The following is a 44,139-nucleotide window of genomic DNA, read 5'->3' as shown; positions in this document are numbered from 1 at the left end:
GCGGCCCCCGCTGGTCCCCCCCCGGGGCGGCCCGGCCGCCGCCCCCCCGGCCGCGGCCCCCCGCCCCCGCCCCGCCATGGCGCCGCCCCCCCGCCCCCCCCCCCGAGGCCGTGGCTCGGACGGACGAATCGCCGAGGCCGTGGATCCGACGGACGGCTTGCCGACGCCGTGGGTCCGACGGACCACTCGTCAAGGCCGTAGATCCGACGTACGACTCGTCTTGGCCGTAGATCCGACGGACGACTCGTCAAGGCCGTAGATCGACGACGGCTTGCCGAGGACTCAGCCCAGGCCGCCGAGTTCGTGTGACACGGCTGGAGCCGGCGCGACGGGCCAAGGTCGCGCCTCAAGCCACCCGCGGCTCAGGCAACCACTCCCCAGCCCCAGCTCAAGCCACCCACTCGATCCGCGTCTTGATGTCATCCGGTGAAAGGGTGCCCTTGGCCGCCACATGGTCGCCCGACGACTCTCCGCGCAACCGTCGCCCGATCCACGGGACCAGGTATTCGCGCGCCCAGTGGATGTCGTCGCGCCGCACTTCGAAAGTGCCGCGCGGCGGCAGCGGCGGCCAGGGCTGGTCAGGGTCCGCCGGTACGTCGAGGCCGAGGACCTGACCGGCGCGGAGGGCGACCCGGGTGTGGCCCTCGGGTGAGAGGTGCAGGCGGTCGCCGTCCCAGGCACGGCGGTCCTGGATCGTCCTGAGCGACCACAGGTCGAGGACGGGACAGCCGTACCGGTCCGCGATGGCCCGCACATGGCCGTTGTACGTGGCGATCTTGCCGCGCAGATGCTTGAGCACGGGCACGCCACGCGTGTCGAAGCCGGTGGTCACCATGACGGTGCCGACGGCGGAGCTGAGTTCGGCGACGGCACGCTCGAAGCGCTCCGCGACCTCGTCGGGGTCGGTGCCGGGCCGGATGATGTCGTTGCCGCCCGCGCAGAAGGAGACCAGGTCCGGAGCGAGCTCCTTCGCGCGCTGGAGCTGGTCCTCGACGACCTGGTCGAGCAGTTTGCCGCGCACGGCGAGATTGGTGTAGTTGAAGTCGCCCTCGGGCCGTCGGTCGGCGAGAAGCACCGCGAACCGGTCGGCCCAACCGACGAAGGCCCCGTCAGGGCCGGGGTCGCCGACGCCCTCGGTGAAGCTGTCCCCCACCGCCACGTACGACCCGATCACTGATCTGTTGTCACTCTTCGAATCGTCTGCCACATCGGCCCATGATTCACCTTGCGATGTGAGCTACGCGACCGTAGGGAAGGGTTGACGGATGGTGAGATAAGCCACGCCTAAAGTGTTGTCCAATTCCGGAATAGCTCTCTGATCAGCGGCGTTGACGGAGCCGCTACACGGGGGAGTCCGCGATCCCGACGGAGCTCCACACGCCAGTGTTGGTGGCGCGCGGGATTCCGGTCGAGCGGGCAAGTACCTGGTCCGCGTGGGGAGTTGACAGTGGCAGGCCGAAGGCCGGACCCCGGGGATCGTGGGGTCCGGCCTTCGGAGACAGTACTGCCGGCAAGGGCAGGGAAAAGCAGGGGTGTCAGACGGCGACACCGTGCGAGCGCAGGTACGTGACGGGGTCGATGTCCGAGCCGTAGTTCGGCGTGGTGCGGACCTCGAAGTGCAGGTGCGGCCCGGTGACGTTGCCGGTCGCGCCGGAGAGGCCGATCTGCTGGCCGGCGGTCACGGTCTGGCCCGCCGAGACGGAGAGCGCGGACATGTGGGCGTACTGGGAGTACTGGCCGTCGGCGTGCTGGATGACGACCTGGTTGCCGTACGCGCCGCCCCAGCCGGCCGAGACGACGGTGCCCCCGGCGATGGCCTTGATCGTGGTGCCGGTCGGGACCACGAAGTCCACGCCGGTGTGGTAGCCGCTGGACCACATGCTGCCCGCCACCTTGTAGCCGGTGCCGACGGTGGCGCCCTGGACCGGCAGGGTGTAGCCGGAAGCGTTGCTGGTGGGCGCGGTGTTGGCGGCCTTCGTGGCTGGGGTGGCCGCCGTGGTGGCCGTGTCGGCCTTGGCGTCCGACGTCGTGGTCTTGGCCGACGAGGTCGTCGTCTTCGCGGACGACCGGGTGGCACCGCCGGACGCGGCCTTCTCGCCGAGCGTCAGCCGGAGACCCGGGTGGATCAGCGACGGGTCGCTGCCGATGGCCGAGCGGTTGTCGGAGTAGAGCTTCTTCCAGCCGCCGCTGACGTTCTGCTCGTCGGCGATCTTCGCGAGCCAGTCGCCGGCCCGCACGGCGTAGGTCTTCGTCCCGGCCGCCTTCTTCGCGGCGACGGGGGAGGCGGTCACGGACTTCCCGGCCTGCTGCGCGGCGGAGGCCGTCGGGGTCGTGGCGTGAGCGCCGGTGGCTCCCATCAGCGGCAGCGCGAGCGCGGCGCCACCGGTTCCGGCCACGGCGATCGAGCGGGTGAAACGCTGGGACTTGGGACGGCGGTGCTTACCCTTCGCGGGCATGACGAATTCCTCTCCGGCGCCTGCGAGGTGAGCTGTCGGGTGCGGACTGGAGATGTCCGGCCACGCAATTGCGCGGCTATACCCCTAGCCGTTCCGGGGACCGGAACAGGCGTGGTACCTGCGGGTCCCCCGCTCCTGCCGAATGCGGGTGAGTGCGGATTCCGGGCGGCGGCAGGATTGGGCGTCCGTCCGGATTGAGGCAGAACGTAAGCGAGATGAGAGCATCTCGCCAACCATGTGGCTTTTTCGTGCGTGCGCCTTTCTTGATCCATGCCGGAATTCCCGTCACCCTCCGTGGATCGACGATCTTTCCGGCCTTTCAACCGGCCCGGAAATTCGGGCGGATTGGCAAAAGGGGTTCGCAACGCATGGTCACGAATATGACGCTCCTCACGCACCTCGACCTACGGTGCTCTATTCCAGGGCCAGTTGGAATGAAGGCATTAATTCGGACAGAACAGTCACATGCGACACAGTCGGATAACTGCCGCATCGAGATCCCCGCACGACCCCGTCCGCAACTCACGATGGCAGTAACGCAGGGCGGTGCAATTCGCCCGTTTCGCGAGATTCGTACACCTATTTCGGATCAAGTCCGCGCAGCCGAAGCGGTGCCACCGGCTCGCCGAACCGCTGGGCCCTGGAGCCGGGCGAGGACGACGATCTCGTCGCCGTGGACGTACCGCACCGCACGGCCCGCCGGGCGAGCGCGGCCCGCTGCCCCTCGGAGATGTCACGCCTGTGGACAACTCATTGCCCCAGGTACCCATGTCGTATCGTCGAGAGCGCAACCCGTAGACAAGCGGCCGAACGGCCGGCGCCGCCGAGGGAAGCCCGGCAGCGCCGACGGCCGAAGGGGAGGAGCCCCAGTGACGCAGCAGGTCCCGTCGACCGAGCCCGAGCTGACCGGTGTGCGCAATTTCCGGGACGTGGGCGGCCTGCCCACCGTGGACGGCCGGCGCGTGAGGTTCGGGCAGTTGTTCCGCAGCGGCCACCTGGCGCACGCCACCGAGGAGGACGCGGCGTTCCTCGCCTCCCTCGGCCTGCACACGGTCTTCGACTTCCGCAATGCCTCGGACCAGAAGCTGGAGGGCCCGGACGTCGAGCTGCCGGGCGTGCGGAACGTGAATCTTCCGCTGACCGACCCGGCCGACGGCGCCGAGTTCTGGAAGATGGTCCGCGACGGCGATCTCGACCAGCTGCGCGCCCTCCTCTCGGACGGCAAGGCGGCGAACCGCATGATCGGTTCGTACCGCACGATCGTCAAGGAGCGCACGGCCGAGCACTCCCAGGTACTGCACGCCCTGGCCGAGGACAGCGTGCCCGCGCTGATGCACTGCGCGGCGGGCAAGGACCGCGCCGGCCTGTCGATAGCCGTGACGCTCCTCGCCCTCGGCGTCGAGCGCGACGCGATCGTGACCGACTACCTGGAGTCGAACGCGGCGCACCGCCGCTACAAGGTGCACCGCAGCAGCAGCTCCGCCTCCGCCTACTCCCCGGAGGCCATGGAGCTGCTCAGTCCGCTGTTCGACGCGCGCGCCGAATACCTGACGGCGGCCTTCGAGACGATCGAGGAGACCTGGGGCGGCGTCGACGCCTACCTGGAGCAGGCACTGCGGATCACGCCGGAGCTGCGGGAGCGGCTGCGCGAGCGCCTGCTGGACTGAGCCCCGCGGGGGCGTCTAGTGATTCTGGCCGCCCAGCGTGAACAGCAGGAAGATGAAGGCCGCGAAGAGGTGGCCGACGGCGATGTAGATGATCAGGCGGACCCACAGGGAGCGCGGGAACCGCTCCTCCATGGACCGTCTCGTGCCGGGTTCCGTGGGTTCGGTCATGATGTCTCTCCCGAGGTCGGGTGCCCCGTCGCCGGGCCGAGGCACAGCGCGGCGGTGGGGCTCTGCAGCAGGGTGTGTACGAAGAGGAGCTCGGCTCCGTCACGATCCGCGGCGGCGATGCGGTGCGGGGTGAGCGAGTCGAAGTGCGCGCTGTCACCCGGCGTGAGCACGTGCGCGGAGTCCCCGAGGCGCAGCCGCAGCCGCCCCCGAAGGACGTACAGCCACTCCTCACCGGGGTGCACGCGCACGATGTCGCCCTGCGAGCCGTGCGGGACGTGCACCCGCAGGGCCTGCATACCCCGGCCCGGGGCACCGGCCTGCGCATACGTCCAGCCGCCCGCCGCGGTCGGCTCCATGTCGGCGCCGCGCACGATCGCGTCCCGCTCGGCGACCGTCTCACCGAGCAGTTCCGAGACGGTCGTACCGTAGATACGGGCGAGTGCCAGCAGCATCGGCAGCGAAGGCTGACGCTGACCGGTCTCAAGGCGCGAGAGATGCGCGGGCGAGAGGCCGGCGGCGCGGGCCGCGGTCTCCAGGGTCAGCGAGGCACGGCGTCGCAGCTCACGCAGTTGCGGAGCCACGGACGGCAGTGCCTCGGCCGGCCCGGGCTCGGGCGCCGAACCGGCCGCCCCCGGCTCAACGGTGTTCATGCCTCCTATTGAGCCGCACAGTTGCCTGTCGGGCAAATTTCTTGCCTGAGAGACAAAAGGGCGGACCCGTGTCGCGAGCCCGCCCCCGGATCCGCCTACCACTCAGCGGTTGGCAACCGCCTGCTTCACCAGCGTCTTCCCGAAGTCCCACATCAGCCCGCCCCCGCTGTGCGCGTCATCCATCACGGCGGTGAAGGCGTCCACGAAGCGGTCGACGTCCGGCTCACCGATGACCAGCGGCGGGATCAGCTTGATCACCTCCAGATGGTCGCCGGAGACCTGAGTGAGGATGCGGTGCCGTTGCAGCAGAGGCACGACCACCATCTGCGCGAACAGGCCCTTGCGCGCGGCCTGCAGCATCGTCCAGCGGCTGCGCAGTTTGAGCGACTTGGGACGGCCGAACTCGATCCCGATCATCAGGCCCCGGCCGCGTACGTCACTCAGCAGCTCGTACTTGTCGACGAGCGCCGTGAGCCGGGACTTCAGCTGTTCTCCGGTGGCCCGGGCGCGGGCCACGATCTGCTCGCTGTCCATCACGGAGAGCACGGCCAGTCCCGCCGCCATGGCCTGGGCGTTCGAGCCGAAGCTCGCCGAGTGGACGAGGACCCTGTCCATCGACGAGTAGACCTTCTTGAAGATCCAGTCCTTGCCGAGGGTCGCGCCGACCGGCACATAGCCACCGGACAGCGCCTTCGCCACGCACACCAGGTCCGGCTCGACACCGTCCTCGTGCTGGTAGGCGTAGAAGTCCCCGGTCCGCCCGAGGCCGGTCTGCACCTCGTCCGCGATGAGCAGTGCCTTGTGCCGGTGGAGCAGCTCCTGGGCGCCGCGCAGATAGCCGGGCGGGGACTCGTGCACGCCCTTGCCCTGAATGGGCTCGACGATGAGCGCGGCGACGTCGCCTTTCTTCAGCTCCCGGGCCAGCGCGTCCAGGTCACCGAGCGGAACGGCGGTGTCGGGCAGCAGCGGGGCGAAGCCGTCGCGGAAGCCGTCCTCGCCGTTCACGGAGAGCGAGCCGGTGGTGAGCCCGTGGAAGGCGTGCGAGCAGTACAGGATCCGCGGTCTGCCGGTGGCGTACCGGGCGAACTTCAGCGCGGTCTCGACGGCCTCCGTTCCGCTGTTGCCGAAGAACACCCGGTCCAGGTGCGGGCTGTGGGTGAGCAGCTTCTCCGCCAGGAGTCCGGGCAGCGGCTGGCAGTCGAAGCGGGTGAGGTCGGCGAGCGAGGCGTCCAGGACGTCGTGCAGCGCCTGGCGGACGACCGGGTGATGGCGGCCCAGGCCCATCACCCCGAACCCGGCGAGCATGTCCAGGTAGTCGTTGCCGTCCGCGTCCCAGAAGTGCGCGCCCTCGGCCCGCTCGTAGACCTTGTCGAAGCCGATGGTGTGCAGCATGCGCGGGAGCTGGTGGTTCAGGTACTTGTTGTGCAGCTCGTAGCGCTCGGCTCCGCGCTCGGCGAGCAGCGCGCCGAGGTCGAACTCCCGCTTCTGAGCAGGGTCGTTCATTCCTGTTTCTCCTTGGACAACTCATCCATGGACAGCTCGTCCGCGACCTTGGACAGCTCGTCCTTGACGGCCAGGCCGGCACTGATCCGCCCGGCGATCTCGACGGGCGTGAGACCTATGTCGGCCAGCACCTCCCCGCGCTTGGCGTGTGCGAGGAACTGCTCCGGGATGCCGAACCTCCTTACCGGCACGTCGACTTCGGCGTCTCCGAGCGCCAGCGCGACCGCCGCGCCGACGCCGGCCGCCCGGCTGTTGTCCTCGACGACGGCGACGAGCCGGTGCTCGGCGGCGAGGCCGGGCAGCGCGGGGTCGACGGGTTTGACCCAGCGCGGATCGACGACGGTGCAGCCGATGCCGCGGGCTTCGAGCAGCTCGGCCACCTGGAGGCAGACGGGCGCCATGACACCGACGGCCACCAGGAGGACCTGCGGGATCTCCGAGGAGCGGTGCAGGACATCCAGTCCGCCGACATGGTCGACCGCCGGAATCGCCGGTCCCACGGACTCCTTCGGGAACCGGACGAGCGTCGGCGCGTCGTCGACGGCGACCGCCTCCCGCAACTGGGCCCGCAGCTGGTCGGCGTCGCGCGGCGCGGCGATCCTGAGGCCGGGCACCACCTGGAGGATCGACATGTCCCACATGCCGTTGTGTGACGCCCCGTCGACTCCGGTGACACCGGCCCGGTCCAGGACGAAGGTGACGCCGCAGCGGTGCAGCGCCACGTCCATCAGGAGCTGGTCGAAGGCGCGGTTGAGGAAGGTCGCGTAGACGGCGACCACGGGGTGCAGGCCACCGGTGGCGAGCCCGGCCGCCGAGACCGTGGCGTGCTGCTCGGCGATCCCGACGTCCCACACCCGGTCGGGGAACTTCTCGGCGAACTTCCCCAGTCCGACCGGATGCAGCATGGCCGCCGTGATCGCCACGACGTCCGCGCGCTCCTCGCCGATGCGCACGATCTCGTCCCCGAACACCGAGGTCCAGGAAGGCCCGTTGGAGGGTGCGAGCGGCTCGCAGGTCAGCGGGTCCATCACGCCCACGGTGTGGAAGTGGTCCTCCTCGTGCGCGAGCGCGGGCTCGTACCCACGCCCCTTCTCCGTCAGGCAGTGGATCAGGACCGGGCCGTGGAAGCGTTTCGCGCGGCGCAGCGCCGACTCCATGGCGCCCACGTCGTGCCCGTCGATCGGCCCCACGTACTTGAGCCCGAGATCCTCGAACATGCCCTGCGGCGCGAACGCGTCCTTGAAGCCCTTCTTCGCGCCGTGCAGCGACTCGTAGAGGGTGTGCCCGACGACCGGTGTGCGCAGCAGTACGTCCTTGCCCCAGGCGAGGAGCTGCTCGTAACCGTCCGTCGTACGCAGGGTCGCGAGGTGGTTGGCGAGGCCGCCGATGGTCGGCGAGTAGGAACGTTCGTTGTCGTTGACGACGATGATCAGCGGTCGGTCCTTGGCGGCCGCGATGTTGTTCAGCGCCTCCCACGCCATGCCGCCGGTCAGCGCGCCGTCGCCGATCACCGCGACGACGTGGCCCTTCTCCCCCTGCACCTGACGGGCTTTGGCGAGCCCGTCCGCCCAGCCCAGCGCAGTGGAGGCGTGGCTGTTCTCGATGATGTCGTGCTCGGACTCCTCACGCGAGGGATAGCCGGAGAGGCCGCCCTTGCCGCGCAGCTTGGAGAAGTCCTGGCGCCCCGTCAGCAGCTTTTGCACGTAACTCTGGTGTCCGGTGTCCCACAGGATCCGGTCGACCGGTGACTCGAAGGCCCGGTGGAGCGCGATGGAGAGTTCCACCACTCCCAGATTGGGCCCGAGGTGACCACCGGTCCTGGCGACCGCGTGCACCAGGAACTCACGTATCTCGTCGGCCAGTTCACCGAGTTCCGCCTCGGACAGCGCCTTCAGGTCGCGTGGTCCCCGGATGTTCTCCAGAATCGTCACGTCGGGCCCCCTCTCGGTCCGTGCTGATCAACTCACGGTGACGGCCGGTTCGCCGGACGCGACGCCGTCGTGCTCCATCTGTTCGGCGATCTTCATCGCCTCCTCGATGAGGGTCTCGACGATCTTCGACTCGGGCACGGTCTTGATGACCTCGCCCTTGACGAAGATCTGCCCCTTGCCGTTGCCGGAGGCGACCCCCAGGTCCGCCTCCCGCGCCTCGCCGGGGCCGTTGACGACGCAGCCCATGACCGCGACGCGCAACGGGACCTCCATCCCCTCCAGACCGGCCGTGACCTCGTCGGCCAGCTTGTAGACGTCGACCTGGGCGCGCCCGCAGGACGGGCACGAGACGATCTCCAGGCGCCGCTGCCGCAGCCCGAGCGACTCCAGGATCTGGATGCCGACCTTGACCTCCTCGGCGGGCGGCGCGCTCAGGGAGACCCGGATGGTGTCCCCGATGCCCTCGCTGAGCAGTGCCCCGAAGGCGACAGCCGACTTGATGGTCCCCTGGAAGGCGGGACCGGCTTCCGTCACACCGAGGTGCAGCGGGTAGTCGCACTGGGCCGCGAGCTGCCGGTACGCGTTGACCATCACCACCGGATCGTTGTGCTTCACCGAGATCTTGATGTCCCGGAACCCGTGCTCCTCGAAGAGGGACGCCTCCCACAGCGCCGACTCGACGAGCGCCTCGGGCGTCGCCCTGCCGTACTTCTGGAGCAGCCGTCGGTCGAGCGAGCCGGCGTTCACCCCGATGCGGATCGGAGTTCCCGCCTCCCTGGCGGCCCGCGCGATCTCCTTCACCTTGTCGTCGAACTGCTTGATGTTGCCGGGGTTGACGCGGACGGCCGCGCAGCCCGCGTCGATCGCCGCGAAGACGTACTTCGGCTGGAAGTGGATGTCCGCGATCACCGGGATCTGCGACTTGCGGGCGATGGTCGCGAGGGCGTCCGCGTCGTCCTGCGTGGGGCAGGCGACGCGGACGATCTGGCAGCCGGACGCGGTGAGTTCCGCGATCTGCTGCAAGGTGGCGCCGATGTCCGACGTACGCGTCGTCGTCATCGACTGCACCGACACGGGTGCCCCGCCCCCGACCGCCACCGGTCCGACCTGGATCCGCCGCGACTCTCGGCGTTCGGCGATCGGTCGGACCGGCACCTCGGGGAGGCCCAAGGAAACGGCGGTCATGTCGTCACCCGCGGCTTTCCGTGAAGGTCTCGCGGGCGGCGCGGATCGACTCCTTGAGGGAGCCCATGGTGGCGAGGACGGCGGTCGGCTCGTAACCGCAGTGCGCCATGCAGTTGGCGCACCGGTCGTCCTTGCCGCGGCCGTAGGAGTCCCAGTCGGTCTCCTCCAGGAGCTGCTTGTACGTCTGCACGTAGCCGTCGCTCATCAGGTAGCAGGGCTTCTGCCAGCCGAAGAGCGAGTAGCTCGGGATCGCCCACGCGGTGCAGGGGAAGTCGACCTTGCCCTCCAGGAAGTCCAGGAAGAGCGGGCTCTGGTTGAGCCGCCAGCGGCGCCGGTTGCCGCCCGCGAAGGCCTTCTTGAACAGCTCCCGGGTCTGCTGGACACCGAGGAAGTGCTCCTGGTCGGGGGCCTTCTCGTAGGCGTAGGCGGGCGAGAGCATCATCTCGTCCACCTTCAGGTCGTCATTGAGGTAGTTGAGGACCTCGATGATGGTCTGCGGGGTGTCGGTGTTGAAGAAGGTCGAGTTGGTGGTGACCCGGAAGCCGCGCCGCTTGGCCTCCTTGATCGCCTCGACCGCCTCGTCGAAGACGCCTTCCTTGGCGACCGACTCGTCGTGCCGCTCGCGCAGTCCGTCGATGTGCACGGCCCACGCGAAGTACGGCGAGGGCTTGAACTTGTCCATCTTCTTGCGCATCAGCATGGCGTTGGTGCAGAGGAAGACGAACTTCTTCTTGGCGATCAACTGCCGCACGATCTCATCGATCTGCGGGTGCATCAGCGGCTCGCCGCCTGCGATCGACACCATCGGCGCACCGGACTCCAGCACCGCGCCCACGGCCTGGGCCACGGGCATGCGCTGCTTGAGCACGCCCGCCGGGTGCTGGATCTTGCCGCAGCCCTCGCACGCGAGGTTGCACGCGAAGAGCGGTTCCAACTCGACGAGCAGGGCGAACTTGTCCCGCTTCCTGAGCTTCTGTTCAAACAGGTATGCAGCGACCTTCATGGACTGCCGAAGCGGCATGGCCATCTGGCTCACCTCCGAGGGAGCAGCAAAGAACGGTGCCATTCAAAGAAAGCGGGAAGGACGGCACGAAGAACACGGAAAGCCGATATTCCACCGCGCACTGTGCCGATACGGACGAGTTCATGTTCTGGAGCGTCCACGACCACCCGGACGGCCGCAACCGGGCGTGCGCCCGCACGGACCGCGCTGAGCAGCGTGGACGCCGATTCCATGTCGACCGCGATGGCGCCCGTCGCGAACAGATCCGACCGTTCGTGACCGCGGACGACGTGATCGGAGCCGGTGAGCGGCCCCGTGTGCACGGTGCGCCCCGGTACGGCACGCACCAGTTCCTTGACCAGCAGATCGGTGCCCACGCACGGGGTGTTCCCGCGCGGGTCCCGGGTCTCCTCGGCGACGACCAGGTCACCGGGGTGCATGCCCGGGGCGAGCCCCGCGCAGAACCCCGTGGCCAGCACGGCCGCCTCGCGCAGCGCCGGGTCGGCGAGGACCCGGGTGACCGAGCGCTCGGCCGCCTTGGGTCCCATGCCCGTACGCAGCACGGTGACGGGCCCGTCGGCCCCGGTGCGGTCGCCGGTGCGCAGGGCGAGGTGCTCGATGCCGAGCGCGCAGGCGATCAGCAGCGGGGCCGGATCGGGCTTAGTGCTCATCAACCCCCCTTGGCCTCGGAGAAGGGCTCGCCGTGGACGTACCGGCCGAGCGCGGTGAGCGGGAAGACCTGACGGTAGAGGTGGTAGTTGATCGAGAAGTCCCACGGGAACCCGGTCCCGGTGAAGTACGGCTCGTCCCAGGAGCCGTCCGCCAGCTGGGTCTCCGCGAGCCATGCGACCCCGCGCTCCACGGCCTTGGAGTCACGCTCCCCCGCCGCGAGGAGCGCGAGCAGGGCCCATCCCGTCTGGGACGCGGTCGAGGCGCCACGGCCGCTCCACTCGGCGACGTCGTGGTACGAGCGCAGGTCCTCGCCCCAGCCCCCGTCGTCGTTCTGCACGGTCTCCAGCCAGGCCACGGCGCGCCGGATCGCCGGGTGCGCGGCGGGCAGGCCGGCGGCGACCAGGGCGGGCACCACCGACCCCGTGCCGTAGACGTAGTTGACACCCCAGCGTCCGAACCAGGACCCGTTCGGCTCCTGGTGGGCGAGCAGCCACTCGATGCCCCGGCGGGTGCGCGGGTCGTGCGACAGCCCCTCGACCGCGAGCATCTCCACCACATGGGCGGTCACGTCGGCGGACGGCGGGTCGATCACCTCCCCGAAGTCGCAGAACGGCAGCCGGTTGGGGAACGCGCTGGTGTTGTCGACGTCGAAGGCGCCCCAGCCGCCGTCCTTGGACTGCATGCCGAGGTTCCAGCGCACCCCGCGCCCGATGGCGTGCTCGACGCGGTCCGGGTCGTGGTGCTTGACGCGGCGCAGCGCGAGGACGACCTCGGCGGTGTCGTCGATGTCGGGATAGTTGTCGTTGTGAAACTCGAACGCCCAGCCGCCCGGCGGCAGTTGGGGACGCTTCACCGACCAGTCGCCCGGGCGGACGATCTCCTCGCCGAGCATCCAGTCCGCGGCCTTGACGAGCTGCGGATGGTCGGCGGGGACGCCGGCGTCGGCGAGCGCGATGGCCGCCAGGCAGGTGTCCCACACGGGGGACTGACAGGCCTCGATCATCCGGGCGCCGTCCTCGCGCCACACGGCGAAACGGTCCAGCGACGCCAGCCCCTCGCGCATCACCGGGTGTTCGAGGTCGTAGCCGAGGAGGTGCAGGGCGATGACGGAGTAGACGGCGGGCGGCTGGATGCCTCCCCAGCAGCCGTCGTTCTCCTGCCGCTCGATGATCCAGCGCGCGGCCGTGTTCATCGCCGCCTTGCGCAGCCGGCGCGGCGCGACCTTGCGGTACTGGTGCAACGCCTTGTCGAGGCGCTGGAAGACGCCGTCCCAACTCGCCACCGGAGCAAGGGGCTTGACCGGGTTGGGCCGAAGGGAGTCGGTGTGCAGCTCGTCGAGCGGGAACGGCGCGGGCCGCACCGGTCGCTTCGCCGAGACGATGGTGAGCGGCACGATCGTCTGCCGCGCCCAGCAGCCGAAGTCGTAGATGTTGAGCGGCATCCACTTCGGGAAGTAGATGAGTTCCGGCGGGAGTTCGGGCAGGTCGTCCCACTTCCACCAGCCGAACAGGGCGAGCCAGATCCGGGTGAAGACACGGGCCGAGGCGATCCCGCCCCGCTCGCGGATCCACGCCGACGCCTTCGCCATGTGGGGTTCGTCCGGGGCGTCCCCGGCCATCCGCAGGGCGACGTACGCCTCGATGGTGGTGGAGAGTTCGCCGGGACCGCCGTAGAAGGTCGCCCACGCGCCGTCGTCGCGCTGTTCCCCACGGATGAACAGCCCGGCGGCGCGGGTGGTCGACTCGTCGCGGATACCCAGGAACTGACGGAGGAGCAGATCCTCGGCGTCCATCGTGACGTTCGTCTCGAGGTCGCCCTTCCACCAGCCCTGTGCGTCCTGCCGCGACAGCAGGAAATCGGTGGCGCGCTCCATCGCGCGCGTGGCGGCCTCTCGGGTCTCGACTGTCCCGGCCGCCGCGGGAGTCGTCTCAAGGTGTGTATCGCTGGCCGAGGCAGCGCGGGGCGGCAGGGCCCCGGTGCTTCCGTCGGTCGTCGCTGTCATGGCTTCCCCTTCGTGCAGTGGTACGTCTCTGCTGGGTCCGCCGTCGGCCGGTGCGTTCATTCGGATGCGGATCCCCCCGCTCGAACGAGATCGAGAGCTTGGGGGGAGGCACCGGCCGGCGACTACGCGAGGGTTGTTCGACCGATAGTGATCATCTCTTCCGTACGACGACGAAGTCGGCGAGCGCCACGAACTGGGCCCGCACCTGGTCGGGCATCCGGACGGCGTCCAGGGCCTCGATGGCGATGGTGTGCTGGCGACGCGCCTCCTGGGCGGTCCACTCGCGGCCGCCCGCCTCCTCGATGAGCGCGGCGCGCGCGGCGAACTCCTCCTCGGAGAAGTTCTCGAAGTCGCTGGCCTTGGCGTCCTCGGCGAGCAGTTCGCCGAGGCGCTCGGAGGCGGGCCCGCCCGCGGCGAGCGCGGCCACCACCGGCAGGGACTTCTTGCGCTGACGCAGATCGCTCCAGGTCTGCTTTCCGGTGGCCTCCGGGTCGCCCCAGATGCCGAGGAGGTCGTCGACGGCCTGGAAGGCCAGGCCGAGGTGGTAGCCGTACTTCTCCAGTGTGTCGGCGGTACGGTCGTCGGCCCCGCCGAGCACCGCGCCGATGGAGCAGGCGCAGGCGAGCAGGGCGCCCGTCTTGTTGCCCTCCATCTCCAGGCACTCCTCGACGGTGACCCGGTCGCGGTGCTCGTAGGAGATGTCCTGCGCCTGACCGTCGATCAGGGCGCGGGTGGCGGTGGTCAGGCGGCGCGTGGCGCGGCCCGCCTCGACGGTACCGAGCTCCAGGAGAACCTCGTTGGCCAGCGCGAACAGCGCGTCGCCGACGAGGATGGCCTGGGCGGGCCCGTGCACCTTCCAGACGGTGTCGCGGTGCCGGCGCTGCTCGTCGCCGTCCATCAGGTCGTCGTGCAGCAGGGAGAAGTTGTGCACCAGTTCAACGGCGACCGCGCCGGGCACGCCCACCTCGGGGGCGGCACCCGCGGCCTGCGCGGACAGCACGGCGAGCGCGGGGCGTACGGCTTTGCCGCCGTCGCCGTCCGCGGGGTTGCCCTCGGCGTCGATCCAGCCGAAGTGGTAGGCGGCGACGGTGTCCATGGGCGCCGCCAGGCGGTCGACGGCCGCCTTCAGCACCGGTGTGGCCAGGGTCCGGCCGCGCTCCAGGAGCGCGGTCACGTCCACCGCGTCGGCAGCCGTTTCGGCCGGGGGCACAGTGGGCACAGTCTCTCCTCTTGTTGCGATACCGGGGGTGCGGGGACCGGTCCCGTGCAGATCGAGCGTCACGCAGCCTCCTCGAAGAGTTCGAGGAGGTGATCGCGGGGCCGGCCCAGGGCGCCCAGCGCGGCGCCGGCCGCGCTGACGCCACTGCGGACCGCACTCTCCATGGTCGCGGGCCACCCTGTGGCGGTCCACGATCCGGCCAGATACAGGCCGGGGGCCTTGGTGCGGGCGCCGGGCCGCAGCCGCCCGACGCCGGGGGTGGGGGCGAACGTCGCCGTGCGCTCCCGGGTGACGAAGAAGTCCTTCACGTCGGCGCCGCGCGCGGCGGGCAGCAACCGCTCCAGCTCCGGCAGATAGCGTGCGCGCAGCGCGGCGACGGGTTCGTCGATCTCGTGCTGCGCCGCCGACTGCGACAGGGCGAGGTACTGGCCCTCGCCCAGCCCGGACGCCTCGGTCCGGTCGAAGACCCACTGCACCGGGGAGCCGAGGGCCGCGAAGAACGGGCGGCTGAGCACCTTCCGGTCGTAGACGACATGGACGTTCAGGATCGGCGCGGTGCCGATCTCCAGGAGCCGCTCAGGGGCATCCAGCGCGCCCTCGGGCAGCAGATCGTGGGCCTCGCGCTGGGGTACGGCGAGGACAACGGTGTCGGCGTCGACGACCTCGCCGGGAACCTGAACGCTCCAACGCCCGTTTTCGTCAGAGGAGATGGAGGTGACGCGTGTACGCACTTCGGTACGGACGCCCGCGGAGTCGAGCGCCTTGCGGGCCAGGGTGTCGTGCAGTTCGCCCAGCGGGACGTGTGCCCAGCCGATGTCGGCCGCGCCCGGGTCGGACAGCAGACCGGTCTTGAACACCATCGCGGCGAGCCCGAGCGACGAGTCGCCGGCCACCGCGTTGAGGGTGGCGACCCCCACGAGGTCCCACAGTGCTTCGACGGCACGCTCCGACTGACCGTGCGCGGTGAGCCAGCTGCCGAAGTTCTGCGCGTCGAGCGCCGGATCGGCGAGATCCAGGCCCTTGAGCGCGAGCGCGGCACGTCCGACCTTGGCGCGCTCGGCGAGCGAGAGATGCTGGTACGTGGCGAGGCTGCGCGCCAGATGCAGCGGCACGGGCAGCGCGGTGCGGCCGATTCTGCCGAGCCGCCGCCCGGGTGTGCCCGCGGCGTCGAGAACGGGCACGTCGAGACGATCCTGCAGCGGCGCCAGCGCGGCTCCGTCGATGCGGTCGAGGAACCAGCGGTAGCCGGTGCAGCAGCGAAGGTAGACATGCTGCCCGTTGTCGACCGTCAGATCGCCGCGCTGGAAGGAGAACGCGAGACCGCCGAGCCGCGGCCTGCCTTCGAGCAGGGTGACGCGCACCCCGGCGTCGGCGAGCGCGAGCGCGGTGGTGATTCCGGCCAGCCCGCCACCGACCACCACGGCGGTCGGCCCTCCGGAGCCACCCACGGGCTGCGTGACCTCGCTCATCGTGCACCCTCCCCCAAGAACCCGCCGGGCTGGTTGAACGGTGCACGGCAGGCCATCGCAGTCAGGGACGCCCGCCGGCCGCGGAGGGTTGCGTGCCGCTTCCCGCCGGTGGAATCACCGTGGCCCACATGGTCCATCAGGCGCGCCTCCTGACGGTACGGCGCGACACATGCCGGGTGTCGAGGCCGGAGAGGCCGCGCACGGCGACGTACGCCTTCTCGCGTCCGGGCAGCGAGACCCGGCCGCGCAGCACGGCCTCCGGCTCGCGCTCGATGCGGTCGAGGAGGCGGCGGTAGATGCCGGCCATGGCCGCGACACAGGCGCCGCTGCGCCGGTCCAGCATGGGCAGCAGCCGATAGCCCTCGGCGAAAAGGGCGCGGGCCCGACGCACTTCGAAGTGCACGAGGCCCGCGAAGTCGGAGCCGGGCGGTGGCGTCGGTCCGTTGAACCCGGCCGAGCAGCCGAACTTGGCGAGGTCGTCGGCGGGCAGATAGGTGCGCCCGCCCTGCGCGTCCTCGCGGACGTCCCGCAGGATGTTGGTGAGTTGGAGCGCGAGCCCGAGCGTGTCGGCATACTCCGGCGCGCGCTCCGCGCCGCGCGCCCCCGGCTCCGTACCGAACACGCCGAGCGAGAGCCGCCCGATCGCGCCGGCCACGCAGCGGCAGTAGACCTTCAGGTCGTCCCAGGTCTCGTACGTCTCACCGCGTACGTCCATGAGGACGCCGTCGATGAGTTCGTCGAGGCCGCCGAGGGGTACCGGGAAATGCGCGGCGGTGTGGCTGAGGGCGACCGCGACCGGGTCGGTGTCGTCCTCGTCGACGGAACCCTCGCGGACCCGGGCGAGCAGGGCCCGGGTGTCCTCGAGGCGGGCCGCCTTGACGTCCGACACCAGCGCGCCGTCGCCGATGTCGTCGACACGCCGGGAGAACGCGTAGAGCGCCGACATCGCGCGGCGCTTGGGCGGTGGCAGCAGTCTGATGCCATATGCGAAATTACGCGCCTGCTGACCGGTCACTGCCTCGCAGTAGCTGTAAGCGGCGAGTACCGGTGCGGACATGTGTGGTGGAGACTCCACGGTCCGGATCACCCCTCTCCTCGCAGAGTCACTCCCACCTCGCGCAGCAACTGGAGCTTGCCGGGCTTGGGCGGGCCGGGAAGTACGTCGTATTCAGCGGCGGCGATCGCACGGATCGCCGCCCTTCCCCCCGCAACGAACCCCGCGAGCAGCAGCTTCAGCCTGCCGTGGACGCTACCCACGAGGGGGGTGCCTTCATTCAGGAGGTGCAAGGCTCGTTCTGATTCGTATGCAACCAGCGCGCGCACCGATGCGCCTGCTGTGGCGGCGGCGAGATCCGCCTCCTGGACGTGGAAGCGCTTCATGTCCTCGGCAGGGAGGTAGACGCGGTCGCGGCCGAGGTCCTCGGCGACGTCCTGGAGGTGTTCGACGATCTGCAGTGCCGTACATACCGCGTCGGAGTGGCGGACGCGCTCGGGGGTGGAGGTTCCGGTGACGGAGAGGACCAGGCGGCCGACGGGGTTGGCCGACAGCTCGCAGTAGGCGACGAGGTCGTCGTAGGTCTCGTACCGCTTGACCAGCTGGTCCTGGCGGTTGGCCGCGATCAGGCCGAGGAAGGGCTCGGGAGTGAGGCCCGCGCGGCGGACGGTGGGCTGGAGCCGGCGCAGCAGGGGGTGGCGCGGGGTCGAGTCGAACACGCGGTGAAGATCGGCTTCGAAGGCGTCGAGCAGGAGGAGGCGATCACCTGCCTCTACGGGCGACACGCCGAGGAGACGGGCGTCCGCGCCGCCCGGGGCGAGGTCGCCGTCACCGATGTCGTCGACGAGACGGGCGAAGCCGTACACGGCCATGAGGTCGGTGCGCCAGGCCTTGGGCAGAAAGAACGGTGCCACGGGAAAGTTCTCGTCCGCAGCCTTGTCGAGGGTGTCGCGCTCCGGATCGCCGGTGCGCGCCGTCCCGGCTTCGGTCACCGCTCGCCACCCGGCGCGAGGACGGCACCCGCATCGCGGAGCTGGAGAGTTTCCGTAGCCATTGCCGTCACATCTCCCGTTCTACACTGCCGACCCAATAGTGCCCATTTCGGACACGCCGCCCGGAGGTCCGCGCAGCGCGCCGGTGCCGGGTGTCGCGCATTATCGCCCTACTTGGCGCGATTCAGCACCGGTACAGCTTACGTTGTACAACGCGGCGCGCTCCGTCGGGGTGTCCTGCACATCACAACAACACACCGATTGGTGTCAAGATTCCTAAGGCCAGCAGGAGTTGGCGTTTCCTTTGCAGACGCAGGGCCCCGCCGAAGAGTTCCGGCGGGGCCCTGGTCGATATGGGCTACTTGCCCGTGAACTTCTCGTACTCCTTGAGGACCTCTTCGGTCGGGCCGTCCATCCGCAGCTCGCCGCGCTCCAGCCAGAGCACGCGGTCGCAGGTGTCGCGGATCGACTTGTTGTTGTGACTGACCAGAAACACCGTGCCGGCCGACTTGCGCAGCTCGCGGATGCGGTCCTCGGAGCGCTTTTGGAACTTGCGGTCGCCGGTGGCGAGAGCTTCGTCGATCATCAGGACGTCGTGGTCCTTGGCGGCCGCGATGGAGAAGCGGAGACGGGCCGCCATGCCGGACGAGTAGGTGCGCATCGGGAGGGTGATGAAGTCGCCCTTCTCGTTGATGCCCGAGAAGTCGACGATCTCCTGGTAGCGCTCCTTGATCTGCTCGCGGGACATGCCCATCGCGAGCCCGCCCAATATGACGTTCCGCTCGCCCGTCAGGTCGTTCATCAGGGCCGCGTTCACGCCGAGCAGCGAGGGCTGGCCGTCGGTGTAGACCTTGCCCTTCTCGGCGGGCAGCAGACCGGCGATGGCCCGCAGCAGGGTGGACTTGCCGGAGCCGTTCGAACCGATCAGGCCGATGGCCTCGCCGCGGTACGCGGTGAAGGAGACGCCCCGGACGGCGTGCACCTTGCGGACGCCGCGCTCCTCGCCGCGCTTGAGGATACGGCTGAGGGCGGCCGTGGCACTGCCCTTGCCGGTCTTGGCGCCGTTGACGCGGTAGACGATGTGCAGCTCGTCCGCGATGACGGTGGGGACGGTGGAGGTCTGCTCAGCCACGGCCGTACCTCTCTTCAGCCTTCCAGAAGTACACGAACCCGCCGAGGGCGACGACCACGGCCCAGAAGGTCGCGATGGCCCACACATGCGGCGGCAGGTGGGAGGAGCCGTACCCGTCGATGAGCGCGTAGCGCATCAGGTCCATGTAGACCGCGGCCGGGTTCGCCTGGAGCGCTCGGATGATCCACTCCGGACGCCCGGCGAGCATGGAGCTGATGGAGAACATGACACCGGACGCGTACATCCACGTCCGCAGGATGAACGGCATCAGCTGGGCGAGGTCCGGTGTCTTGGCGCCCATCCGCGCCACGATCAGAGCGAGGCCCGTGTTGAACAGGAACTGCAGGGCGAGCACCGGGACGATCAGCAGCCAGGACAGGCCCGGGTAGCTGCCGAAGGAGATCGCCACGATGAACAGCACGATCATCGAGAAGAGCAGCTGCTGGAGCTGCTGGAGCGCGAAGGAGATGGGCAGCGAGGCGCGCGGGAAGTGCAGCGCGCGCACCAGCCCCAGGTTGCCGGAGATCGCGCGGACGCCGGCCATGATCGAGCTCTGCGTGAACGTGAAGACGAAGACGCCGGTCACCAGGAACGGGATGTACACGTCGTGTGACATTCCGCGGTTGGCCTTCAGGATCAGACCGAAGATCAGGTAGTAGACGCCCGCGTTCAGCAGCGGGGTCGCCACCTGCCACAGCTGACCCAGCTTGGCCTGGCTGTACTGGGCGGTGAGCTTCGCCTGCGAGAAGGCGAGGATGAAGTGGCGCCGCCCCCAGAGCTGACGCACGTATTCGACGAGCCCGGGCCGGGCACCGCTGACCGCGAGCCCGTACTTGGCGGCCCGCTCGGCCGCGGAGAGCCCGTCATCGGGCGACGGTCGGTCGCTCACCGCGACTCCGCCGTCATGCGTTGTCTCACTCACAAGTGGAAACTTTCGTCTTCAAGATGCGCACAGCCTGGTCGGGCTTAGGCATGAGCCAGGGACCGGGGTACGGCCACGAATGCTCTCAGAAATGAGCTTGTCAGATGACAGGAGGTCGGCCCAGTCGAGTCAGCCGCCACACCGTACGCCACTTCATGGGGCGCCGGGGCCCGCACGGACTGGTCCAGCCCTCCTTGAAACCGCCGAACCAGGCTTTCAGGGCCGGCCGCGAAGGGCGGCGCAGCAGCGTCAGGAGCATCCAGACGCCGAGGTAGACCGGGACGAGCGGGGCCGGAAGGTTGCGGCGGGCGAGCCAGACGCGGTTGCGGGCGACCATGCGGTGGTAGACCGCGTGCCGCGAGGGCGCGGTCGTGGGGTGGTACAGCACCATGTCGGACCGGTAGTCGATCATCCAGCCCGCGTCGAGAGCCCGCCATGCCAGGTCGGTTTCCTCGTGGGCGTAGAAGAATTCCTCCGGGAGCCCGCCGACTTCGGCGAAGACCTTCGTACGGACCGCGTTGGCGCCGCCGAGGAAGGTGGTGACGCGGGAGTTGCGCAGCGGGTCGGAGGCGCGCAGCCGCGGGACGTGGCGGCGCTGGGTCTCGCCGGTCTCCGGGTCCGCGATGCGGAAGCTGATGATGCCGAGCGCCGGGTCGGCGGCGAAGGCCTGGCGGCACAGTTCGGCGGTGTCATGGGTCGCGAGGAGGCCGTCGTCGTCGAGGAAGAGCAGGATGTCGACGTCGCCGCCGCCGGGGCCGAATGCCTCGATGCCGACGTTGCGGCCGCCGGGTATGCCGAGGTTCTCGGGCAGTTCGACGGTGCGTATGCCTTGGGGGACGTCCGGGACGGGCGAGCCGTTGCCGACGACGACCACCTCGACGCGGTCGCCGTCCTGTTTGGCGACGGAGTCGAGAAGGGCCCGGAGTTCCTCGGGGCGGTTGCCCATGGTGATGATGACCGCGCCGACCTTCATACCCGTACTCACTTCAGCCTGCTGGAGGCGAGGATGGACACGAGGTGCAACACGGTCTGCAGGAGCGCGATGCCGGCCAGCACCGCGACGCCCAGCCGGGAGAAGAACAGGTCGCCCCGCACCGAGTCCAGGATCGCCAGGACCAGGATCAGCAGGGACGCCTCGATCCCGAGCACCAGCCGGTGGAACTTCAGCGCGGCGGCGGCCTTGCGGGCCAGCGCCATCCCGGACGAGCGCGGCTCGGACGCCGCCTCCTTGACCGGCGGCAGGCCGCCCTGGTGACGGGCGACGCCGACCAGGTCGGTCTCGGCCTTGATCAGGATCGCGCCGAGGGCGGCCAGGGTGCCGAGGAAGGCCCACAGCCAGTCGATCCGCCCGGAGCCCCACAGATCGGCGGCGCGCAGACCGAAGCCGACGAGCACCGCGGCGTCGGTCAGATAGGCACCGACCCGGTCCAGGTAGACCCCGCCGAGCGAGAACTGCTGCCTCCATCGCGCGATCTCGCCGTCGACGCAGTCGAGCAGCAGATAGAGCTGGACCATCAGCACGCCGAGCACGGCGCCCGCGATCCCCGGCACCAGCAGCGCCGGGGCCGCGAGCACGCCGCAGACGGTCATCAGATACGTGAGCTGGTTGGGCGTGATCCTGGTGTTCACCAGGTAGCGGTCGCAGCGCAGCGAGATCTCTCGCATGTACAGGCGTCCCGCCCAGTGCTCACCGCTGCGCCGGTCCTTCACCCCTGCGGGGTGAACGACGGGGCGGAGTTCAGCTACCGATGGCCTTGGCATAGTCGGAGTAGATGTCCTTGATCTGGTGGGTTTTCAGGTCGAGGTGTTCGAGGATCGTGTAGCGGCCGGGCCGGGTCTGTGGAGCGAACTCCACGACCTGCACGAACTCGTCCACGGTGAAGCCGATCTCCTCCGGCAGCACCGGCAGCCCGTGCCGGCGCAGCACCTCGGCCATGTACGCCGACTCCTCGTGCGCCCCCCGCAGGTACATCGCGAAGGCCGCGCCAAGACCGCACTGCTCGCCGTGGCTCGCCGCGCGCTTGGGGAAGAGCAGGTCGAAGGCGTGGTTGATCTCGTGGCAGGCGCCGGACGAGGGGCGCGAGTCACCCGACACCGACATCGCGATACCGCTGAGGACCAGCGCCTCGGCCAGCACCTGCAGGAAGTCGTTGTCGCCGATGCCGCCCGGGTGCCGCAGCACGGCCTCACCGGCCTGGCGGGCCATCGCGGCGGCGAGTCCGTCGATCTTCTCACCGTTGACGCGGTTGGCCAGCTCCCAGTCCGCGATCGCGGAGATGTTGGAGACGGCGTCGCCGATGCCCGAGCGCACGAACCGCGCCGGGGCCTCACGGATCACGTCGAGGTCGATGACGACCGCGATCGGATTGGGCACACCGTACGAGCCGCGGCCGGCGTCGTTGTCGAGGGTCGCGACGGGCGAGCACAGGCCGTCGTGGGCAAGGTTCGTGGGTACGGCGACCAGCGGGAGGCCGACGCGCGCCGCGGCGAACTTGGCACAGTCGATGATCTTGCCGCCGCCGAGGCCCACGACCGCGTCGTAGTGGCCGGCCTTTATGGCGCCGGCCAGCTTGATCGCGTCGTCCAGAGTGCCGCCGCCGACCTCGTACCAGGTCGCGCCGGGCAGGGCCGGGGCGATCCGCTCGCGCAGCTTGGCGCCGGAGCCGTTGCTCACCGCGACGGCGAGCTTGCCGGAGTGCGAGATGCGCTGGTCGGAGAGGACGCTCGCCAGGTCGTCCAGGGCACCCGGACGGATGTCGACGACGACCGGCGAGGGAATGAGCCTCGTCAGTACTGGCACGCGATCTCCCGTCCCTTGGCGAGGTCGTCGTGGTTGTCGATCTCGACCCACTTGACGTCACCGATCGGCGCGACATCGATCCTGAAGCCGCGGTTGACGAGCTCCTGGTAGCCGTGCTCGTAGAACTGCTGCGGGTCGGTCTCCCACACCGTCTTCAGGGCGTCGGCCAGCTCGGCGGCGGCCTCGCCCTCGATCAGCGTGACACCGATGTACTCGCCGGTGGCGTCGGACGGCTCCATCAGCTTGGTGATCTTCTGGACGCCCTTGTCGGGGTCCACGACGACCTTCATCTCCTCGTCGGCGAGGTTCTTCACCGTGTCGAGGGCGAGGATGATCCGCTTGCCGTCGCCGCGGGCGGCCAGCAGCGTCCGCTCGACGGAGACCGGGTGCACGGTGTCGCCGTTGGCGAGGATCACACCGTCCTTGAGCGCGTCACGCCCGCACCACAGGGAGTAGGCGTTGTTCCACTCCTCGGCCTTGTCGTTGTCGATGAGGGTGATCTTGAGGCCGTACTTCTCCTCGAGGGCCGCCTGTCGCTCGTAGACGGCTTCCTTGCGGTAGCCGACGATGATGCCGACCTCGGTCAGCCCGATCTCGGCGAAGTTGCCGAGGGTCAGGTCCAGGACCGTGATGCTGTCCTCTATGCCCGCGGGACCAACCGGCACGAGAGCCTTGGGGAGGCTGTCGGTGTAGGGGCGCAGACGCCGTCCGGCGCCGGCCGCCAGCACAAGGCCGATCATGCGGGTTCTCCTTCATCGTGTACGGCGGGCGCCCCTGCGGACACCCAGAAGCGGATGCTCTCGACGAGCACCAGCAGGGCCACGGCCACGGCGATCACCGTGAGCGCGAGCTTGAACTGTGCGGCGGTGAGCGACGCGGCCAGGACGGTGACCAGCAGCGTCCTGCCTTCGTGCCCGCCGATCGCCCGCACCAGCCAGTGCGGGGGGGCTCCGGCGTTGCCGCGGATGCGGTACACCGTGTCGTAGTGATGGTAGGCGACCGCGGCCACCAGACCGAAAGCCGCAGGAAGTGCTCCGTTCACGTCGGCTTTGGCGGCCAGTACCAGAACGGTGAGGTATTCGGCGGCGCGGAAGAAGGGGGGGACCAGCCAGTCGAGGGCGCCCTTGAGCGGGCGGGCGACGGCCACCGGCGACAGCAGTACGTAGATCGCGGCGCCCAGGACGGGCCACCAGCTGCCGTACGGGGAGAGCGCTGCGCCGAGCACCACGAGGGCGCCGGCGGCGAAGGCGACGAGCGCGGGCGCATAGCGCACGGCCCCGCGCGTGACGCGGTTCACCAGCTCCGCGAGCGGACCGGAGTCGGTGAGGTCGGCGAGCGCACGGGCGGCGCGGTCGGTGCGCCGGGCCTTGCGGGTCAGCGAGCGCAGTACCCGGCCCGCCGTGGTGTAGGTCGCCGCGAACGCGCAGCCGATGAGCAGCGCGTAGAAGGTGATGCGCGGCGTGGTCAGCGCCGTGAGCACGGCGATCATCGCCCATCGTTCACCGATGGGCAGGACTATCATCCGGCGCACCCAGACCGTCCAGCCGACGCTGTCGAGCTTGTCCGAGAGGGCCGCGGTGGGGCTGGTGTTGGCGGTCGCGTCGTGGTTCGCCTCGTTGAAGGAGAAGTCGACGACGTGCCGGCAGGTCTGCAGGATCATCGCGCCGAGGGCGAGCGCCCACACGTCGTCGCCGCCACGGGCCGCGCCGAGGGCGAGACCCGCGTAGTAGGCGTACTCCTTGGCACGGTCGAAGGTGGCGTCCAGCCAGGCGCCGAGCGTCGAGTACTGCAGGGAGTAGCGGGCCAGCTGCCCGTCCGTGCAGTCCAGGACGAAGGAGAACAGGAGCAGCAGACCCGCGGCGACGAAGCCGGCGCGGGTGCCGGTGGCGGCGCAGCCGGCAGCGATCAGCGCGGTGAGGAGTGAGGCGGTCGTCACCTGGTTCGGGGTGAGACCACGGCGGGCGCACCAGCGGGCGAGGTAGCGCGAGTACGGGCTGATGCAGTACGTGGTGAAGAAACCGTCGCGGGCCTTCACGGCGCTGCGCAGTCGTACGGCCTCGTCGTCCACGGCGGCGACGGCCTGCCGGGCCTCGTTGCGCTCCTGCGGATCGGTGGGGACGGCGGCGACGAGCGTGCCGAGTTCGGGGTGGTGCACGGCGACGCCGTCCGCGTCGAGAGCCGCGGCGATGCGCTTGGCGAGGTTCTCGGTCGCGACGGCCAGGCCGCCCGAGGCGGAGCTCTCGCGGGCCACGGCCCGGGACAGCGCCCGGCGGGCCTCGGGCTGCACGGATATGGCGCCGGGCAGCGCGGAGGCCGCGAAGCGGGGGTCGGTGAGGCCGAGGCGCAGCGCGTGCGGGTGGCCCACGAAGCGGGCGTCGACTACGGCGACCCGCTGGTCGGCCGGGACGGCGGCCAGCAGCGTCTCGGTCTCGCCCGCGTCGGAGGCGAGCCGCACGTCGAAGCCGAGCGACCGCAGATCGCCCTCGAGCGACGATCCGGGGACCGGCTGGCCGGTGAGGATGGCGGTCGACAGCGAACTCACTCCCTGGGTGCCGACGCGTCCGCGCCGGGCAAGTGCGTGGTGGGATGGCCCCGCGCCAAGCCCTGTCGGGGCCTGTCCGGGCGGCATGTCGGCAGAGGTTATCGGATGGATGGAAGCGGGCGTTCACCACCTGTTCACGGCCCGATCCACCCGGTTTTGCATGGGCTCCGCCGCGATCATCATCACGGATCCGGGCCCCGGGCCACAAACCGCACCCCCCAGACCGGCGCATTCTCGGCATGGCACACGCCCTCCGGCGCACCGCCCGGAGCGGGGCGGGGCGGCCACGGAGAGGAGTGCCCCGAGCGGGCGGCACGGACTCGGCGGACGGCCGCCCGGAGCGGGCAACGGGGAACCCAGGCCCCGCCCCGCCGGAGCGGGGAACAGGGAACCGAGGGGGCGCCCCGCCGAAGCGGGGGACAGGGAACCCAGGGGACGCCCCGCCGAAGCGGGGAACAGAGACCCACGAGACGCCCGCCCTGAACGGACCGCACCGACCCCACGCCCGCCCAGCGCGGACGGCACCGACCCAGGAGGCGCCCGCCCGGAGCGGGGTCGCGTCGGCGTCGCGGAGGACCGGCATAGGGTGGTCGTCCATGACATGGCTGATCACAGGCGGAGCCGGATACATCGGGGCCCACGTGGCGCGGACGATGGTGGAGGCCGGGGAGCGCGTCGTCGCCCTCGACGACCTCTCGTCGGGGGTGCCGGAGCGGCTTGCGAAGAGCGTTCCGCTGGTGCAGGGCTCGTCGTCGGACGGGGATCTGCTGAAGCGGGTGCTCGCGGAGCACGCGGTGACGGGTGTGGTGCACCTCGCGGCGCGCAAGCAGGTCGGCGAGTCCGTGGCCCAGCCGACGCGCTACTACCAGGAGAACGTCGGCGGTCTCGCGACGCTCCTGGAGGCGGTCGCCGGGGCGGGCGTCCAGCGGTTCCTCTTCTCCTCCTCTGCGGCCGTCTACGGAAACCCCGATGTGGACCTCATCACGGAGGACACCCCCTGCGCCCCGATGAGCCCGTACGGCGAGACGAAGCTCGCCGGGGAGTGGCTGGTCCGGGCGGCGGGCCGGGCGCACGGCATCGCGACCGTGTGCCTGCGCTACTTCAACGTGGCGGGGGCGGCCGAACCGGAGCTCGCCGACACCGGAGTGTTCAACGTCATCCCGATGGTCTTCGACCGCCTCACCCGCGACGACGCGCCGCGGATCTTCGGCGACGACTATCCGACGCCCGACGGCACCTGTGTCCGTGACTACATCCATGTCGCCGACCTCGCCGAGGCGCATCTCGCGGCTGCCCAGCGGCTGGCCGGTGGCGCGAGCGGCGATCTGACCGTGAACATCGGCCGCGGGGAAGGGGTTTCGGTACGCGAACTCCTCACCCTCATCGGCGAGGTCAGCGGTGACACCCGGGAGCCGCTCGTCGAACCGCGCCGCCCCGGTGACGCCCCGCGGGCGGTCGCCTCGGCCGCGCTGGCCGCCCGGGAGCTGGACTGGCGCGCGCGGCGCGGGGTGCGCGAGATGGTCGAGTCGGCGTGGGCGGGATGGCTGCTGCGCCACCCCGCGACACAGACCGACCGACCCCGGAAGTGATCTTGGAAGGGCTCTGACCTGCGGATCGTTTCCGCAGGTCAGGGCATATGACAACGGTGTTCAATGCCGCGTTGCCCGGTACCCCCCGCCCGTAGTTCACTGGTGTTCCGAGCAGAACACGGGAGGCGGCTTCCATGGGGGCTGGGCACGACCACGGGCACGCGCACGGCGCGCCGCCCACCGGTACGGCGACGGCGGCGTACCGCGGGAGGCTGCGCGTCGCGCTGTCGATCACGCTCACCGTCATGGTGGTCGAGATCGTCGGCGGTCTCGTCGCCGATTCGCTCGCGCTCGTCGCGGACGCGGCGCACATGGCGACGGACGCGCTGGGCCTGGGCATGGCGCTGCTCGCGATCCACTTCGCGGCCCGTCCGCCGAGCGACTCGCGCACGTTCGGGTACGCGCGCGCCGAGATCCTCGCCGCGCTCGCCAACTGTCTGCTGCTGCTCGGCGTCGGCGGCTACGTCCTGTACGAAGCGATCCAGCGCTTTGTGACCCCGGCCGACACCCATGGCGGCCAGACCATCGTGTTCGGCCTCATCGGTCTGGTCGCGAACACGATCTCCCTGACGCTGCTCATGCGCGGCCAGAAGGACAGCCTGAACGTGCGCGGCGCCTTCCTCGAAGTGGCGGCGGACGCGCTGGGTTCGGTCGCGGTCATCATCGCCGCGGTGGTGATCGTGACCACCGGCTGGCAGGCCGCCGACCCGATCGCCTCGATCCTGATCAGCCTGATGATCGTCCCGCGCACCTGGAAGCTGCTCCAGGAGACGCTCAACGTGCTCCTGGAGGCCGCCCCCAAGGGCGTCGACATGGCGGACGTGCGCGCCCACATCCTGGCACTGGAGGGTGTCGAGGACATTCACGACCTGCACGCCTGGACGATCACCTCCGGCATGCCGGTCCTCTCCGCCCATGTGGTCGTCAGCTCCGACGTCCTGAACGCGATCGGGCACGAGAAGATGCTCCATGAGCTCCAGGGCTGCCTGGGCGACCACTTCGACGTCGAGCACTGCACCTTCCAGCTGGAGCCGAGCGGACACGCGGAGCACGAGGCGAAGCTCTGCCATTGAGAAGCTCTGCCGTGGAGAAGCTCTGCTATGGAGAGGCGGAGCCCTGCCGTGAGAAGCCCTGCCATGGAGAGGCGGCACCGTTGATTCGGATAATTCGGAGGCGGCGCCTTCGGCCGCACTGTTAGCGTGGCCGGCGATTCGAGGAGGTGGGTTGATGACGGTCGCTCTCGGCGCTGCCGCGCGCAGCGACACGGGCATCCCCATCTCCCGGGCCCACGGCTGACCCCCTCGCATGCGTACGTCGGCCGGGCCCCTCACCCAAGGGTTTCCACGTTGACCGACAACACCGACAACACCGACAACACCGACAACGCTGAACACACCACTGCCTGGCGCACCCGTCGGGAAGCCCCCGCCGACCACGCCGAGGTCCACACCGTGAACGCCACCGCCTTCCAGAGGGCGGCGGAGGCCGACCTGGTGGACGCGCTGCGCGCCGACCCGGACGCGTGGCTGCCGGGTCTGTCGTACGTCACCGAGGCGCCGGACGGCACGATCGCGGGGTACGCGCTGATCACCCGCTGCCATGTCGACGGTGTCCCCGCGGCCGCGCTGGCCCCCGTCGCCGTACGTCCGGAGCATCAGCGCCGGGGCGCCGGATCGGCCGTCGTACGCGCGGTGCTGGAGGCGGCACGCGCGCGTGGGGAGCGGCTCGTCCTCGTACTCGGGCATCCCGGGTACTACCCGAGGTTCGGATTCGTGCCCGCTTCGGAGTACGGCATCCGGCCCGGATTCGACGTGCCGTCCGAACACCTGATGGCCCTTGTCCTGGACGATTCCTCGTCGGTGGCACCGGGCACGATCAGGTATCCGGCCGCTTTCGGCGTCTGACGTACGTCGGCCGCATGTCCCGCTCCGGGCCTCCGGGGCGGGACATGCGGGAGCCGCGAAGTGCCGGGAGTGCCGGTTTCGTACGGCAGACTTGTGGCTCGAAGACCGATGCGAAGGATGGGTATGCCGATCACACCTGCCACCGCGACGCACAGTTCGTCGAACGGCACCGCTGAAGCGATCTTGCTGGAGCTGGTCGACGAGGACGGCAACACGATCGGTACGGCGGAGAAGCTCGCCGCCCATCAGGCGCCCGGGCAGTTGCACCGCGCATTCTCGGTGTTCCTCTTCGACGAGCGGGGCCGGCTGCTGCTCCAGCAGCGCGCCCTCGGCAAGTACCACTCCCCCGGCGTCTGGTCGAACACCTGCTGCGGTCACCCCTACCCCGGCGAGGCGCCCTTCGCGGCGGCCGCCCGGCGGACCTACGAGGAGCTGGGGATCTCGCCCTCGCTGCTCGCCGAGGCGGGCACGGTCCGCTACAACCACCCGGACCCGGACTCGGGCCTGGTGGAGCAGGAGTACAACCACCTCTTCGTCGGGATGGTGCAGTCGACACTGCGCCCCGACCCGGATGAGGTCGGCTCGACGGCCTTCGTGACGGCCGCCGAGCTGGCGGAGCGGCACGCGAAGGACACCTTCTCGTCGTGGTTCATGACGGTGCTGGACGCGGCCCGTCCGGCGGTCAGGGAACTGACGGGCCCGTCCGCGGGCTGGTGATCTGGACCACGCTGGGAGTGAGCGGCAGGGCGGCCCAGATCACCTTGCCGCCGCTCGCGGTGTGCTCGACGTCGCACACCCCGCCCGACTCCCTGGTGACCTCCCGAACCAGCAGCAGGCCCCGGCCACCGGTCTGCGCGTGGTCGGCCTCCAGCGCGGTCGGGCGGTAGGGGTGGTTGTCCTCCACGGAGATCCGCACCCACTCGGCGCCCACGGCGACCTCCACGGCGAGCATCGGGGAGAGCAACGCCGCGTGCCGGACCGCGTTCGTGACCAGTTCGGAGACGATCAGGAGCAGTCCCTGCACCACGTCGTCCGAGACCGGCACCCCCTGGCGGATCAGCAGATCACGGACCGCGTGCCGTGCCTGCGGCACGGAGGCGTCGATGGCGGGGGCGGTGAACCGCCACACCCCCTCGTACGGCCGCGGGCCCGGCGGCCTGCGGTCGGGCACCACCTCTCCGCCGCCACCAGGGCTCGGGTCGGACCCCCGCCCGAGGTTGTCCATCGTCCGGTCGCCACCCTCGCGCTCGATTGTCACCACACGTCGAGTGTTGGTAACGCGTCGGCCGTACCGGATGACTGAACAGAAGTCAGCGAGTATCGACAGGTTCTGTTCGTTGGCGTATGACACGGTCAGTTGTGGGACTGCTCCTGCACCTGTTGTGCCGACTTCGGGATCTATTCGGGTTGTACGGGTTTGGGGCCCAGCTCGCCCGATTCGTTCCGCACCGCCCCGTCGGCCACCAGGCGCTGCGAGACCATGCCCACGATGCGCCGCCCGCCGTACCCCGCGGCGATGAGGCCCAGGCCGTCGAAGAGCAGCGCGAGCCCGAAGAAGGCTCCGATGACGTACTTGCTGCTGCTCGGCCAGGAAGCGAGGACCAGGATGCCGAGGAGCAGGTCGAAGGCGCCCTGGACGAGCGTCCAGCCGAACTGGGGGCCGCGCACCACGAGGCTGCCGGCCAGCCGGAACACCCCGCCGGTCAGGAACAACAGGGCGGCGAACATGGTCAGCGCCTCGGCGGCCGCGTCCGGCCGGAGGATGACGACCACGCCGGCCGCGAGGTTCAGGGCGGCGACCACGAGGCCGAGCCAGAAGAAGTTGGTCCCGCGCGCCTGGATCGCGTGCAGCAGTCCGACCGCGCCGCCGATCAGCAGCAGCCAGCCGAAGAGGATCATCGACGTCAGCGTGGCGACCCCGGTGTAGACGAGCCCGACGAGCCCCGCGAGCACGAGGATCACGCCGAGCGCCGCGAGCCAGTCGAAGCTCCGGGTGAGCTTGGCGGTTTCGCCCCTGGGCCGGACCCTCCGCGATGTGACCATCAGCGCCTCCTCGGGCGTCATCCGTCCTGATCATGTGTGCGCCCGGTGCCGATAGCATCCGGCGTATGGAACCGCAGCTGTCGCACCGCGTCGACGACGGGGTCGCCACCGTCGTCATCCGCTACCCGGCCAAGCGCAATGCCATGACGGCGGACATGTGGCGGGCGCTGCCTCCACTCCTCGACGAGTTCACCGTTGACGCCGATGTACACGCGCTGGTGCTCACCGGTGCGGGTGAGACGTTCTGCGCCGGGGCCGACATCTCGACCCTGCGGGGGTCCCCGGCCGAGGCGCAGGGGCTCGCCGTGCTCGCCGAGGAAGCGCTCGCCGCGTTCCCGAAGCCGACGCTGGCCGCGATTCGCGGGTACTGCGTGGGTGGCGGGTGCCAGCTCGCGGCGGCCTGCGATCTGCGGTTCGCGCAGGAGGGGGCGCTGTTCGGGGTCACTCCGGCGAAGCTGGGGATCGTCTATCCGTCCGCCTCCACCCGACGACTGGTCTCGCTGGTGGGTCCGGCCGCCGCCAAGTACCTGTTGTTCTCGGGCGAGTTGATCGACGCTCAGCGGGCGCTGCGCACGGGCCTGGTGGACGAGGTGCTGCCCGAGGGCGAACTCGGCAAGCGCGTCGCGGAGTTCACTCGGGTACTGGCCGCGCGCTCGCTGCTGACACAGGCGTCGGCCAAGGAGTTCGCGAACGGGCGCACGGACCGGGACGCGTACTGGGCGGAGCGGGCGCGGAACAGCGGCGACACCGCGGAGGGGGTCGCCGCCTTCCTGGAGCGCCGTCCGCCGCGCTTCACGTGGACGCCGTCAGGCTGACACGTGGGGACGCCGTCAGGCTGACACGTAGGGACGCCGTCAGGCTGACGCGTAGGGACGCGACGCGTAGGGACGCCGTCAGACTGACGCGTCGGCGGCGCGCCACCGTGCGACCAGGTCGGCCGGGGCCTTCTCCGGGGAGCCCGCGTCGTACGGCGGCTGGGGGTCGTACTCGGTCAGCAGCTGGACGGACTGGGCGGCCCGGTCACCGGCGACCCTGCCGACCAGGGTGAGCCCCATGTCGATGCCGGCGGAGACCCCGGCCGCGGTGACGTACTTGCCGTCGATCACGACCCGCTCGCCGGTCGACTCGGCTCCGAACCGCTTCAGCTCCTCCAGCGCGAGCCAGTGGGAGGTGGCCCGGCGCCCCTTGAGCAGGCCCGAGGCCGCCAGAATCAGCGAGCCCGTGCACACGGACGTCGTCCATGCGCTGGTGGCGTCGGCGGTGCGCAGCCAGTCGAGCATGACCTCGTTGCCCATCTCGCCGCTCGGATCGGGGCCACCCGGGACGACGAGGATGTCGGGGCTCGGGACCTCGGCGAAGGAACGGTCGGCGATCAGGGAGAGGCTGTCCCGGTCGTCCCGGACGGGGCCCGCACGCTCGGCCACGAGGACCACCTCGGCGTCCGGGATGCCCCCGAGCATCTGGTACGGGCCGATGGCGTCGAGGGCGGTGAAGCGGTCGTAGAGGACGATCGCGATCTGCATGGAGTTCCCTTCACTGGGCGGGTGCTGGTCGGGTCACTGCGTGGGCGCCGCCCGGAACCGGCGGCGGTACTCGGCCGGTGCCGAGCCGAGCGTCTTGACGAAGACGCGGCGCATCGCCTCCGGTGTGCCGTAGCCGGACGCGCGGGAGATCTCCTCGATGCCGTCGCCGGTGTCCTCCAGGAGGCGCCGGGCGTGTTCGAGGCGGACCCGCTCGACGAAGCGGCCGGGCGTCATGCCGGTCTCGGCCTGGAAAGCGCGGGCGAAGTGGCGGGGCGAGAGGCGGGCGCGGGCGGCGAGGGACTCGACGCTCAGGTCGTCGTCGGGATGCTCTGTGATCCATTGCTGGACCTCGCGCAGCGGTGCGCGCTGTGCGGTCTGGGCGGCCAGCTGGGCGCTGAACTGGGCCTGGTTGCCCGGCCGCCGGAGGAAGACGACCAGGTGACGCGCGACGGTGAGGGCGGCCTCGCGGCCCAGGTCCTCCTCGACGAGCGCGAGGGCCAGGTCGATGCCGGAGGTGACGCCGGCGGAGGTGGAGACATGGCCGTCGCGGACGTAGATGGGGTCCGGGTCGACGTCGATCGCCGGATGGTCGCGGGCGAGCTCGTCGCAGTACGCCCAGTGGGTCGTGGCCCGACGGCCGTCCAGCAGGCCCGCCCCGGCGAGCAGGGCGGCACCGGTGCACACCGAGACCAGGCGTTCGGCGCGCGGTCCGTGCCGGCGCAGCCAGTCGGTCAGACGGGGGTCGGGGCGGCGGGCGCCCTGGCCGCCGGGGACGATCAGGGTGTGCGGGTCGGATACGTCGGCGAGTGCGTGGTCGGGGACGAGGGTGAGCCCGCTGGAGGCGCGTACCGGTGCGCCGTCCAGGGAGGCGGTGCTGATGCGGTACGACCCGCCGGCGTATGCCTCGGCGCCCGCGAAGACCTCCACGGGGCCCGTGACGTCGAGGCTCTGCACGTCGTCGAAGAGGACGACCAGGACGGTTCGCATGTCTTCGATTCTTGGCGGTCGGGGCGATGGCTGCAATGACGAGTACCCCACCTTTCCTGCCATCCCGGGTGCCGTCGTTCCCGACGTACCGACCAGTCGGTAATGTGCCGGGCATGACCATTCCACTGCCTGAGCGCGCCGGGCGGCGCTGCCACAACGTCCTCAATCCGCTGCACTCGACGCACTACTTCTCCCCCGACCTGGGGCGGGAGCTGGCCGCGGTCGGGATCGAGGACAGCAGGGGCGCGTACTTCGCGGTGCGCGCCGCGGCCATGGGCGCGGTCGGCCCCGGCACGGTGACGGCGACGTTCTACAACTTCCGCCACGAGCTGGTGGCGAAGCACGTGCCCGAGGTGTGGCAGAAGGCCTCTCCGGAGACGGTGCTCGCGGCACGCGCGCGTGCCGTCGACGCGACGCTGCGGCGACTGCTCGGCGAGGAGGTCATCGCCTCCAAGGAGGTCGCCGAGGCGGCGGAGCTCGCGCTGCGCGCTGCCGAGGCCTGTACCAGGACCGCGCGCCCGCTGTACGCCGCCCACGCGGACCTTCCCGTGCCGGACGCCCCGCACCTCGCGCTCTGGCACGCGGCCACCCTGCTGCGCGAACACCGCGGCGACGGTCACCTCGCGGCGCTGCTCGACGCGGAACTCGACCCGGTGGAGGCCCTGGTGAGCCACACGGCGACCGGCAAGGGCATGGCCCCGAGGTGGGCGCTGGGCACCCGCGGCTGGTCCCGGGAGGACTGGGATGCGGCCGTCGGGCGGCTGCGGGAGCGCGGACTGCTCGACGGGGAGGGCGAGTTGACCGCGACGGGTGTGGCCCTGCGCGGCGAGATCGAGGCACGGACGGACCGGCTGGACCGCGCCCCGTACGAGCATCTGGGGGCGGTGGGCGTGGAACGGCTCACGGAGCTGGCGAAGGGCGTCCTCATGACGGCGCTCGCGGCCGGCGCGTTTCCGGAGGGCATGACCGGCAAGGGCTGACACCGCCGATCGGTGCCCTGATCCCCCATTGTCGGTGCCACCTGCCACAATTGCCGCGCAACCTCAGTGGAGAAGGCGGTACGGGATCGTGACGACACCCCTCGTAGGGTCCATCGAAGGCAGGATCGCCGAGGAGCTCGGCGTACGGGAGCGGCAGGTCAAGGCCGCCGTCGAGCTGCTCGACGGCGGTTCGACAGTGCCCTTCATCGCCCGCTACCGCAAGGAAGCGACCGAGATGCTCGACGATGCGCAGCTGCGCACCCTCGAGGAGCGGCTGCGCTATCTGCGGGAACTGGAGGAGCGGCGCGCCGCGATCCTCGACTCGGTGCGCGAGCAGGGCAAGCTGACCGCCGAGGTCGAGGCGCAGATCAGGGGCGCCGAGACGAAGGCGCGTCTTGAGGACATCTATCTGCCGTTCAAGCCGAAGCGGCGCACGAAGGCGCAGATCGCGCGCGAGGCGGGCCTGGAGCCGCTCGCCGAGGGCCTGCTCGGCGACCCGACGGTCGACCCGCTCGCCGCGGCGGCGGCCTTCGTCGACGCCGACAAGGGCGTCGCCGATCCACAGGCCGCGCTCGACGGCGCCCGGTCCATCCTCACCGAGCGGTTCTCTGAGGACGCCGACCTGATCGGTGAGCTGCGCGAGCGCATGTGGGCGCGCGGGCGTCTCGCCGCGAAGGTGCGGGCCGGCAAGGAGGAGGCGGGCGCCAAGTTCGCCGACTACTTCGACTTCGCCGAGCCCTTCAAGGAGCTGCCCTCGCACCGCGTCCTCGCCATGCTGCGCGGCGAGAAGGAGGAGGTCCTCGACCTCGTCCTGGAGCCCGAGGAGCCGTCCGAGCAGCCCGGTCCCTCGGCGTACGAGGGGATCGTCGCCCACCGCTTCCAGATCGCCGACCGCGGCCGTCCCGCCGACAAGTGGCTCACCGACACCGTCCGTTGGGCCTGGCGGACCCGGATCCTCGTGCACCTCGGCATCGACCTGCGGCTGCGGCTGCGCACGGCCGCCGAGGACGAGGCGGTGAACGTCTTCGCGGCGAACCTGCGGGACCTGCTGCTCGCCGCCCCGGCGGGCACGCGCGCGACGCTGGGCCTCGACCCCGGGTTCCGTACGGGCGTGAAGGTCGCCGTGGTCGACGCGACCGGCAAGGTCGTCGCGACGGACGTCATCTACCCGCACGTCCCGGCCAACAAGTGGGACGAGGCCATCGCCAAGCTCGCCCGGCTCGCCAAGGAGCACGCGGTCGAGCTGATCGCGATCGGCAACGGCACGGCGTCCCGCGAGACCGACAAGCTGGCCGGTGAACTCATCACCAAGCACCCGGAGTTGGAGCTCACCAAGGTGATGGTGTCCGAGGCGGGGGCGTCCGTGTACTCGGCGTCCGCGTTCGCCTCGCAGGAGCTGCCCGACATGGACGTGTCGCTGCGCGGCGCGGTGTCCATCGCGCGCCGCCTCCAGGACCCCCTCGCGGAGCTGGTGAAGATCGACCCCAAGTCCATCGGCGTCGGGCAGTACCAGCACGACCTGTCCGAGGTGAAGCTGTCCCGGTCGCTGGACGCGGTGGTCGAGGACTGTGTGAACGGCGTGGGCGTGGACGTGAACACGGCGTCGGCGCCGCTGCTCTCGCGCGTCTCCGGCATCACCTCCGGACTCGCCGAGAACATCGTGGCGCACCGGGATGTGAACGGGCCGTTCCGCTCGCGCACCGCCCTCAAGAATGTGGCCCGGCTCGGCCCCAAGGCGTACGAGCAGTGTGCGGGCTTCCTGCGGATCCGGGGCGGTGACGATCCGCTGGACTCGTCCAGCGTGCACCCCGAGGCGTACCCCGTGGTGCGGCGCATGGTGAAGACGGCGGGCAGCGAGGTCGCTTCGCTGATCGGCAACACCGGTGTGCTGCGGTCGCTGCGGCCGACCGACTTCGTGGACGAGACGTTCGGTCTGCCGACCGTCACGGACATCCTGAAGGAGCTGGAGAAGCCCGGGCGTGACCCGCGGCCCGCCTTCAAGACGGCGACCTTCAAGGACGGTGTCGAGAAGATCTCCGACCTGGCCTCCGGGATGGTGCTGGAGGGGGTCGTCACGAATGTCGCCGCGTTCGGGGCCTTTGTGGATGTGGGTGTCCACCAGGACGGGCTGGTGCATGTGTCGGCGATGTCGAAGACGTTCGTGAAGGATCCTCGGGATGTGGTGAAGCCCGGGGACATCGTCAAGGTGAAGGTGCTGGACGTCGACATTCCGCGGAAGCGGATTTCGTTGACGCTGCGGCTGGATGACGAGGCGGCGGCTTCGGCTCAGGAGTCCGGCGAGAAGCGCCCGCAGCGTGGGGGGCGGCCGCCGCAGCAGCAGCGGGGGCAGCAGCGCCAGGGGCGCGGTGGTAGTGGCGGCGGTGGCGGTGGCGGTGGTTCGCGTCAGGCCGCGCCGCCTGCGAACAGTGCGATGGCGGATGCCTTGCGGCGGGCCGGGTTGGTCGACCCCAAGCGGGGTCGGGGCTGAGGTTCTCGCGTCCGGTGCCGGGGCCCTGGTGACAAGGGCCCCGGCACCGGGGCTGACCTCGGAGGTGGGTCGCGCAGCCCGGCGCCTACGGGGTGCCGCTGTGCCCAACCGTGCCGCCCCTGGCGGCACGCGTGCCCACCGTGACGGCCACTGCCACGGCACCCGGCACCCGGCACCCGGCACCCGGCACCCACCGAACCCCGCTGCCACGGCGGGGGGCCACCGCCCCTGGCGGCGCACGTGCCCGCGGCTGTGGTGGCTATGACGGCAGTTCTGTCACCTTGCCGGCTGCTACCTCCAGGCGGCGGGTGGTGTGGACCGCGTTCAGCATGCGGCGGTCGTGGGTGACGAGGAGGAGGGTGCCTTCGTAGGAGTCGAGGGCTGACTCGAGTTGCTCGATGGCGGGGAGGTCGAGGTGGTTGGTCGGCTCGTCGAGGACCAGGAGGTTGACGCCTCGCCCCTGCAGGAGGGCCAGCGCCGAGCGGGTGCGTTCGCCCGGGGAGAGGCTCGCCGCCGGGCGCAGGACGTGGTGCGACTTCAGGCCGAACTTGGCCAGCAGCGTGCGGACTTCGGCCGGTTCCGTGTCCGGGACCGCCGCGCAGAACGCGTCCAGCAGGGACTCCGCGCCGAGGAAGAGCTTGCGGGCCTGGTCGACCTCGCCGACGATCACGCCGGAGCCGAGGGTGGCGTGCCCGGCGTCCAGGGGGACCCGGCCGAGCAGCGCGCCCAGGAGGGTCGACTTGCCCGCACCGTTCGCGCCCGTCACCGCGACCCGGTCCGCCCAGTCGATCTGTAGCGTCGCCGGACCGAAGGTGTACGCGCCGCGGCGCACCTCCGCGTCGCGCAGCGTGGCGACGACCGCACCGGACCGTGGCGCCGCCGCGATCTCCATGCGCAGCTCCCACTCCTTGCGCGGCTCCTCGACGACGTCGAGGCGCTCGATCATGCGCTGGGTCTGCCGGGCCTTCGAGGCCTGCTTCTCGCTGGCCTCGCTGCGGAACTTGCGGCCGATCTTGTCATTGTCGTTGCCCGCCTTGCGTCGGGCGTTCTTGACGCCCTTGTCCATCCAGGAGCGCTGCATCTGGGCCCGGCCTTCGAGGGCGGACCGCTTGTCGGCGTACTCCTCGTAGCCCTCGCGGGCGTGCCGGCGCGCCACGTCCCGCTCCTCCAGATAGGCCTCGTATCCGCCGCCGTACAGCGTGATCTGCTGCTGCGCGAGGTCGAGTTCGAGCACCTTGGTGACCGTGCGGGTCAGGAACTCGCGGTCGTGGCTGACGACGACGGTCCCGGCGCGCAGGCCGCTCACGAAGCGTTCGAGGCGTTCCAGACCGTCCAGGTCCAGGTCGTTCGTCGGCTCGTCGAGCAGGAACACGTCGTAGCGGGAGAGGAGGAGGGAGGCGAGTCCGGCGCGAGCCGCCTGGCCGCCGGACAGGGACGTCATCGGCTGGTCCAGGTCGACGGCGAGTCCCAGGGAGTCGGTGACCTCCTCGGCCCGCTCGTCGAGGTCCGCCCCGCCGAGGTCGAGCCAGCGCTCCAGGCTGGTCGCGTACGCGTCGTCCGCGCCGGGCGCCCCGTCGACCAGTGCCTGCGTCGCCTCGTCCATCACCCGCTGGGCCTCGGCCACTCCCGTGCGGCGCGCGAGGAACTCCCGTACGGTCTCGCCCTCCCGCCGCTCCGGCTCCTGCGGAAGATGTCCGACGGTCGCGGTCGGCGGGGACAGCCGCAGCTCCCCCTGCTCCGGCGTGAGGAGACCGGCGAGCAGCCGCAGCAGAGTGGACTTGCCCGCGCCGTTGGCACCGACGAGCCCGATCACATCGCCGGGCGCGACGACGAGGTCGAGCCCGGAGAAGAGCGAGCGGTCGCCGTGGCCGGCGGCGAGATTCTTGGCGACGAGAGTGGCAGTCATCAGAAGGCCGATCCTAACGGCCCGGCCGACTGCCCCGCGCCCCGCTTTCCGGCGGCCGTTCTCAGTGGGCCATCGCCTCCACCAGCACACTCCCCGATGTCCGTGCCACGATGAACGACTCCCCCTTCACCGCCTTGGCGTCCAGCGCGACCCGGTGCCGGCCCGCCTCCAGGATCCCGTCGAAGACCTCGTGCGCCTGGGTGCGGGAGAGCCGGTCCAGGCGGTACGCGGTCAGCTGGACCCGGCAGGTGGAGGTCACCTCGATGCCCGCCGCGCCGTCGGCGGCGACCAGCCGGGTGAGCCGGCGCAGCTCCTGCGGGCTGCGGTCCAGGGCGTGCTCGATCTGGGCGACCAGGAGCGGGATGATCGGGGCCAGACCCTCGACGTAGGCGACCTCGACGCCGGCGCGCTGGAAGGACTGCCGTACGGCGGCGCGCTCGTCCTGGCCGACGGTCCGGCCGAAGGCCACCGCGCCGTACGTACGCAGTTCGTCGGCCGGGACGTCGGTGGCGTCGCGGGCGATGTCGGCGCCGATGCCGATGGTGCGCAGGGCGGCGGCGAGCTTGGCGAGCAGCGCGACGCGGGCGCCGATCAGAAGGACGCGGCGGCGGGGGCCCGAGTCGCCGTCGAGGAGGGAGTTCAGCGCGCTGCGGTACTCGGCGCCGTGGAAACGGAACGGCCCTATCCCGTGGTATCCGTTGCGCTCCAGGTCGGCCCGTTCGTCGGTCTGCCAGGCGAAGTCGCGCCACACATAGTCGTCGCCGTCCTTCTCGATCGCCGCGGTGACGGCACCGCATTCGAGGCTCTCGCACTCGGGGCAGCCGTAGATGACGTACCGGCCGCCTTCGAGTGGGGCCTCGGCCTCCAGGAGGAGGCCGCGCACCTGGGCGGTGAAGATCGCGGGCGGCACGTCGGAGGCGAGCGGGGACACCGCGTCGAGGTCGGAGAGCTGGAACAGCAGCGGGCGCCCGTCGACGATGAAGTCGACGAAGTCCCGGTGCACCTGGTAGTCACCGTTGGCGAGGACTCCACCGGCACGCATCGCCGGTGCCAGGCCGAAGGTCGCGTACTCGGCAGACATGCTGTGAGTATCCCCAGACTGAGAGTGATGTGAGCACGGCATGACAGATTCCGCTACCGTCCCCGCATGGAGAGCGCTCGCGACGGTGAAGTGATCGTGGTCGGCAGCGGTGTCATAGGCCTGACGACGGCCGTTGTCCTCGCCGAGAGCGGCAGCCGGGTGCGGGTATGGGCGCGGGAGCCCGCCGAGCGGACCACCTCGGCGGTTGCGGGCGCGCTGTGGTGGCCCTACCGCGTCGAGCCGAAGGCGCTCGCCCGCACGTGGGCCCTCGCCTCACTCTCCGTGTACGAGGAGTTGGCGGCGCGGCCCGAGGAGACGGGCGTACGCATGGTCGAGGGTGTACAGGGCGAGACCCGGCTGGACGAGGAGACCTCGTGGGTCGCCGCCCGGGTGCCGGGACTGCGCGCGGCGACGGCCGAGGAGTACGCGGGGACGGGGCTGTGGGCGCGGCTGCCGCTGGTCGACATGCCGGTCCATCTGGGGTGGCTGCGGGAGCGGTTCCGCAAGGCGGGCGGGACGATCGAGGAGCGCACCGTGACGGACCTCGCGCAGGCCGAGGCGCCGGTCGTCGTCAACTGCACGGGGCTCGGCGCCCGCGAGCTCGTGGCCGATCCGGCCGTACGGCCCGTGCGCGGGCAGCTGGTGATCGTGGAGAACCCCGGCCTCCGCACGTATCTCGTGTCGACCGACGCGGTCGCCGGGACGACCACGTACGTCTTCCCGCACCCGGACCGGCTGGTCCTGGGCGGCACGACGGACGAGGACGACTGGTCGCTGACGCCCGACCCCGCGGTGGCGGCGGAGATCGTCGAGCGGTGTGCGGCACTGCGTCCCGAGATCGCCGGGGCGCGTGTGCTCGACCATCGGGTGGGACTGCGGCCGGTGCGTGACACGGTCCGGCTGGAGCGCGAAGTGCTGCCGGACGGGCGGGTGTCGGTGCACAACTACGGCCATGGCGGTGGGGGTGTCACGGTGGCGTGGGGCTGCGCAAGGGAGGCGGCCGGGCTCACGCACCCGACCGCCTCCGCCTGAGAACCTGAGGGCCTGAAGACCTGAGGGCCTGAAGACCTGAGGACCGTGCTCAGCAGGCCGTCGCCGGTTCCCCGGCCGCGAGGTGGTACGGCGCGCGCTCGTCCAGGAGCAGCGGGACCAGGGCGCGCAGTGACTGGCGCAGGGGTACGAGGACGCCGTCGCCGCCCGGTCGTACCCGCACGCCGTGCAGGGAGAGTTCGTCGCGCACGTCGGCGTACTGGTCCGCGGTGAGCCGGTAGCCGCAGGGCGGGTCCTGGATCACCTCGGCGGGTTCGGCCGGGTCGTTGTCGGCGCCTGCGAGGTAGACCGGGCCGGTGTCGCGGTAGCCGGCGAGCCGGGCCGCGCCGGTGGCCGCCGCGACCCGTCCGCCGTGCTCGTCGGCGAAGCCGAACAGGCCACCGAGCGCGGACAGTTGGGAGTGCACGCGACGCCGGTTGTTCAAGGACGCGTCCGCCTTCTCGGCGTCCGTGAGGGGATCGACGCGGCTCTCGATGAGCAGCCCGACGGAGTGTTTGACGCCCGACATGTTCCGCAGGATGCGTTCCTGTCCGTCGCCCGCGGTCTGTTTGACGGGATCGCCGGTCACGGGGTCGGTCCAGATGCCGTACGTGCCCGTCGAGTACCCGGCTTCGCCGGCGGCGGGGCGTACGTAGTCCTGCGACAGGCTCTCGGCCTCGTCGTGCACGGCCGTGTCCGTGTTGAGGTTGCGCGGCCAGAGGTCGAAGAGGTCCTTGTCGTAGTACTTGGGCGTGGCCCCGTACTCGTGCAGGTCGTAGACGACGTCGGGTGTGCGGTCGCGCAGCACCGTGGCCATCGCCCGGGCCTCGGCCGTTCTGAGGGCGAGGTGGTCGCGGTTGATGTCGACGCCGTCGCTGTTCTCGCGGGTGTCGGCGGCCCGGCCGTCGGGGTTGGCGGTGGGGACGACGAGGACGGTGGTGGACGTCAGCAACCGCCGGGTCCGCTTGTCCTTCGTGTACGCCAGGTCGCGGATCGTCGTGAGGCAGGCCTCGCGGCCGGACGGTTCGTCGCCGTGCTGGCTGCACACCAGGAGCACGGTGGTGGTGGCCGTGCGGTGGGCGCCGATCCGGACCAGTTGGAGCGGGCGGCCCTGTTCCGTGGTGCCGATGCGGGACACGGACACCCTGTCGCTCGCCTTGTCGACGGCGGCCAGGAAGCCCTGTTCCTCGGGCTGGGTGGTCCAGCGTGCTCCGTCGGTCCGCTCGAACCCGGTACGCGGCGGGGTGTCCGTCGCGTACGCCGGTGCCGTCAGCAGGGGCCCGGCCAGGGCCGTGGCGGTGACCGCCACGGCCAAGGCGCGGATGCGTAAGAAGGTCAACGGGTCTCCCCCGGGATCCGGTGGGCGGTACGCGGCGCCTGTACGCCGTCGAGGACGCCCGCGTTCGGCGCCGCGGCGGCACCCGCCGTCGCCCTCGCGAAGGCCTCGGCGCCTCCGACCAGCGGGACACGCGCCGACGTGCGGGACAGGTCGAGCTTGAGCGTCGGAGTGCTGGACGGCGGGTCGATGAGGTCCTTGTCGGTGCCCGCGACGATCAACGCGAGCCGGTGGCCGGCCGGGACGACATGGTCGCTCGCGGCCAGGTCGAGCGTGATCGTGTACGCCTTGCCCGGGGTGAGCGGGACGCCCTTGTCCGAGGCGTAGTTGCCGAGGTCGGCCCAGCCGCGGCTGAAGACGGTGTAGTCGGCGGCGGTCTTCTTCGCCTGCGTGACCTTGTAGCAGGAGCTGTCGCCCGTCGTGCTCGGGCCCCAGCAGGTGCGGTCGGTGCCCGTGGTGATGCCCTCGCCGCCGGCGGCGTAGTCGCGGATGGTGTCCGGGCCGAGGTCGACAAGTACCGCGGACAGGTGGGCCGTTGAGGTCGTCGGGGTGGCGGTCACCGTCACCTTGGAGGAGCCGGACAGGCGCAGGTCCTTGGTCAGTGGCTTGGTGACGAAACCGGCCTTCTCGGAGGTGGACTGGTCGATGTGCGCGGCCCAGTCGGTCTCGCTCAGCTGCGGATTGTCGGTGAACGTCTCGGTTCCGGAGGCGGTACGGAGGCCGAGGGTGCCGACGCCGGCCTGGAGGCCCGTGGCCGGGCGGAGGGTCGTCGTCGCGGTGGAGCGGGGCGGCCAGACGCTGGAGGTGACCCACTGGTCGGGGTGGCGCTCGATGTCGGCCATGGGCTCGTCGTCGATGCCGTTGTCGTAGCCGAGGAGTTCGTGGTCGAACCAGCGGTGCAGGGTGTCGACCCAGGCGGAGCGGCGGAAGTCGAAGGGGTCGACATGACCCGTCTGGGAGAGCCAGATCTTGCGCTCGACGCCGTGCTTGGCCAGGGCGTCCCACCACTGACCGTAGTTCTTGGTGCGGACGTTGAGGTCCTGCATCCCGTGGACCAGGAACACGCTCGCCCTGACTTTGCTCGCGTCCTTCACGTAGTCGCGCTCGGTCCACAGCGACGTCCAGTCGCCGGTGCGCGGCGCCTCGTCGACGAGCTTCTGCTGGACGGCGGCGCACTTGGCGCGGGCGTCGGGGCTGTCGACGTAGTCGGAGAGCCAGTCGGGACCGGAGTCGTAGAGGGGGGCGCCCTTGGCGAAGTAGTAGTCGTACCACGAGGAGATGGCGCTGATCGGCACGATGGTCTTCAGGCCCTTGACGCCGGTGGCCGCGACGCCGTTGGCGATGGTGCCGTCCCAGCTCTTGCCGATCATGCCGGTCCTGCCATTGGTCCAGCTCGCCTTGGCGGAGGTGGTGCCGGTGCGGCTGGTGTAGCCCTTGGCCCGGCCGTTCAGCCAGTCGATCACGGCCTTCGCGGACTGGATGTCGGAGCGGCCGCCGACATCCACACAGCCGTCGGAGCGATTGGTTCCGGCCAGGTCGACGCCGACGAAGGCGTAGCCACGCGGCACGAAGTAGTTGTCGTAGAACAGCGGCATCTGGACGACGTTGCCGTTCGCGTCGTACGTCTTCTTCTGGCTCTCGTTGCCGCGCCCGCAGCAGGAGTAGTACGGGCTGGCGTCCATGATCACGGGTATCTTGCGGCCCTGCTGGGCGGGTTCGCGGGGCCGGACGATGTCGACGGCGACGCGGTCGGTCTTTCCGTCGCTGTCGCCGTCGAGACCGGTGTCCACCCAGACGGACTCCCGTATCGCGTTGTCGTACGAGTAGACCGGGGTGCTCTCCCGCGGGGCGCCGTGTGCGGCGACGGGGGTGAGGAAGGCGGCCATCAGGGCGGCTGTGGCCGCCGTCGCGAGCGATCTCCAGGTCATGAAGCGCATGCGGCGCGCTGGTATCGGCATGCGCGGAA

Annotated in this window: 39 protein-coding genes and 1 riboswitch; of the genes, 9 read left to right on the top strand and 30 right to left on the bottom strand. The window is 70.6% G+C overall.

What is annotated here, in order from left to right:
• Positions 1-388: 388 nt before the first annotated feature.
• Together ACFVXA_RS23850 and ACFVXA_RS23845 are read right to left on the bottom strand one after the other, a co-directional pair.
• A complete protein-coding gene (locus ACFVXA_RS23850; protein ID WP_384025130.1) occupies positions 389-1,174 on the bottom strand; it encodes an SGNH/GDSL hydrolase family protein in 786 nt (261 codons plus the stop codon).
• A 361-nt stretch (positions 1,175-1,535) separates the two neighbouring features.
• Entirely contained in the window at positions 1,536-2,456 is a 921-nt protein-coding gene (locus ACFVXA_RS23845) for a peptidoglycan DD-metalloendopeptidase family protein (RefSeq protein ID WP_390026423.1), read from the bottom strand.
• A gap of 4 nt (positions 2,457-2,460) precedes the next feature.
• Positions 2,461-2,617: riboswitch (cyclic di-AMP (ydaO/yuaA leader) on the bottom strand.
• Between the two features lie 708 nt (positions 2,618-3,325).
• On the opposite strand from ACFVXA_RS23845, the gene ACFVXA_RS23840 reads away from it, so the two are divergent.
• Entirely contained in the window at positions 3,326-4,123 is a 798-nt protein-coding gene (locus ACFVXA_RS23840; RefSeq protein ID WP_390026421.1) for a tyrosine-protein phosphatase, read from the top strand.
• Positions 4,124-4,138: 15 nt separating this feature from the next.
• Here the strand turns inward: ACFVXA_RS23840 and ACFVXA_RS23835 are convergent, their stop codons facing one another.
• The 20 genes from ACFVXA_RS23835 to ACFVXA_RS23740 all read right to left on the bottom strand — a co-directional run bounded on the left by ACFVXA_RS23835 (position 4,139) and on the right by ACFVXA_RS23740 (position 25,298).
• Positions 4,139-4,255 carry a DUF6126 family protein gene (locus tag ACFVXA_RS23835; RefSeq protein WP_362020463.1) on the bottom strand — a complete coding sequence of 39 codons (117 nt, stop codon included), beginning with the start codon at positions 4,253-4,255 and terminating at the stop codon, positions 4,139-4,141.
• A gap of 32 nt (positions 4,256-4,287) precedes the next feature.
• Positions 4,288-4,941, bottom strand: a complete 654-nt coding sequence (locus tag ACFVXA_RS23830) for a helix-turn-helix domain-containing protein (protein ID WP_390026419.1) — start codon at positions 4,939-4,941, stop codon at positions 4,288-4,290.
• Between the two features lie 102 nt (positions 4,942-5,043).
• Positions 5,044-6,444, bottom strand: a complete 1,401-nt coding sequence (locus ACFVXA_RS23825; RefSeq protein WP_383746726.1) for an aspartate aminotransferase family protein — start codon at positions 6,442-6,444, stop codon at positions 5,044-5,046.
• Positions 6,441-8,375 carry a 1-deoxy-D-xylulose-5-phosphate synthase gene (gene dxs / locus ACFVXA_RS23820; RefSeq protein WP_390026417.1) on the bottom strand — a complete coding sequence of 645 codons (1,935 nt, stop codon included), beginning with the start codon at positions 8,373-8,375 and terminating at the stop codon, positions 6,441-6,443. Before dxs ends, ACFVXA_RS23825 begins: the two co-directional genes overlap by 4 nt.
• Positions 8,376-8,402: 27 nt before the next feature.
• On the bottom strand, positions 8,403-9,560 hold the full coding sequence (ispG, locus tag ACFVXA_RS23815; protein WP_390026415.1) for a flavodoxin-dependent (E)-4-hydroxy-3-methylbut-2-enyl-diphosphate synthase: 1,158 nt from the start codon (positions 9,558-9,560) through the stop codon (positions 8,403-8,405).
• Between the two features lie 4 nt (positions 9,561-9,564).
• Entirely contained in the window at positions 9,565-10,587 is a 1,023-nt protein-coding gene (hpnH, locus tag ACFVXA_RS23810; RefSeq protein ID WP_362020257.1) for an adenosyl-hopene transferase HpnH, read from the bottom strand.
• A 5-nt stretch (positions 10,588-10,592) separates the two neighbouring features.
• Complete coding sequence (locus tag ACFVXA_RS23805) at positions 10,593-11,234, bottom strand: 1-hydroxy-2-methyl-2-butenyl 4-diphosphate reductase (protein WP_362020254.1); 642 nt, start codon at positions 11,232-11,234, stop codon at positions 10,593-10,595.
• Complete coding sequence (gene shc / locus ACFVXA_RS23800; RefSeq protein ID WP_384395837.1) at positions 11,234-13,237, bottom strand: squalene--hopene cyclase; 2,004 nt, start codon at positions 13,235-13,237, stop codon at positions 11,234-11,236. The genes ACFVXA_RS23805 and shc overlap by 1 nt, the downstream gene beginning before the upstream one ends.
• A gap of 151 nt (positions 13,238-13,388) precedes the next feature.
• A complete protein-coding gene (locus ACFVXA_RS23795; RefSeq protein WP_362020248.1) occupies positions 13,389-14,519 on the bottom strand; it encodes a polyprenyl synthetase family protein in 1,131 nt (376 codons plus the stop codon).
• Positions 14,516-15,925: a hydroxysqualene dehydroxylase HpnE gene (gene hpnE, locus ACFVXA_RS23790; RefSeq protein ID WP_384395840.1), complete on the bottom strand. Its 1,410-nt coding sequence runs from the start codon at positions 15,923-15,925 to the stop codon at positions 14,516-14,518. The genes ACFVXA_RS23795 and hpnE overlap by 4 nt, the downstream gene beginning before the upstream one ends.
• Positions 15,922-16,062 (bottom strand): DUF6380 family protein, encoded by a 141-nt coding sequence (locus ACFVXA_RS23785; protein ID WP_362020242.1) that lies wholly within the window; start codon positions 16,060-16,062, stop codon positions 15,922-15,924. Before ACFVXA_RS23785 ends, hpnE begins: the two co-directional genes overlap by 4 nt.
• Entirely contained in the window at positions 16,062-17,012 is a 951-nt protein-coding gene (hpnD, locus tag ACFVXA_RS23780) for a presqualene diphosphate synthase HpnD (protein ID WP_383746734.1), read from the bottom strand. Before hpnD ends, ACFVXA_RS23785 begins: the two co-directional genes overlap by 1 nt.
• Complete coding sequence (gene hpnC, locus ACFVXA_RS23775) at positions 17,009-17,911, bottom strand: squalene synthase HpnC (protein ID WP_390026413.1); 903 nt, start codon at positions 17,909-17,911, stop codon at positions 17,009-17,011. Before hpnC ends, hpnD begins: the two co-directional genes overlap by 4 nt.
• A gap of 358 nt (positions 17,912-18,269) precedes the next feature.
• Complete coding sequence (locus ACFVXA_RS23770) at positions 18,270-19,061, bottom strand: ABC transporter ATP-binding protein (protein ID WP_383746756.1); 792 nt, start codon at positions 19,059-19,061, stop codon at positions 18,270-18,272.
• On the bottom strand, positions 19,036-19,965 hold the full coding sequence (locus tag ACFVXA_RS23765; protein ID WP_362020230.1) for an ABC transporter permease: 930 nt from the start codon (positions 19,963-19,965) through the stop codon (positions 19,036-19,038). The genes ACFVXA_RS23770 and ACFVXA_RS23765 overlap by 26 nt, the downstream gene beginning before the upstream one ends.
• 100 nt (positions 19,966-20,065) lie before the next feature.
• The gene (locus tag ACFVXA_RS23760) at positions 20,066-20,950 is read right to left on the bottom strand and encodes a glycosyltransferase family 2 protein (protein ID WP_384395846.1); all 885 of its coding nucleotides are present in this window, start codon (positions 20,948-20,950) and stop codon (positions 20,066-20,068) included.
• Entirely contained in the window at positions 20,947-21,726 is a 780-nt protein-coding gene (locus ACFVXA_RS23755; protein ID WP_362020224.1) for a CDP-alcohol phosphatidyltransferase family protein, read from the bottom strand. Before ACFVXA_RS23755 ends, ACFVXA_RS23760 begins: the two co-directional genes overlap by 4 nt.
• Positions 21,704-22,765 (bottom strand): iron-containing alcohol dehydrogenase family protein, encoded by a 1,062-nt coding sequence (locus ACFVXA_RS23750; RefSeq protein ID WP_362020221.1) that lies wholly within the window; start codon positions 22,763-22,765, stop codon positions 21,704-21,706. The genes ACFVXA_RS23755 and ACFVXA_RS23750 overlap by 23 nt, the downstream gene beginning before the upstream one ends.
• The gene (locus tag ACFVXA_RS23745) at positions 22,753-23,505 is read right to left on the bottom strand and encodes a sugar phosphate nucleotidyltransferase (protein ID WP_389467997.1); all 753 of its coding nucleotides are present in this window, start codon (positions 23,503-23,505) and stop codon (positions 22,753-22,755) included. Before ACFVXA_RS23745 ends, ACFVXA_RS23750 begins: the two co-directional genes overlap by 13 nt.
• Positions 23,502-25,298 (bottom strand): DUF5941 domain-containing protein, encoded by a 1,797-nt coding sequence (locus tag ACFVXA_RS23740; RefSeq protein WP_390026443.1) that lies wholly within the window; start codon positions 25,296-25,298, stop codon positions 23,502-23,504. Before ACFVXA_RS23740 ends, ACFVXA_RS23745 begins: the two co-directional genes overlap by 4 nt.
• Before the next feature lie 605 nt (positions 25,299-25,903).
• Here ACFVXA_RS23740 and galE point away from each other — a divergent pair.
• From galE to idi, 4 genes are all read left to right on the top strand, one after another.
• On the top strand, positions 25,904-26,896 hold the full coding sequence (gene galE / locus ACFVXA_RS23735) for a UDP-glucose 4-epimerase GalE (protein WP_383905199.1): 993 nt from the start codon (positions 25,904-25,906) through the stop codon (positions 26,894-26,896).
• A gap of 134 nt (positions 26,897-27,030) precedes the next feature.
• A complete protein-coding gene (locus ACFVXA_RS23730) occupies positions 27,031-27,969 on the top strand; it encodes a cation diffusion facilitator family transporter (RefSeq protein ID WP_390026411.1) in 939 nt (312 codons plus the stop codon).
• A 273-nt stretch (positions 27,970-28,242) separates the two neighbouring features.
• A complete protein-coding gene (locus ACFVXA_RS23725; RefSeq protein ID WP_390026409.1) occupies positions 28,243-28,800 on the top strand; it encodes a GNAT family N-acetyltransferase in 558 nt (185 codons plus the stop codon).
• Positions 28,801-28,923: 123 nt separating this feature from the next.
• On the top strand, positions 28,924-29,517 hold the full coding sequence (idi, locus tag ACFVXA_RS23720; protein WP_362020205.1) for an isopentenyl-diphosphate Delta-isomerase: 594 nt from the start codon (positions 28,924-28,926) through the stop codon (positions 29,515-29,517).
• Here the strand turns inward: idi and ACFVXA_RS23715 are convergent.
• Together ACFVXA_RS23715 and ACFVXA_RS23710 are read right to left on the bottom strand one after the other, a co-directional pair.
• Complete coding sequence (locus ACFVXA_RS23715; protein WP_383746760.1) at positions 29,483-30,025, bottom strand: ATP-binding protein; 543 nt, start codon at positions 30,023-30,025, stop codon at positions 29,483-29,485. The genes idi and ACFVXA_RS23715 overlap by 35 nt on opposite strands.
• Before the next feature lie 173 nt (positions 30,026-30,198).
• Positions 30,199-30,843 (bottom strand): HdeD family acid-resistance protein, encoded by a 645-nt coding sequence (locus ACFVXA_RS23710; RefSeq protein WP_362020456.1) that lies wholly within the window; start codon positions 30,841-30,843, stop codon positions 30,199-30,201.
• A 65-nt stretch (positions 30,844-30,908) separates the two neighbouring features.
• Here ACFVXA_RS23710 and ACFVXA_RS23705 point away from each other — a divergent pair, with 65 nt between their 5' ends.
• On the top strand, positions 30,909-31,658 hold the full coding sequence (locus ACFVXA_RS23705; protein WP_383905209.1) for an enoyl-CoA hydratase/isomerase family protein: 750 nt from the start codon (positions 30,909-30,911) through the stop codon (positions 31,656-31,658).
• A gap of 78 nt (positions 31,659-31,736) precedes the next feature.
• Here ACFVXA_RS23705 and ACFVXA_RS23700 read toward each other — a convergent pair whose 3' ends face one another.
• A complete protein-coding gene (locus ACFVXA_RS23700) occupies positions 31,737-32,366 on the bottom strand; it encodes a DJ-1/PfpI family protein (protein ID WP_384395852.1) in 630 nt (209 codons plus the stop codon).
• Between the two features lie 33 nt (positions 32,367-32,399).
• A complete protein-coding gene (locus tag ACFVXA_RS23695; RefSeq protein ID WP_390026406.1) occupies positions 32,400-33,353 on the bottom strand; it encodes a GlxA family transcriptional regulator in 954 nt (317 codons plus the stop codon).
• A 113-nt stretch (positions 33,354-33,466) separates the two neighbouring features.
• Here ACFVXA_RS23695 and ACFVXA_RS23690 point away from each other — a divergent pair, with 113 nt between their 5' ends.
• Both ACFVXA_RS23690 and ACFVXA_RS23685 read left to right on the top strand, forming a co-directional pair.
• Entirely contained in the window at positions 33,467-34,333 is an 867-nt protein-coding gene (locus ACFVXA_RS23690; RefSeq protein WP_362020192.1) for a hypothetical protein, read from the top strand.
• A gap of 88 nt (positions 34,334-34,421) precedes the next feature.
• Complete coding sequence (locus ACFVXA_RS23685) at positions 34,422-36,821, top strand: Tex family protein (protein ID WP_383746752.1); 2,400 nt, start codon at positions 34,422-34,424, stop codon at positions 36,819-36,821.
• A gap of 259 nt (positions 36,822-37,080) precedes the next feature.
• On the opposite strand, the gene ACFVXA_RS23680 is transcribed toward ACFVXA_RS23685, so the two are convergent.
• The gene (locus tag ACFVXA_RS23680; protein ID WP_383738446.1) at positions 37,081-38,727 is read right to left on the bottom strand and encodes an ABC-F family ATP-binding cassette domain-containing protein; all 1,647 of its coding nucleotides are present in this window, start codon (positions 38,725-38,727) and stop codon (positions 37,081-37,083) included.
• A 61-nt stretch (positions 38,728-38,788) separates the two neighbouring features.
• A complete protein-coding gene (locus ACFVXA_RS23675) occupies positions 38,789-39,808 on the bottom strand; it encodes an oxidoreductase (protein ID WP_362020183.1) in 1,020 nt (339 codons plus the stop codon).
• Positions 39,809-39,874: 66 nt separating this feature from the next.
• On the opposite strand from ACFVXA_RS23675, the gene ACFVXA_RS23670 reads away from it, so the two are divergent.
• On the top strand, positions 39,875-40,840 hold the full coding sequence (locus tag ACFVXA_RS23670; protein WP_362020180.1) for an FAD-dependent oxidoreductase: 966 nt from the start codon (positions 39,875-39,877) through the stop codon (positions 40,838-40,840).
• Positions 40,841-40,889: 49 nt separating this feature from the next.
• On the opposite strand, the gene ACFVXA_RS23665 is transcribed toward ACFVXA_RS23670, so the two are convergent.
• Positions 40,890-42,176, bottom strand: a complete 1,287-nt coding sequence (locus ACFVXA_RS23665) for a M14 family metallocarboxypeptidase (RefSeq protein ID WP_390026404.1) — start codon at positions 42,174-42,176, stop codon at positions 40,890-40,892.
• Entirely contained in the window at positions 42,173-44,131 is a 1,959-nt protein-coding gene (locus tag ACFVXA_RS23660; protein ID WP_390026401.1) for a Xaa-Pro dipeptidyl-peptidase, read from the bottom strand. Before ACFVXA_RS23660 ends, ACFVXA_RS23665 begins: the two co-directional genes overlap by 4 nt.
• Positions 44,132-44,139 lie beyond the last annotated feature (8 nt).

It is taken from the genome of Streptomyces sp. NPDC058246, assembly GCF_042881985.1.
Classification (GTDB): Bacteria; Actinomycetota; Actinomycetes; order Streptomycetales; family Streptomycetaceae; genus Streptomyces.
Note: the sequence above shows the minus strand (reverse complement) of the source record. Positions and strands in the feature narration are given on the sequence as shown.

Excerpts from the sequence above, each read along its gene's own strand:
- ACFVXA_RS23730 (WP_390026411.1), top strand. The coding sequence starts at position 27,031 with ATGGGGGCTGGGCACGACCACGGGCACGCGCACGGCGCGCCGCCCACC.
- ACFVXA_RS23845 (WP_390026423.1), bottom strand. The coding sequence starts at position 2,456 with ATGCCCGCGAAGGGTAAGCACCGCCGTCCCAAGTCCCAGCGTTTCACC.
- ACFVXA_RS23675 (WP_362020183.1), bottom strand. The coding sequence starts at position 39,808 with ATGTCTGCCGAGTACGCGACCTTCGGCCTGGCACCGGCGATGCGTGCC.
- ACFVXA_RS23825 (WP_383746726.1), bottom strand. The coding sequence starts at position 6,444 with ATGAACGACCCTGCTCAGAAGCGGGAGTTCGACCTCGGCGCGCTGCTC.
- ACFVXA_RS23705 (WP_383905209.1), top strand. The coding sequence starts at position 30,909 with ATGGAACCGCAGCTGTCGCACCGCGTCGACGACGGGGTCGCCACCGTC.
- hpnH (WP_362020257.1), bottom strand. The coding sequence starts at position 10,587 with ATGGCCATGCCGCTTCGGCAGTCCATGAAGGTCGCTGCATACCTGTTT.
- ACFVXA_RS23680 (WP_383738446.1), bottom strand. The coding sequence starts at position 38,727 with ATGACTGCCACTCTCGTCGCCAAGAATCTCGCCGCCGGCCACGGCGAC.
- ACFVXA_RS23835 (WP_362020463.1), bottom strand. The coding sequence starts at position 4,255 with ATGGAGGAGCGGTTCCCGCGCTCCCTGTGGGTCCGCCTGATCATCTAC.
- ACFVXA_RS23830 (WP_390026419.1), bottom strand. The coding sequence starts at position 4,941 with ATGAACACCGTTGAGCCGGGGGCGGCCGGTTCGGCGCCCGAGCCCGGG.
- ACFVXA_RS23670 (WP_362020180.1), top strand. The coding sequence starts at position 39,875 with ATGGAGAGCGCTCGCGACGGTGAAGTGATCGTGGTCGGCAGCGGTGTC.
- ACFVXA_RS23690 (WP_362020192.1), top strand. The coding sequence starts at position 33,467 with ATGACCATTCCACTGCCTGAGCGCGCCGGGCGGCGCTGCCACAACGTC.
- ACFVXA_RS23700 (WP_384395852.1), bottom strand. The coding sequence starts at position 32,366 with ATGCAGATCGCGATCGTCCTCTACGACCGCTTCACCGCCCTCGACGCC.
- ACFVXA_RS23660 (WP_390026401.1), bottom strand. The coding sequence starts at position 44,131 with ATGCCGATACCAGCGCGCCGCATGCGCTTCATGACCTGGAGATCGCTC.
- hpnE (WP_384395840.1), bottom strand. The coding sequence starts at position 15,925 with ATGAGCGAGGTCACGCAGCCCGTGGGTGGCTCCGGAGGGCCGACCGCC.
- ACFVXA_RS23745 (WP_389467997.1), bottom strand. The coding sequence starts at position 23,505 with ATGATCGGCCTTGTGCTGGCGGCCGGCGCCGGACGGCGTCTGCGCCCC.
- ACFVXA_RS23755 (WP_362020224.1), bottom strand. The coding sequence starts at position 21,726 with ATGCCAAGGCCATCGGTAGCTGAACTCCGCCCCGTCGTTCACCCCGCA.
- ACFVXA_RS23695 (WP_390026406.1), bottom strand. The coding sequence starts at position 33,353 with ATGCGAACCGTCCTGGTCGTCCTCTTCGACGACGTGCAGAGCCTCGAC.
- idi (WP_362020205.1), top strand. The coding sequence starts at position 28,924 with ATGCCGATCACACCTGCCACCGCGACGCACAGTTCGTCGAACGGCACC.
- ACFVXA_RS23785 (WP_362020242.1), bottom strand. The coding sequence starts at position 16,062 with ATGGACCATGTGGGCCACGGTGATTCCACCGGCGGGAAGCGGCACGCA.
- shc (WP_384395837.1), bottom strand. The coding sequence starts at position 13,237 with ATGACAGCGACGACCGACGGAAGCACCGGGGCCCTGCCGCCCCGCGCT.
- galE (WP_383905199.1), top strand. The coding sequence starts at position 25,904 with ATGACATGGCTGATCACAGGCGGAGCCGGATACATCGGGGCCCACGTG.
- ACFVXA_RS23710 (WP_362020456.1), bottom strand. The coding sequence starts at position 30,843 with ATGGTCACATCGCGGAGGGTCCGGCCCAGGGGCGAAACCGCCAAGCTC.
- ACFVXA_RS23805 (WP_362020254.1), bottom strand. The coding sequence starts at position 11,234 with ATGAGCACTAAGCCCGATCCGGCCCCGCTGCTGATCGCCTGCGCGCTC.
- ACFVXA_RS23715 (WP_383746760.1), bottom strand. The coding sequence starts at position 30,025 with ATGGACAACCTCGGGCGGGGGTCCGACCCGAGCCCTGGTGGCGGCGGA.
- ispG (WP_390026415.1), bottom strand. The coding sequence starts at position 9,560 with ATGACCGCCGTTTCCTTGGGCCTCCCCGAGGTGCCGGTCCGACCGATC.